Origin of the sequence: Candidimonas humi, from assembly GCF_019166065.1 — a bacterium.
GTDB classification, from domain to species: Bacteria; Pseudomonadota; Gammaproteobacteria; order Burkholderiales; family Burkholderiaceae_B; genus Candidimonas; species Candidimonas humi.
In genome coordinates this window covers 338,426-395,120 of the sequence record NZ_JAHTBN010000002.1, presented here as the reverse complement: position 1 = coordinate 395,120, position 56,695 = coordinate 338,426, and the positions used below count along the sequence as shown (strand labels likewise).

Annotated in this window: 50 protein-coding genes (1 of these 50 only partly in view); 25 read left to right on the top strand and 25 right to left on the bottom strand. The window is 66.1% G+C overall.

Annotated elements, in window-relative coordinates; genetic code table 11:
- The 7 genes from KVP10_RS05245 to ilvD form a co-directional block, all read right to left on the bottom strand.
- Positions 1-89: the 5' end (the start) of an aspartate/glutamate racemase family protein gene (locus KVP10_RS05245; RefSeq protein ID WP_217963437.1), read on the bottom strand. Its footprint begins 553 nt before the window's first position; only the first 89 of its 642 coding nucleotides appear in the window; its start codon is at positions 87-89; its stop codon lies beyond the left edge, outside the window.
- Between the two features lie 15 nt (positions 90-104).
- On the bottom strand, positions 105-794 hold the full coding sequence (pepE, locus tag KVP10_RS05240; RefSeq protein WP_217963436.1) for a dipeptidase PepE: 690 nt from the start codon (positions 792-794) through the stop codon (positions 105-107).
- Between the two features lie 14 nt (positions 795-808).
- Entirely contained in the window at positions 809-1,513 is a 705-nt protein-coding gene (locus KVP10_RS05235) for an AroM family protein (RefSeq protein WP_217963435.1), read from the bottom strand.
- A gap of 16 nt (positions 1,514-1,529) precedes the next feature.
- A complete protein-coding gene (locus KVP10_RS05230; RefSeq protein WP_217963433.1) occupies positions 1,530-2,462 on the bottom strand; it encodes a DUF1177 domain-containing protein in 933 nt (310 codons plus the stop codon).
- A 39-nt stretch (positions 2,463-2,501) separates the two neighbouring features.
- Positions 2,502-4,112: an OPT/YSL family transporter gene (locus KVP10_RS05225; RefSeq protein ID WP_217963432.1), complete on the bottom strand. Its 1,611-nt coding sequence runs from the start codon at positions 4,110-4,112 to the stop codon at positions 2,502-2,504.
- A 52-nt stretch (positions 4,113-4,164) separates the two neighbouring features.
- Entirely contained in the window at positions 4,165-4,929 is a 765-nt protein-coding gene (locus KVP10_RS05220; RefSeq protein WP_217963431.1) for an IclR family transcriptional regulator, read from the bottom strand.
- A gap of 301 nt (positions 4,930-5,230) precedes the next feature.
- The gene (gene ilvD, locus KVP10_RS05215; protein ID WP_217963430.1) at positions 5,231-7,105 is read right to left on the bottom strand and encodes a dihydroxy-acid dehydratase; all 1,875 of its coding nucleotides are present in this window, start codon (positions 7,103-7,105) and stop codon (positions 5,231-5,233) included.
- 115 nt (positions 7,106-7,220) lie between these two features.
- On the opposite strand from ilvD, the gene KVP10_RS05210 reads away from it, so the two are divergent.
- Positions 7,221-8,129: a LysR family transcriptional regulator gene (locus tag KVP10_RS05210; RefSeq protein ID WP_217963429.1), complete on the top strand. Its 909-nt coding sequence runs from the start codon at positions 7,221-7,223 to the stop codon at positions 8,127-8,129.
- A gap of 36 nt (positions 8,130-8,165) precedes the next feature.
- Here KVP10_RS05210 and KVP10_RS05205 read toward each other — a convergent pair whose 3' ends face one another.
- Entirely contained in the window at positions 8,166-8,849 is a 684-nt protein-coding gene (locus tag KVP10_RS05205) for a TetR/AcrR family transcriptional regulator (protein WP_217963428.1), read from the bottom strand.
- A 122-nt stretch (positions 8,850-8,971) separates the two neighbouring features.
- Here KVP10_RS05205 and KVP10_RS05200 point away from each other — a divergent pair, with 122 nt between their 5' ends.
- From KVP10_RS05200 to KVP10_RS05180, 5 genes are read left to right on the top strand one after another with little or no spacing between them, the layout of a single operon-like run.
- Positions 8,972-9,967: an HlyD family secretion protein gene (locus KVP10_RS05200; protein WP_217963427.1), complete on the top strand. Its 996-nt coding sequence runs from the start codon at positions 8,972-8,974 to the stop codon at positions 9,965-9,967.
- An 8-nt stretch (positions 9,968-9,975) separates the two neighbouring features.
- Positions 9,976-11,751, top strand: a complete 1,776-nt coding sequence (locus KVP10_RS05195) for an ATP-binding cassette domain-containing protein (RefSeq protein WP_217963425.1) — start codon at positions 9,976-9,978, stop codon at positions 11,749-11,751.
- Positions 11,748-12,929, top strand: a complete 1,182-nt coding sequence (locus KVP10_RS05190) for an ABC transporter permease (RefSeq protein ID WP_217963424.1) — start codon at positions 11,748-11,750, stop codon at positions 12,927-12,929. The genes KVP10_RS05195 and KVP10_RS05190 overlap by 4 nt, the downstream gene beginning before the upstream one ends.
- Positions 12,930-12,942: 13 nt before the next feature.
- The gene (locus KVP10_RS05185) at positions 12,943-14,061 is read left to right on the top strand and encodes an ABC transporter permease (protein WP_376810951.1); all 1,119 of its coding nucleotides are present in this window, start codon (positions 12,943-12,945) and stop codon (positions 14,059-14,061) included.
- Between the two features lie 19 nt (positions 14,062-14,080).
- On the top strand, positions 14,081-15,601 hold the full coding sequence (locus tag KVP10_RS05180) for an efflux transporter outer membrane subunit (protein ID WP_217963422.1): 1,521 nt from the start codon (positions 14,081-14,083) through the stop codon (positions 15,599-15,601).
- Between the two features lie 164 nt (positions 15,602-15,765).
- Here the strand turns inward: KVP10_RS05180 and KVP10_RS05175 are convergent, their stop codons facing one another.
- On the bottom strand, positions 15,766-16,545 hold the full coding sequence (locus KVP10_RS05175; protein ID WP_217963420.1) for an IclR family transcriptional regulator: 780 nt from the start codon (positions 16,543-16,545) through the stop codon (positions 15,766-15,768).
- A gap of 378 nt (positions 16,546-16,923) precedes the next feature.
- Here KVP10_RS05175 and KVP10_RS05170 point away from each other — a divergent pair, with 378 nt between their 5' ends.
- Together KVP10_RS05170 and KVP10_RS05165 are read left to right on the top strand one after the other, a co-directional pair.
- Positions 16,924-18,639: an FAD-dependent oxidoreductase gene (locus KVP10_RS05170; RefSeq protein WP_217963419.1), complete on the top strand. Its 1,716-nt coding sequence runs from the start codon at positions 16,924-16,926 to the stop codon at positions 18,637-18,639.
- Between the two features lie 82 nt (positions 18,640-18,721).
- Positions 18,722-18,919: a hypothetical protein gene (locus KVP10_RS05165; protein ID WP_217963417.1), complete on the top strand. Its 198-nt coding sequence runs from the start codon at positions 18,722-18,724 to the stop codon at positions 18,917-18,919.
- Positions 18,920-19,027: 108 nt separating this feature from the next.
- Here KVP10_RS05165 and KVP10_RS05160 read toward each other — a convergent pair whose 3' ends face one another.
- Positions 19,028-20,218 (bottom strand): acetylornithine transaminase, encoded by a 1,191-nt coding sequence (locus tag KVP10_RS05160; RefSeq protein ID WP_217963416.1) that lies wholly within the window; start codon positions 20,216-20,218, stop codon positions 19,028-19,030.
- Positions 20,219-20,723: 505 nt separating this feature from the next.
- On the opposite strand from KVP10_RS05160, the gene KVP10_RS05155 reads away from it, so the two are divergent.
- Positions 20,724-21,590 carry an MOSC domain-containing protein gene (locus tag KVP10_RS05155; RefSeq protein WP_217963415.1) on the top strand — a complete coding sequence of 289 codons (867 nt, stop codon included), beginning with the start codon at positions 20,724-20,726 and terminating at the stop codon, positions 21,588-21,590.
- A 127-nt stretch (positions 21,591-21,717) separates the two neighbouring features.
- On the opposite strand, the gene KVP10_RS05150 is transcribed toward KVP10_RS05155, so the two are convergent.
- From KVP10_RS05150 to KVP10_RS05130, 5 genes are all read right to left on the bottom strand, one after another.
- Entirely contained in the window at positions 21,718-22,377 is a 660-nt protein-coding gene (locus tag KVP10_RS05150) for an amino acid ABC transporter permease (protein WP_217963414.1), read from the bottom strand.
- A gap of 19 nt (positions 22,378-22,396) precedes the next feature.
- Positions 22,397-23,206 (bottom strand): transporter substrate-binding domain-containing protein, encoded by an 810-nt coding sequence (locus KVP10_RS05145; protein WP_217963412.1) that lies wholly within the window; start codon positions 23,204-23,206, stop codon positions 22,397-22,399.
- Between the two features lie 349 nt (positions 23,207-23,555).
- Entirely contained in the window at positions 23,556-25,022 is a 1,467-nt protein-coding gene (locus tag KVP10_RS05140; protein WP_217963410.1) for a CoA transferase, read from the bottom strand.
- A gap of 87 nt (positions 25,023-25,109) precedes the next feature.
- The gene (gene dinB, locus KVP10_RS05135; protein ID WP_246600337.1) at positions 25,110-26,291 is read right to left on the bottom strand and encodes a DNA polymerase IV; all 1,182 of its coding nucleotides are present in this window, start codon (positions 26,289-26,291) and stop codon (positions 25,110-25,112) included.
- A gap of 117 nt (positions 26,292-26,408) precedes the next feature.
- Positions 26,409-27,359, bottom strand: coding sequence for a LysR substrate-binding domain-containing protein (locus KVP10_RS05130; protein ID WP_217963408.1), 951 nt, complete (start codon positions 27,357-27,359; stop codon positions 26,409-26,411).
- 252 nt (positions 27,360-27,611) lie between these two features.
- Here KVP10_RS05130 and KVP10_RS05125 point away from each other — a divergent pair, with 252 nt between their 5' ends.
- From KVP10_RS05125 to KVP10_RS05115, 3 genes are read left to right on the top strand one after another with little or no spacing between them, the layout of a single operon-like run.
- Positions 27,612-28,574: a tripartite tricarboxylate transporter substrate binding protein gene (locus KVP10_RS05125; protein ID WP_246600335.1), complete on the top strand. Its 963-nt coding sequence runs from the start codon at positions 27,612-27,614 to the stop codon at positions 28,572-28,574.
- A 20-nt stretch (positions 28,575-28,594) separates the two neighbouring features.
- The gene (locus KVP10_RS05120) at positions 28,595-29,497 is read left to right on the top strand and encodes an alpha/beta hydrolase (RefSeq protein WP_217963406.1); all 903 of its coding nucleotides are present in this window, start codon (positions 28,595-28,597) and stop codon (positions 29,495-29,497) included.
- A gap of 53 nt (positions 29,498-29,550) precedes the next feature.
- Positions 29,551-30,078, top strand: a complete 528-nt coding sequence (locus KVP10_RS05115) for a DinB family protein (RefSeq protein ID WP_217963405.1) — start codon at positions 29,551-29,553, stop codon at positions 30,076-30,078.
- Between the two features lie 120 nt (positions 30,079-30,198).
- On the opposite strand, the gene KVP10_RS05110 is transcribed toward KVP10_RS05115, so the two are convergent.
- The 5 genes from KVP10_RS05110 to KVP10_RS05090 form a co-directional block, all read right to left on the bottom strand.
- Positions 30,199-31,173, bottom strand: coding sequence for a Bug family tripartite tricarboxylate transporter substrate binding protein (locus KVP10_RS05110; RefSeq protein WP_217963403.1), 975 nt, complete (start codon positions 31,171-31,173; stop codon positions 30,199-30,201).
- Between the two features lie 242 nt (positions 31,174-31,415).
- Complete coding sequence (gene tcuB, locus KVP10_RS05105) at positions 31,416-32,585, bottom strand: tricarballylate utilization 4Fe-4S protein TcuB (RefSeq protein ID WP_217963401.1); 1,170 nt, start codon at positions 32,583-32,585, stop codon at positions 31,416-31,418.
- A gap of 97 nt (positions 32,586-32,682) precedes the next feature.
- Positions 32,683-34,080 (bottom strand): FAD-dependent tricarballylate dehydrogenase TcuA, encoded by a 1,398-nt coding sequence (gene tcuA / locus KVP10_RS05100; protein WP_217963399.1) that lies wholly within the window; start codon positions 34,078-34,080, stop codon positions 32,683-32,685.
- Between the two features lie 113 nt (positions 34,081-34,193).
- Positions 34,194-35,132, bottom strand: coding sequence for a LysR family transcriptional regulator (locus tag KVP10_RS05095; RefSeq protein WP_217963398.1), 939 nt, complete (start codon positions 35,130-35,132; stop codon positions 34,194-34,196).
- 165 nt (positions 35,133-35,297) lie between these two features.
- Positions 35,298-36,893: a glycosyltransferase family 39 protein gene (locus KVP10_RS05090; RefSeq protein ID WP_217963397.1), complete on the bottom strand. Its 1,596-nt coding sequence runs from the start codon at positions 36,891-36,893 to the stop codon at positions 35,298-35,300.
- Positions 36,894-37,290: 397 nt separating this feature from the next.
- Between KVP10_RS05090 and KVP10_RS05085 the strand changes: the two genes are divergently transcribed.
- From KVP10_RS05085 to ligD, 8 genes are all read left to right on the top strand, one after another.
- Positions 37,291-38,616 (top strand): CmpA/NrtA family ABC transporter substrate-binding protein, encoded by a 1,326-nt coding sequence (locus tag KVP10_RS05085; RefSeq protein WP_217963395.1) that lies wholly within the window; start codon positions 37,291-37,293, stop codon positions 38,614-38,616.
- A gap of 101 nt (positions 38,617-38,717) precedes the next feature.
- Positions 38,718-39,599 carry a nitrate ABC transporter permease gene (gene ntrB / locus KVP10_RS05080; RefSeq protein WP_217963394.1) on the top strand — a complete coding sequence of 294 codons (882 nt, stop codon included), beginning with the start codon at positions 38,718-38,720 and terminating at the stop codon, positions 39,597-39,599.
- Between the two features lie 3 nt (positions 39,600-39,602).
- Complete coding sequence (locus KVP10_RS05075) at positions 39,603-40,403, top strand: ABC transporter ATP-binding protein (protein WP_217963393.1); 801 nt, start codon at positions 39,603-39,605, stop codon at positions 40,401-40,403.
- A gap of 254 nt (positions 40,404-40,657) precedes the next feature.
- Positions 40,658-41,299, top strand: a complete 642-nt coding sequence (gene yfcF, locus KVP10_RS05070) for a glutathione transferase (protein ID WP_217963392.1) — start codon at positions 40,658-40,660, stop codon at positions 41,297-41,299.
- 139 nt (positions 41,300-41,438) lie between these two features.
- A complete protein-coding gene (locus KVP10_RS05065; RefSeq protein ID WP_217963391.1) occupies positions 41,439-42,260 on the top strand; it encodes a ferritin-like domain-containing protein in 822 nt (273 codons plus the stop codon).
- 82 nt (positions 42,261-42,342) lie between these two features.
- Positions 42,343-42,996: a HugZ family pyridoxamine 5'-phosphate oxidase gene (locus KVP10_RS05060; protein ID WP_217963390.1), complete on the top strand. Its 654-nt coding sequence runs from the start codon at positions 42,343-42,345 to the stop codon at positions 42,994-42,996.
- A 38-nt stretch (positions 42,997-43,034) separates the two neighbouring features.
- Positions 43,035-43,751 carry a hypothetical protein gene (locus tag KVP10_RS05055; RefSeq protein ID WP_217963389.1) on the top strand — a complete coding sequence of 239 codons (717 nt, stop codon included), beginning with the start codon at positions 43,035-43,037 and terminating at the stop codon, positions 43,749-43,751.
- A 37-nt stretch (positions 43,752-43,788) separates the two neighbouring features.
- The gene (gene ligD / locus KVP10_RS05050; RefSeq protein WP_217963388.1) at positions 43,789-44,736 is read left to right on the top strand and encodes a non-homologous end-joining DNA ligase; all 948 of its coding nucleotides are present in this window, start codon (positions 43,789-43,791) and stop codon (positions 44,734-44,736) included.
- A gap of 6 nt (positions 44,737-44,742) precedes the next feature.
- Here the strand turns inward: ligD and KVP10_RS05045 are convergent, their stop codons facing one another.
- Positions 44,743-45,870 carry an aminotransferase class V-fold PLP-dependent enzyme gene (locus KVP10_RS05045; protein ID WP_217963387.1) on the bottom strand — a complete coding sequence of 376 codons (1,128 nt, stop codon included), beginning with the start codon at positions 45,868-45,870 and terminating at the stop codon, positions 44,743-44,745.
- 233 nt (positions 45,871-46,103) lie between these two features.
- Here KVP10_RS05045 and KVP10_RS05040 point away from each other — a divergent pair, with 233 nt between their 5' ends.
- From KVP10_RS05040 to KVP10_RS05030, 3 genes are all read left to right on the top strand, one after another.
- Entirely contained in the window at positions 46,104-47,075 is a 972-nt protein-coding gene (locus KVP10_RS05040; protein ID WP_217963386.1) for a Bug family tripartite tricarboxylate transporter substrate binding protein, read from the top strand.
- Between the two features lie 47 nt (positions 47,076-47,122).
- Positions 47,123-47,929: an alpha/beta fold hydrolase gene (locus KVP10_RS05035; RefSeq protein ID WP_217963384.1), complete on the top strand. Its 807-nt coding sequence runs from the start codon at positions 47,123-47,125 to the stop codon at positions 47,927-47,929.
- Positions 47,930-48,043: 114 nt separating this feature from the next.
- Positions 48,044-49,234 carry an alpha-hydroxy acid oxidase gene (locus tag KVP10_RS05030; RefSeq protein WP_217963382.1) on the top strand — a complete coding sequence of 397 codons (1,191 nt, stop codon included), beginning with the start codon at positions 48,044-48,046 and terminating at the stop codon, positions 49,232-49,234.
- A gap of 32 nt (positions 49,235-49,266) precedes the next feature.
- Here the strand turns inward: KVP10_RS05030 and KVP10_RS05025 are convergent, their stop codons facing one another.
- The 3 genes from KVP10_RS05025 to KVP10_RS05015 form a co-directional block, all read right to left on the bottom strand.
- Complete coding sequence (locus KVP10_RS05025; RefSeq protein WP_217963381.1) at positions 49,267-50,154, bottom strand: LysR family transcriptional regulator; 888 nt, start codon at positions 50,152-50,154, stop codon at positions 49,267-49,269.
- Positions 50,155-50,446: 292 nt separating this feature from the next.
- Positions 50,447-51,496 (bottom strand): NAD(P)-dependent alcohol dehydrogenase, encoded by a 1,050-nt coding sequence (locus KVP10_RS05020; protein WP_217963379.1) that lies wholly within the window; start codon positions 51,494-51,496, stop codon positions 50,447-50,449.
- 175 nt (positions 51,497-51,671) lie between these two features.
- Positions 51,672-52,097: a (R)-mandelonitrile lyase gene (locus KVP10_RS05015; protein ID WP_217963378.1), complete on the bottom strand. Its 426-nt coding sequence runs from the start codon at positions 52,095-52,097 to the stop codon at positions 51,672-51,674.
- A 118-nt stretch (positions 52,098-52,215) separates the two neighbouring features.
- On the opposite strand from KVP10_RS05015, the gene KVP10_RS05010 reads away from it, so the two are divergent.
- Complete coding sequence (locus KVP10_RS05010; protein WP_217963376.1) at positions 52,216-53,112, top strand: LysR family transcriptional regulator; 897 nt, start codon at positions 52,216-52,218, stop codon at positions 53,110-53,112.
- Positions 53,113-53,149: 37 nt separating this feature from the next.
- A complete protein-coding gene (locus tag KVP10_RS05005; protein ID WP_217963375.1) occupies positions 53,150-53,953 on the top strand; it encodes a YdeI/OmpD-associated family protein in 804 nt (267 codons plus the stop codon).
- A 204-nt stretch (positions 53,954-54,157) separates the two neighbouring features.
- Here KVP10_RS05005 and gyrB read toward each other — a convergent pair whose 3' ends face one another.
- A complete protein-coding gene (gene gyrB, locus KVP10_RS05000; protein WP_217963374.1) occupies positions 54,158-56,608 on the bottom strand; it encodes a DNA topoisomerase (ATP-hydrolyzing) subunit B in 2,451 nt (816 codons plus the stop codon).
- Positions 56,609-56,695 lie beyond the last annotated feature (87 nt).

Below are 56,695 nucleotides of genomic sequence, written 5' to 3'. Positions count from 1 at the left end.
AGGCCGTATTCCTGCTTCAGGACGCGGGCGTGCTCGAGCAGCACGGACTCGTCGCCGGTGGTCAATACACGGATGATGCCTAGTGACATGATGGATCCTCGGTCTCAGACGGCCAGCACGGCCTCGGGGCTGATCTGCGCCGCCTCGCGGCCGCCCTGGAACAGGCGCGCCGGAAACGGGCCGCCCAGTTGCGTGCGCGTGCCGCTCACGCGCAGCCAGTCGCCCTCGGGCAGGCCGACCACCGTGGCCTGCGGATTGGCCGCGAGGAATTCGGCGATGCGCTGGTCGCGCGTCTCGCCCTGGTGCCCGGCCGGCAGCGCGTTGGTGTAGTGGGGGTTGATCTGGAAATCGACCAGGCCCAGCGCGTCGAAACCTTGCGGGTCGACGATGGGCATGTCGTTGGTGGTGCAGATCGAGGGGCAGGCCAGGTTGGACCCCGCGCTCCAACCTATATACGGTAGCCCGGCCGCCACACGGGCGCGCAGCGCCTGCAGCAGCCCGCGGGCGCGGCATTCCTTGAGCAACTGGAAGGTATTGCCGCCGCCGACCATGATCAGCTCGGCCTCGGCGATGTCCCGCTCGCCCGCGGCATGGGCGCCCGTCAGCACGAGGCCGAGGGGATCCATGGCCGCCTGCACGTTCGCCGTGTACTGGTCCCAACTGAAGGTGACGGCCGCGAAGGGCACGAACAATACCCGCTTGCGTCCCGCCGCCACGGCGCGTATGAGTTCCTGCGCATGGCTCAGGTAGCCGCCGTCGGGCGAACGGGAGTTGCTCAGCAATAACAGTTCCATGGACATGGCAGGCCTCAGCTCATCAGTTCGGCGGTCAGCTTGGCGACCAGCGCGTTGGACAACACCACCGGCAGCCCGGAGGCCTCGACGGCGGCGCGGCGGTGCGCTTCGACAAAGCCCATGCAGTCCAGTATCAGCATCTGCGCGCCGCGTTCGCGCAACGCCCGTGCGGCGCGGGCCACGTCTTGCACTTCGCCGCTGTAGGGCGAGGCCACCTCGCAGATGGGCGGCCGGGACAGCGCCGCGAACTTGCCGATCTCGCTGGCCGCCTGCTCGGCCAGCGGCACGATGACGCCTGCCTGGCGCTCGCCGGCAAGCGCCGCAGCCGCGGGCGGCACGATGCGGTCGGGCTCCACCAGCCAGGCGCGCTGCAGATCGAGGCCGTGGAATTCGCCGGTGCACAGGATCAGCACCACCGTGCAGCCCTGGTCTTCGAGCTCGCGCAGCTTCAGCGCGAGCGTCTCGCGCACCGCCGCCTTGTCCAGCTTCACCGAGCTGCCGTCCAGCAGGCGCGAGACCAGCACGGGCTCGCCGGGCCGCGGCACGTAGCGCTGCGCGATCTGCTCTTTGCTCAATCCGTCGAGCACGCCGGCATGCACGCAGCGCGTGCCGGCCGGCAGGGCCGATTCCAGTATGGGCGTGATGTCCGGGCGCGGGGCCTGCCCTATGGTGAGCGTGCCCAGCAGCCGCGGAGCCGTTGCGGAAGCTTCCTGGTTCATGCGAGGCTCCCGGCGATTACTGGCGTTTCTGCAGGTGGGCCAGCGAGCCGTACAGCGCCAGCAGCCGCTGGTATTCTTCCTGGTCGAAGAAGCTGCAGGTGCCGCGGCCGAATTCCTTGGCCACTTCCACCGCGAAGCGCACCGTCGCCGCAATGTCGGCTTCGTCGCTGGCGCCGGTGCCGCAGCCGGGCACGGCGCTGACGGTGGATATCGCCACGCCCACGGTCGGCGCCTGGGTGGCGATGGACGGCTGCAGGATGCTGTTCAAGTGGTAGATGCCGTTGCCGTAGGGGGTGATGTCCTGCGTGGTGATGGGGAAGGTGACGGCGGGGCGACCGCTGGTCATCTCCATGATGCGCACCAGGTCCTCGGACACGCGCAGGATGTAGCCCTGCTTGACCGTCGGCGAGATGGCATAGCCCTTATGGTTGAGGATGCGATTGCCCTTGGTCGTGTCGATCGACAGCACGGCGTCCATTTCCTCGGAAATCTCGTGCTCGTTCAAGGACTCGGTGTCCACCGGGGAATCCATGAAATCCACGGGCTGGTGCGGCCGCGTGGGCGCATCGGCGCAGATGTGAGTGCTGACGATCACGTCGCCCGGCAGCGCGTCGCCCTGCTCGCGCATGTGCGCCAGCTTCAGCGCCGCGGCCACCGCGGCCACCGCGCCGTCGCCGTCGGAAACCAGGCCGATGCGCGTGGGACGCGCGCCCACGCCGCCCAGGCGGCCCACGATGCCCAGCGTCGGGGCCGAGCCGCCGGCCTGCTTGCCTTCGGTGCCGGGCACGGTGACGCGCACGAAATCGGTCTTGCCGCGCGGACCCTGGATCGTCCTGGTTTCCACCTTGGCCCATTTGCCATAAGGGGCCAGCAGATCCACCACGGTCTGGCCGGTCGCGTGGGCGCTGTCGAGCGCTTCGAAAACTTTCAGTGTCTGAGACAGGCTCATCTTTCTTTCCTTGCAATGAATGTCGAATAACCAGACCGCTTACTTCACTTTGGCGTGGTAGCGGACCATGGAATTGAAGAAGCCGTAGATCGCGTCGCCGGCGATGGTGCCCGCGGCGAAGACTTCGAGGCCGTTGCGGATCTTGTCGCCCCACAGGCGCAGGGCCAGCAGGCGCAGCGCGATGCCGACCAGCACGGCCCAGCCGGCCACTGGATTGGCGATCAGCAGGCCGGTCGACAGCAGCACGCCGATCTGCCGCTTGGGGCCGCCCAGCCACTGCACCAGCGCGCCGGGTATGGCCCACATGGCCAGGTGCATGCCGACCCCGCTGGCGATGCCGGCCTTGATGGTCGCGGCATAGACCGCGGCGACCGGAGGCGTCTGGCCTTGGGAGAAATAGCCCTGGTACGACACGTACACGATGGGGATGGCGACGATGAAGGCGATCAGGGCGCAGATCAGTTGCTGGCGCCGGCCGTCCGCCTCGAAGGCCGGATCGGCGCCATTGCCGCGCAGCACATAGCCGGCCTTGAGGTCGTAGCCCATGTCCGCGAAGGCCGGGCCGGTGGCCGCGGCGAACCCGCACAGCACGGTCAGCGCCAGCGGCGGGAAGCCTATCAGCATGCCGACCAGCAGGGTGATCAAGGCCACCGCGAAGGCCGGGAACCAGCCCGAATGCATGGCGGCGATGCCGACGATGAGCTCGTGGGCCAGGGCCGCGAAGGCCGCATACACCACGAACAGGATCAGCATGTGCCAGGACATGCCGGCGTACACGCCGCTACCGAATGCCACGAGGGCCGCCAGCACGATGTAGGCGATCGCGCCGAAGCGCAAGGTGGAGCGGATGCGGTCGGCATCCACGCGGGCCGGCGCCTGGGCCGTTGCGGGCGCCGAGCCCGCGGCCTCTTGCGCCGCCGCCGCGCGGCTGCTGCGGATCTGCCCCACCACCTGGATCAGCGCGACCAGCCCGGCGCCTATCATCAGGCCATGCGGAATGTACAAGGCGTTGATGTCTATGCCGAACACCGGCTTGGCATAGCCGCGGATCAGCAGGCCGATGCCGAACATCGTCAGCGCCCAGACATTGCCCAGGAAGGCGATGCCGAAGGCCGACATGGGCACGTGCAGCCATGCGCCGATCACGCCCACGCCTATGCCTGCGCCCAGTACCTTGGCCTGCGTGCCGCCGCTGTCGCCGGCCTTGATCGCCTCGGCCGCGGCCACGCCCGGCGGCCAGGCGCCGGAGGCCGGGAACACGCGCGTGTCGAAGAGCCGATACAGCATATAGCCGTCCAGCAGCATGGCCAGCCCGACCCCGACGAACATGGGCAGGATCAGGTCGGGCCGGCCCATCAGGAAGGGAATGGCGATGGGCAGCAGCAGGCTGTTGGCCGCGCCGAAGGTGGCCGAGGAAATCGCGGTCTGCGCCAGGTTCTGCACGTGTATCGAGCGGAACTGCCGCAGCAGCGTCAGCGGCACGCGCGCCAATATCATGGCGGCCAGCGCGCCGATGATCGAGGTGTTGGGCGTGACGCCCAGCGTGATCAACAACTGGATGCCGATGATGGCGCCGAAGACGCTGAGCAGCACCACGAAGATCAGCGTGCTGCCGTCGAAGGTGCTTGGATGTTTGGCAGGCGTATTCATGTATGGCCTTTTGGTGAAGATTGATCGTGGCCCATGGGGCCGTGGTCCTTGGTCATGGATTCCAGAATGGGTCGCCGATGGCGCGGCCTATGGAACGCGCGTGCCCGGTCAGGCGCTGCGCCAGCGCTTCGATGTCGCCGGACTGCTCCGAGCCGGCGGAAGGAAAGCTCAGGCAGAACGCCAGGGTCTCGCCGCTGATCGGGTCGGCCACCGCGCAACTGAGCGAACCCACGCCCGGCAGCGCCTCGTTCAGGGCCAGCGACCAGCCCTCCTGGCGGATGCGCGCCAGGCTGGCATGCAGCGCCGCCGGATCCTTGGGCGAAGCCGGTGCCGCCTTGGCGGCCAGCGCGGCGAAGCGCTCGGCTATGGCTGTGTCCGCGAGCCGCGCGAGCAGCGCCCGCCCGGTCGAGGTGGAGATGGCCGGCGAACGATGCCCCGGCCAGGTCACGACGCGCAAGGGGTGCGCGCCGTGATGCACCCGCAGCACCACGACGCTGGTGGCGGTCTCGTCCAGCACCGAGATATAGCCGGTATGGCCGCTCTCGTGCACCAGCGCTTCGAGTTCCTGTTCCATGCGCCGCAGCAAGGGCGTCGCGGCGCGCACCTGGTGCGAGACTTCCAGCAGCAGCAGCGAGGGGCGATACGCCAGGGTCTGCGCATCGCGCTCGAGCAGGCCGCATTCCATCATTTGCTTGAGCAGCCGCGATGCCGAGCTCTTGGGCAGCTCGAGCCCGGCGACGATATCCGTCACCGTGAGGTCGCGTTCGCTGCGCGCGAACAGGCGCAGTACGTTGGTGGCGCTATCGAGGATGCTCATGTACGCGGGGCCCGGTGGAAAAAATCGCTGCAAGTTCCATTTTAGTGGACTTGGTTCCATTTTACGGAACTCGCGAATTATAGCTTTTCGGCGAATGCCGTTGTCCCAGGGATAACCCTGATTCGCTAATAAGAGCTGATAAGAAAAAGAGGGATGCGACGACATCCGGCGAGCCCGGATGCAAAAAGGGCACTCCGATGGGAGTGCCCCGAATGCCTTGCCTGCCGGGACAAGGCGGACGCCATGCGCCTGGCGATCGACGCCCGGCGGCCAAAGCCGCCGCATCGTTACGCCGCGGCGCTCAGGCCGCCGTCCTGGCGGCGCGCTTGAGTTGCGAGATGTCCCGCACCGCGCCGCGGTCGGCCGACGTCGCCAGGGCCGCATAGGCTTTCAATGCCTGCGACACCACGCGCTCGCGGTTTTCCGGCTGCCAGGCGCGCTCGCCGCGCGCTTCCATCTCGGCGCGGCGGCGCGCCAGTTCTTCGTCGCCCACCGCCAGGTTGATCTTGCGATTGGGGATGTCGATCTCGATGCGGTCGCCGTCGCGCACCAGGCCGATGGTGCCACCCTCGGCCGCCTCGGGCGAGGCGTGGCCGATCACCAGGCCCGACGAGCCGCCGGAAAAGCGGCCGTCCGTGAACAGGGCCGAAACCTTGCCCAGGCCCATGGACTTCATATAGGACGTCGGGTAGAGCATTTCCTGCATGCCCGGGCCGCCCTTGGGGCCTTCGTAGCGGATCACCACGACATCGCCTTCCCTGACCTTGCCGCCCAGGATGCCCGCCACCGAGGCCTCCTGGCTTTCGAACACGCGCGCGGTGCCGGTGAAGGTGAGTATGCTTTCGTCCACGCCGGCCGTCTTGACGATGCAGCCGTTCTCGGCCAGGTTGCCGTACAGCACAGCCAGGCCGCCGTCCTGCGAATAAGCGTGCTCTTTGGAGCGGATGCAGCCCTGCTCGCGGTCGAGGTCCAGTTGCGCGAAGTAGCGGTCCTGGCTGAAGGCTTCCTGGGTCCGCACGCCGCCGGGGGCGGCACGATAGAAGTCCCGCACCTCGGCCACGGCTTCGGCACTGTTGACGTCCCACTCGCGGATCGCGCGGCCCAGCGTGCCGCTGTGCACATTGCCCACGTCTTCGTTGAGCAGGCCGGCGCGCGACAGCTCGCCCAGGATGCCCAGGATGCCGCCGGCGCGATGCACGTCTTCGATGTGATACTTGTTGGTCGAGGGCGCCACCTTGCACAGGCAGGGCACCTTGCGCGAAATGCGGTCGATGTCGGCCATGCCGAAGTCCACCCCGGCTTCTTGCGCCGCGGCCAGCAGGTGCAGCACCGTGTTGGTCGAGCCGCCCATGGATACGTCCAGCGACATGGCGTTCTCGAAAGCCTGGTAAGTCGCGATATTGCGCGGCAGCACCGAAGCGTCGTCCTGCTCGTAGTAGCGCTTGGCCAGCTCGACGATGAGGCTGCCGGCGCGCTCGAACAGGCGGCGGCGCCGCGCGTGGGTAGCCAGGACGGTGCCGTTGCCCGGCAGCGACAGGCCCAGGGCCTCGGTCAGGCAATTCATGGAATTGGCGGTGAACATGCCCGAACAGGACCCACAGGTCGGACAGGCATTGCGCTCGGTCTCGGCCGCCTCGGCGTCGGACACATTGGGGTCGGCCGCCTGGATCATCGCGTCGATCAAGTCCAGCTTGACCTCCAGCTCGCCCGGCGCCTGCGCCTTGCCGGCCTCCATCGGGCCGCCGGAAACGAATACCACCGGGATGTTCAGGCGCATCGCGGCCATCAGCATCCCCGGGGTGATCTTGTCGCAGTTGGAGATGCACACCATCGCATCGGCGCAGTGCGCATTGACCATGTATTCCACCGAGTCGGCGATCAGCTCGCGCGAAGGCAGCGAATACAGCATGCCGCCGTGGCCCATGGCAATGCCGTCATCCACCGCGATGGTGTTGAATTCCTTGGCCACGCCGCCGGCGGCCTCGATCTCGCGCGCCACCAACTGGCCCATGTCCTTCAGGTGCACGTGCCCGGGCACGAACTGGGTGAAGGAATTCACCACGGCGATGATGGGCTTGTCGAAGTCGCCGTCCTTCATGCCGGTGGCGCGCCACAGGGCGCGCGCGCCGGCCATGTTGCGGCCATGGGTCGTGGTTCTGGAACGGTACTGCGGCATCTGGAATCTCCTGGAAGCGAATAGGGTCGAATCGGATGGCGCCCAGAGTAATGGACTTTCTTTAGGAAGTAAAATATATTATTTAGGGCCCATTAAGTCTTACAGGATATTATTCGTGGACCCCCGGCAATTGCGGCATTTCGTGGCAGTGGCGCAGACACTGCACTTCGGGCATGCCGCCGAGGCGCTCGGCATCACCCAGCCGCCGCTCAGCCAGTCCATCATGGCGCTGGAACGCGAGCTCGGCGCGGCGCTGTTCCAGCGCACCAAGCGCAGCGTGGCGCTCACGCCTTTCGGCGCGCAGTGGCTGGAACATGTGCAGGCCGCGCTCGACGCCGTGGCCGCCTTGCCCGACACCGCGCGGCGCCTGCGCGACGGCACCGCCGGCCGCCTCGAAATTTCTTTCGTCAGCACCGCCGACTACAGCATCCTGCCGGCGCTGGTGCGGCGCTACGCCGCGCTGTTCCCCGAAGTCGAGATCGCGCTCACCGAGGCCACCAGCGACGTGCAGATCGACGCGCTGCTCGAAGGCGCGCGGGGCGTGGGGCTGGTGATCCCGCCCTCGGAAGCCGCGTTTCCCGGGGCGCTTTCCTACCTGCCGCTGGTGACCGAGCCGCTGGTGGCGGCGGTGCCCGACAGCTGGATCGCCGAAGGCAGGCTGCCCGGCGCGGCCGAGCGCCTCGCCCCCGAAGCCGTGGTGAGCGAGCCGCTGATTCTTTTCCCGCGGCACAGCGCCCCCGCCTTCCATGACCTCGTCACCGGCTACTACGCCGCGCACGGCGGCCAGGCGCGCATCGTCCAGGAAGCCATACAGATGCAGACCATCATCAGCCTGGTGTCGGCCGGCATGGGCATCGCGCTGGTTCCCGCATCGCTGCGCAATCTGGCGCGGGCCGGCGTCAGCTATATGGACCTGGGCGGCTCGGTGCCTTTATTGGAAACCGGCATGGCCTGGCGCCGCGACGACGCCACGCCGACCACGGCGCGCTTCCTGGAAATCGCGCGCGACGTGGCAGCGGGCTGAGGCCGGCCGCAAGCATAGCGGCGACACGAGCCGCAGCTACTTGCGGCGTTTCCTCGAGCGCGCCGCCCGGGCGCCCGCGTACTCGCGGCCGATCGCCTCGAGGCCCCCGATGGCATAGCGGTGCAGATGATCGACCAGATCGCCGTAAGGGACTTTTCGCAGCTCCTGCACGGGGCCCGGCACGCCGCGCCTGCCGATCAACAGCAATATGCAAGGCGCCACGGTGCTGATCGCACAACGCAGCAAAGCCGGATCGTCCTCGGGTATGCCGGTGAGTTCTGCGAGGATGCTGTTGAGGTACGAGGCTTTCGATGGGATCTCGGACTGGAACAGCACCTGGGCATGAGACGAGGGCGCCAGAATCTCGGCTACCAGGACGGCCAGATGCCACCCGCCCGCATCGTCCGTCGTCTGTTGCACAATCTGCCCGATCAGGCGCTTGAGCTTGTCCGCCGCCGGCACGGCACTCAGGGCAAGCTCCCGCAAATCAGCCAGATCCACGAACCGGCGATGCGCCTCTATGAGCACGGCCTGGTAGAGGCCGCCGCGGCCGCCGAAATGGTAGTTGATCGAAGCCAAGTCCACACCCGCGCGCGCCGCGATGGCCTTGCTGGTGGTTTCGGCAAAGCCCGCGGCCGCGAACAATTCGCCCGCCGCTTCCAGTATCCGGGCGCGGGTCGCTTCGCCATCCGAACGAAGTTCTCGAAGGGCTTTACTCATCCTCTTTTCCTGCAAACGGCATGGAATAAATAGTAACTTGAATTCGGATTGAAGTTTAAATTCGATTTAATTTCGTTGTATGATCAAAACCAAACTGCCACCGACATCGGGAAACACCGCAGATGAAAAAACCCCTTGTTTTTCTCGCGGCCATCGCCGTCCTGGCCCTTGCCTCCTGGAGCGGGTGGCGCTACAGCCAGCATAGCGACGACGGCTCCCTGGTGTTGTACGGCAACGTGGACATCCGCCAGATCGCGCTGGCCTTCGACGGCAGCGGGCGGATTACCGCCTTGCGCGCCGACGAGGGCGACCAGGTAAAGGCCGGCGAGGTACTGGGCCAACTGGACACGCAAACGCTGAGGCTGCAGGCTGCGCAAGTAAAAGCCCAGGTCGAGGTGCAGCGGCAGAACCTGCTGCGGCTGCACAATGGCGCGCGGCCCGAAGAAATCTCCGAGGCGCGCAACCGCGTGGCCGCCGCGCAAGCCGACGCCGCACGGGCCGGGCAAGACCTGGCTCGCCTGCAAAGCATCGCCACCCATACGCAAGGCCGAGGCGTAAGCGCCCAGGACCTGGACCGCGCCCGCAGCAGCCTGCAAGTAGCCCGGGCCACGCTGGCACAGCAGCAGGACGCGCTGCGCCTGATGGAGCTCGGCCCGCGCAAGGAAGAGGTGGACGGCGCCAAGGCGCAGCTCGCAGCCTCGCAAGCCCAGTTGGCCGTGCTGCAGCACGAAATCGACGAAGGCGAACTCAAGGCGCCGGCCGATGCGGTAGTGCGCTCGCGCTTGCTCGAGCCCGGGGACATGGCAACGCCGCAAAAAGCCGTGTTCACACTGGCGCTGACCCAGCCCAAGTGGGTGCGCGTCTATGTCAGCGAGCCCAAGCTCGGCAAGATCAAGCCAGGCATGGCTGCGCGCGTGTATACCGACAGCCACCCCGACCAGCCGATCGACGGCAAGGTCGGCTATATCTCGTCGGTGGCCGAATTCACGCCCAAATCGGTGCAAACCGAAGAATTGCGCACCAGCCTCGTCTATGAAGTCCGGGTACTGGTCCAGGACAGCAATAACGTGCTGCGCCTGGGACAACCCGCCACCGTGCGCTTTCCCGCGGCCCAGTGAGCGACTCGATGAGCGAATCCGACGCCGTCGTCATCGCCGGGCAGTTGCGCAAGACATTCGCCTCTCCGTCCGGCGGGCCGCTGCACGCCATAGACACGCTCACCTTCAGTGTGCGCAAAGGCGAGCTGACCGCGCTGGTCGGGCCCGACGGCGCGGGCAAGACTACATTGATACGCATGATCGCGGGGCTGCTCAAGCCCGACGCCGGCAGCCTGCAAGTGCTCGGCACCGATGTGAAGGCCGACCCGCAGTCGGTGCAGAACCGCATCAGCTACATGCCGCAGCGCTTCGGCCTGTACGAAGACTTGAGCGTGCAGGAAAACCTCGACCTGTATGCCGACCTGCACGGGGTGCCGCTGCAATTGCGCCGCGAGCGCTACGCGCGCCTGCTGGAGATGACCGACCTGGCGCGTTTCACCGGCCGCCCGGCCGGCAAGCTCTCCGGCGGCATGAAACAGAAACTCGGGCTGGCCTGTACGCTGGTGCGTTCGCCGGACTTGCTGCTGCTCGACGAGCCCAGCGTCGGCGTCGACCCCCTGTCCCGCCGCGAACTGTGGAAGATCGTGCAGCAACTGGTCGACGACGAAAAATTGAGCGTACTCGTCAGCACGGCCTATATGGACGAGGCCGAGCGCTGCGCGCAAGTGTTCGTGCTGCACCAGGGGCGCCTGCTGGCCGACGGCACGCCGCCCGCGCTCGCCGAGCGCGCCCGCGGCCTGACCTACACCGCTACGCCGCGCCCCGACATGCCGGCGCGCGACCTGCAGGCGCGCCTGATCGACGCCGATGCGCTGATTGCCGATGCCGTGCCCCACGGCGGCGCGGTGCGCTTCATCATCCAGCCGGGCACGGACAAGCACGCGCTCGGCGAACTGCTCGGCGGCGCCGCCTGCGAGCCGCGCCGCGAAGAACTCGAAGATGCTTTCATGATGCTCTTGCGCCAGCAGCATCATGAAGAAGACAAGCCGCCGCAGCCGCAGATCGCGGCGTCTGGCGGCGCCGCGCAGGCGCCCTCCGGGCAGCCGGTAATCGTGGTGCGCGACCTGGTGCGCAAGTTCGGCGACTTCACTGCAGTGGCCAGCACCTCTTTCGAAGTGGCCCGCGGCGAAATCTTCGGCCTGCTCGGCCCCAACGGCGCGGGCAAGACCACCACCTTCCGCATGCTGTGCGGACTGCTGCCGGCCAGCAGCGGCCACCTGGAAGTGGCCGGGCTCAATCTGCGCACGGCGCGCGCGCAGGCCCGCGGACGCATAGGCTACGTATCGCAGAAGTTCGCGCTCTACGGCAGCCTTTCCGTGCGCGAAAACCTGGAATTCTTCGGCGGCGCCTATGGCCTGCGCGGCAAGGCGCTGCGCCAGCGCGTGGCCGACGTCATCGAGCAGTTCGGGCTCGATCCCGCGGCGACCAGCGGCGTCGTGCCGGGGGGCTACAAGCAGCGCCTGGCAATGGCGGCGAGCCTGCTGCACCAGCCCGAGATCCTGTTCCTCGACGAGCCGACCAGCGGCATAGACCCGCTGGCGCGGCGCGCCTTCTGGCGCACCATCACCGCGCTCTCGCATAGCGGCGTGACCGTCATCATCACCACCCACTTCATGGAAGAAGCCGAGTACTGCGACCGTATCGCCATCCAGGACGCGGGCCGGATGCTAGCGCTGGGCACGCCGCGGCAAGTGCGTGAACAGGCCGCAGGCGCCGAAGGCGGCGACATGAACAGCGCTTTCATCGCCATCGTCGAACAAGGCCGCGCCGCCGAGCGTCGCGTGGCCGAAGGAGCCGCGGCATGACCACGCACGCTCGCGCAGGCGCCACGCCGCACGCACAAGGCGATGCCTCGCCGGGCGCGTCCGGTTTTTTCCGCCGCTACGCCGCGCTGCAGCGCAAGGAAGTGCGCCAGTTGTTGCGCGATCGGGCCAACCTGGTCGTGGGCCTGCTGCTTCCCTTGGCGCTGGTGCTGCTCTTCGGCTACGGCCTGTCGTTCGACGTGAAGAACGCTCCGGTCGCCGTGGTGCTGGAAGACCATTCGCCGATTGCGCTCGAGATAGCCCAGAGCCTGCATGGTTCGGCCTACCTGTCGCCGCTGCGCGCCGCCAGCATGGCCGAGGCCGAACGCCTGATCCGCGAGGGCAAGGTCGACGCCATCGTGCGCGTGCCGATGGACTTCTCGCGCCAGATGGGGCAAGGCAGCGCCCGCATCCAGCTGCTGCTCAACGGCGTGGACTCTTCCACGGCATCCACCCTCGAAGGCTATGTAGGCGGCGCCATCGGCACCTGGGCGCTGAAGCAGGCCGACCGCGCCGGCGACAAGGCGGCCGCCGCCGGTGTCGAAGTGGTGCAGCATATGTGGTTCAACGAAGCCGGCGACAGCCGCTGGTACCTCGTTCCGGGGCTGATCGTGCTGATCCTGACGCTGCTCGGCGCGTTCCTGACCTCGCTCCTGATCGCCCGCGAATGGGAGCGCGGCACGCTGGAACCGCTTTTCGTCACGCCGGTGCGGCCGCTGGAGATCGTGCTGGCCAAGACAGTGCCGTACCTGGTGATCGGCACCATAGACCTGGCAATGTGCCTGCTGGCAGCGCGCTTCCTGTTCGCTGTGCCGATGCGCGGCTCGGTGGCGGTGATCGTGGTGGCGGCAACGCTGTACCTGCTGGTGTCGCTGCTGCTGGGCCTGTTCATATCGGGCCTGACGCGCAACCAGTTCCAGGCCAGCCAGTTGGCGCTGCTGACCAGCTTCCTGCCGGCCACCATGCTCTCGGGCTTCATTTTCGACCTGCGCAACGTGCCGGCGGTGATCAGGGCCATCAGCCAGGTGCTGCCGGCGACCCATTTCATGGACTTGATCAAGACCCTGTTCCTGGCGGGCAACAACTGGCCGATGGTCTTGCGCGACTGCTCGATCCTGGCCATCTATGCCGTACTGCTGGCCTACGCGACAGGCCGGCAGTTGCGCAAGACACTGGAGTGACGCCGTGCTGTCCCTGATCTCTCTTGTCGTCCGGGTCGTCGCCCCCATCGTCGCATTGGTGCGCAAAGAAATCCTCGCGCTGGCCAAGGAGCCGTCCAGCCGCGCCCTGCTGCTGGCGCCGGCGCTGATGCAGGCGCTGTTGTTCGGTTATGGTGCCACCTTCGACCTCACCAACGTGCCCTACGCGGTGCTGGACCAAAGCGGCGGCCGGGCCGCTACCGAACTGCTGGCGCGGCTGGACGGCACCGGCGTGTTCAAGCGCACGGCCACGCTCACGTCGGCGACTCAGCTTGCCGGGGTCATCGACCGGGGCGATGCGCTGGTCGCGATCAACATCCCGTCCGACTTCGAGCAGCGCCTGAACAGCGGCCGGAACGCGCCGCTGGAGGTGATCCTGGACGGACGCAATTCCTCGACCGCGGCCGCAGCGGCCGGCTATATCAATTCCGTCGTCGCGGCCTACAACGCCTCGCAGGCCGGCGCGCCGGCACGAGTGTCCATAGAACGGCACGCCTGGTTCAACCCGAACCTGGAATCGCGCTGGAACATCATGCCGGCGCTCATCGGCGCGCTCAGCATGATGCAGACCTTGCTGCTGGCGGCCCTGTCAGTGGCGCGCGAGCGCGAACAGGGCACTTTCGACCAGTTGCTGGTCACTCCGCTCACGCCGATGCAGATACTGGTCGGCAAGGCCGTGCCCGCGATCCTGGTCGGGCTGCTGCAATCCACCTTGATTTTCCTGGTCATCCGGTTCTGGTTCCAGATTCCCATGAGCGGCTCGGTGTGGCTGCTGTACCTGGGGCTGTTCATCTTCACAGTCGCCTCGGTGGGCATAGGCCTGTCGATTTCGGCGCTGTCGCTGACCATGCAGCAGGCCATGCTCTACACCTTCTTCCTGATCATGCCGCTGATGCTGCTATCCGGCCTGCTTACCCCGATACGCAATATGCCCGCGGCGCTGCAGATCGTCACCTATGCCAATCCGCTGCGCTTCGGCATGGATATCGTGCGCCGCGTGTATCTCGAAGGCGCCGGGCTGGCCGACGTCGCGGCCGAATTCATTCCCCTGCTGGTGCTGGCTGCCGTCACGCTGCCCCTGGCAGCCTGGCTGTTCCGCCACCGCCTTTCCTGATCTCCATTCGGAATCTTTCATGCCCAAGCCTCATCGACCCAACTCCCACCGGCTGCGCTCAGGCTTGACGGTCTGCGTGTTGGCGCTGGCCGGCTGCACTGTCGGACCGAATTTCACCAGGCCCACGCCGACCGCGCCGGACGACTGGACGAGCTGGCGCAGCGGCGACGACAGCCTGCACGCGCCGGTCGCCGCTGCACCGGCCCTGCAGGCAGATTGGTGGCGCGCGTTCCACGACCCGGTGCTCGATGCCCTGGAAGAGCGCGCTTTCGCCGCCAGCCCGGACCTGCGGACCGCGGCCCTGCACTATGCAGAAGCGCGCACGCGAGGCGATACCACGGCGGCGCAACACGGACCGCAGGTCGACTTGAACGGCGGCGCGACCCGGCAGCGGCAAAGCGAAAGCGGCGCCAGCACGCGCCTGCTCGACGCCATAGGCGGCACCGACGGCCAGAACCGCGACAGGCTCGCCCGGCTGCTTGCCCAGCCTTATACCCTTTACCAGGCCGGCTTCGACGCATCCTGGGAACTGGACCTGTGGGGGCATGTACGGCGCTCGATCGAAGCCGCCCAAGCCGATACCGCCCAACAAGCCGCGCTGCTCGACCTTGCCCGGCTGAGCCTGGCCAGCGAGGTGGCGCGCAACTATTTCGAGCTGCGCACGACGCAGGAACAGATACGACTGATGCGCGAGGATATTTCGGCGCTGACCGAGCGCCTGGCGCTCATGAATGCGCATGTACGCGCCGGCGCCCTCGACCATCTCGGCCTGGAGCAAGAGCGCGCGCAACTGGACGCGCTTCGGGCGCAATTGCCGGGCCTGCTCGCGCAGGAAGGCGCCGGCGCCAACCAGATTGCGCTATTGCTGGGCGAGCATCCGGGGGCGCTGCGCGATACCCTGCGGCCCGTGGCCGGCCCGAGACGCGCGGCGCTGCCCGACCTGGCGCTGGGCCTGCCGTCCGAAGTGGCGCGCCGCCGCCCCGACATCCGCGCCGCCGAGGCGCGCCTGCACAGCGCCACCGCCAGTATCGGCATCGCCACGGCAGACCTGTATCCCAGCATACGCCTGGGTGCGCACTTCGGCTATGAAAGCTACCTGAGCAACGAGTTTGCCGATTGGGGCAGCCGCAGCTGGTCGATCGGCCCGAGCCTGAGCCTGCCGATTTTCGACCATGGGCGGCGCAAGAGCGTGGTGCAGTTGCGCGAGCTGCAGCAGCAGGAAGCCGCGGTGAACTATCATCAAACCGTGCTCAAGGCGTGGCAAGAGATCGACGATGCCCTGAACCGCTATAGCGCCGAGCAGCAAAAATTCGAGGCGCTGCAGCACCAAGTCGCGGCGGCGCGGCAGGCCCATGAGCTGGCCCAGGCCCGCTATGACGGGGGCATAACGGATTTCATGACCGTGCTCGACAGCCAGCGCAGCTATCTGCAGGCGCGCCGGGACCTCGCATCCAGCCGGGGTCGCCTGGACATCGATTTCGTGGCGATCAACAAAGCCCTGGGCAACGCTCCCGGCGACTTCCCGGCGCAGGCTCACTAAGCATTCCGGGCTCGCAGCCGCGTCCGGCGTTCTCGGACAAGCGGCGCCGGCGGCAATGCGCCATGGAGAGAATTCCGGTTCGTTCCCGCGCGTCGGCGGCCGTCATGGGCTTGCCCGCTGCGGCATGCAGCCGGGGCCGGCCATTACCGGTCGGGGCTGACGCTTCAACCAGACGCCAGTTGCCCGATGCGCTGCGACAAATGGCGGGCATTCTGCACCACCAGCTCTATCAGCGCCGGCTCGGGCAGCAGCGGCGGCGCATCGATGGCGGTGACCAGCACCAGACTGCCGAGGATTTCTTCTTGCTCGCCGAACACCGGCGCGGCTATGCCCGTGACGCCGGCGTCGAGCTCGCCGCGCGAAATGTAATAGCCCTGCTTGCGGATGGCGCGCAGCGTGCGGGTGAAATCGCGCCAGCCGGCGCCCAGGGCCTGCGCGTCCGCGGCAGTTTGCGGATCTTGCAGCGCCGCGTCGTACAGGCGCCGCAGGCGGCGGCGTTCCATGTGGGCCAGCACGATGCGCGCCTGCGAGCCGCGGAACAACGGCATGGGCAGGCCCTTGGTATAGCGCACGCGCACGGGCCGCAAGCCCGTGACGTGCGCCACATTGACCAGCGTGCTGTCGTACATATTGCACAACAGTACGTTGGCGCCGGTGGCGCGGGCCAGCGCCTCCATGGGCTGGTGCGCCGCCGCGATGATGGGGTCGCAGGTGCTGATGAGGTATTCCAGCTCTATGATCTTGAGACCGAGCCGGTAGCGTCCCGACAGTCGCGACAGCAGGCCCGCCTGCACCAGGTCGGCCGCATAGCGATAGGCCGAAGCGGGGCTGACTTCCAGGGCCTGGGCGATTTCTTCGATGCCGATCAGCGGCTTGTGCACGCCGAACAGGTTCAGTATGGCCGATACGCGGCTGATGACCGAGCGTTCGTTGGCTTTAGCCATGCGCCGCCGTGGAAACAAAAATCGCGGTACGGGAAATCATGCTCATGCGGAATGTCCTCCATGCGGCCTGTATGTCCACGCTGCCTGTGTGGGCCCGATCCTGCGCGGCAAGCCGCTGCGGCCGGTATCGCTCCATGCGCCGCGCCCTATGCGCGGCACCCGTCCCCCAGGCCTGCACGCCTCTGGGCGTCGGGCCGCCCCTCTGGCAGAGGCCGTAGGTACTAAAAACACGGCAATTATCTCATTAAAAAATAATATTGACACAATCAGGCCAGAATATTATTCTTCATTCTCATTCAACAAGAATATTGTAGTTTTCAAAATCACCAGGGCGGCTTTTACGCCCGCCCACGCCCCGACGGCCTTGCGGAGACAATCATGGCGACCGAATTCAAACCCTATCCCTTCGACTTCGTCGAACGGCGGCCCGCGAACCCGCAGCCCCCGGTGCCGCGGCGGCACCCGGTGGCAATCGTCGGCGGCGGCGTCTGCGGCATCACCGCTGCGCTGGCCCTGGCCCGCCAGGGCGTGCCCTCGGTAGTGCTGGAAGCCGACACCTCCGTCTGCTACGGCAGCCGCGCCATCTGCATCTCGCGCCGCAGCCTGGAAATCTTCGAACGCCTGGGCGCCGTGCAGCCTATGCTGGAAAAAGGGCTGGGCTGGACGGGCGGCCGCTCGTATTACCGCGACACCGAGGTGCTGCACTTCTCGATGCCGCACGACGCAAGCCAGAAGCTGCCGCCCATGATCAACATCCAGCAATACTATCTGGAAGAATTCCTGGTGCAGGCCGCCGAACGCCACGCCGACCTGATCGACATCCGCTGGGGCGCCAAGGTCACCGGCATGCAAAACCAGCCCGACGGCGTGCGGCTGGAAGTGGCCGAGCCCGGCCACAGCTACACGCTGCAGGCCGACTGGGCCGTCGCCGGCGACGGCGGCCGCAGCTTCATGCGCGAGGCCCTGGGCCTGCAGTTGCAGGGCACGGCCTACGAGGGCCGCTACATCGTGGCCGACATCCTGCTCGATTGCGAACTGCCCACCGAACGCCTGGCGTGGTTCGACCCGCCCTCCAATCCCGGCTCGACCATCCTGATGCACAAGCAGCCCGACAATGTCTGGCGCATCGACTACCAGTTGCGCGACGACGAAGACCCCGACGAGGCCGTCAAACCCGAAAACGTGCTGCCGCGCGTACGCGCGCACCTGGACATGATCGGCCAGAAGAACGCCTGGGAACCGCTCTGGATCACTATCTACAAGGCCAATGCGCTGAGCCTCGAGCGCTACCGCCACGGCCGCGTGCTGTTCATGGGCGACGCGGCGCACCTGGTGCCGATCTTCGGCGTGCGCGGCGCCAACTCGGCCATCGACGACGCCGACAATCTCAGCTGGAAACTGGCTTGCGTGGTCAAGGGGCTGGCGCGCGACACGCTGCTCGATACCTACTCCGAAGAACGGGTCTACGCCGCCCATGAAAACCTCGGCAGCGGCATGAAGAGCACCGAATTCATGGCCCCGCCCACCTTCGCCTTCAAGCTGATGCGCGAGGCCGTGCTGAACCTGGCGCTGGACACCCCGGGCGTGCGCTCGCTGATCAATCCGCGCCAGACCAGCGCCATCGCCTATCGCAATTCCAGCCTCAATGCCCGCGCCAGCGAAGACTCGGCCTTCATAGGCGGGCCGGCCGCCGGCGTGCCGCTGCCCAACGTGCCGGTATCCCTGGCCGGCGAGAACGGCGCATACGCCGACGGCCATCTGCTCGACCTGCTGCGCGCCGGAGAATTCCTGGTGCTGCATTTCCGCGCCGGCAATGCCCCCGAAAGCGGCATCGCCGCAGCCGTGCAAAGCTTGGCCCAACGCGGCATACCGGTGAGGCTGGCCACCGTGGCCCGCGAAGCCGTGCAGCGCGCCGACGACGCGGCCGCGCCGCAAGCGCTGGACACGGCCGGCAAGGCCTTCGACCTGTACGACGCCACGCCCGGCACTGTCTACGTCTTGCGGCCCGACGGCCATGTGCTGGGCCGCTGGCGTTCGCCCGCGGCGGCGGTGGTGGAACAGGCCATCGAAACCTGCCTGAACGGCGCGCAATGAGCCCGCGCTGCATGCGCGGCACGCAGGCCAGCCTGGCTGCGCACCCGCAAGACCTCATATCGGAAAAATCGGGAGCCCCCACATGAACGACCTGGACCTGGATCGCGTCTACACCCAGTTATGCAAGACCCTGAGCGCCGCCGGGGAAGCACAGGCCATGAATATCCTGGCCCGCTACGCCCTGCTCAGCATGCTGGAAATCGGCGACCCCGAGCGCATCGGCACGCTGATCGAACGCGCCGCGCGGGGCGATGCGCCGGCCGCCGGCGCCGCAGCCTGAGCGCTCGCCACGCGGCTGCCGCCCGACGAAACTACAGCGGCGCGGCGCCGCATGGGCCCGCCTGGCGGGCACTCCCGTTAGAAGAAGAACAGAAGAATGCGGACGAACTCAGCCGCGCAGCTTGGCGATCACCGCGTCCAGGCGTTGCAGCATCTGCGCGACCTCGTCGGCCGTCACGTTCAGCGCAGGCATGAAACGCAGCAGATTGGGCCGGGGGGAATTCAGCAACATCCCTTCGGGCGCCGCGTCGCGCGCAGCGTCGACGATGGCGGTGCCGTCGTCGCGATCCATCACCAGCGCGCGCAACAGGCCCTGGCCGCGCTCGCCCTTCATGCCCCACTTGGCCGACAGTTCATTGAGCCCGCGCGAAAGCTGTTCGGCGCGCGCATTGACGGACTCCATGAAGCCCGGGGCCGTCAGTGCGTCGAACACCGCCACGCCCACCGCCGTCATGAGCGGATTGCCGTTGTAGGTACCGCCCTGGTCGCCGTGCTTGAAGCAGCTCACGGCCTCGCGCGCGCATAGCGCGGCCAGCGGCACCCCGGCCCCTATGCCCTTGCCCAAGGTCATGATGTCGGGCTCGATGCCGGCATGCTGGTAGGCGAACAGCTTGCCGCTGCGCCCCATGCCGGTCTGCACCTCGTCGACGATGAGCAGCAGGCCGCGCTCCTGGGTAAGGCGGCGCAGCTCGCGCAGGAACTCGGCGGTGGCGGGGATGACGCCGCCCTCGCCCTGCACGGGCTCGAGCATCACGGCCACGGTCTGGTCGTCGATCAGGGCGCGCACCGAATCGAGATCGTTCAGGTCGGCCTTGGGAAAGCCGTCGACCTGCGGGGCGAAGATCGTGCCCCAACCGGGCTTGCCCGAGGCCGACATGGTGGCCAGGGTGCGGCCATGGAAGCTGTGGTCGAAGGTGATGATCTTGTAGGCGCCCTTGCGATTGAGCTGGCCCCATTTGCGCGCGAGCTTGATGGCGCCCTCGTTGGCCTCGGCGCCACTGTTGGCGAAGAAGATGCGGTCGAAGCACGAGGCCCCGGTCAGGCGCTGGGCCAGCTCGATGGACGGCTTGTTGTAAAAGGCCGGCGAAGGGTTGATCAGCGTCGCGCCTTGCTGGTTGAGGGCCTTGACCACAGGTTCGGGGCAATGGCCCAGGCAGTTCACCGCCCAGCCCTGGATGAAGTCCAGGTATCGCTTGCCGTTGTTGTCCTCCAGCCAGGAGCCGCTGCCGCGGACGAACATGAGCTCCGGACGCGAGGTGATTTCCATGAGCGCGTTCGCGTCCGACTGGCTGAATTTCATTTTGGCTTCCTTGTAAGAAGAGGGGGGAGGAAAATGCCGGGCCGTCCGGGGTGCCGGCGCGCAAGCAGAAGTGGCGGCAGGCGCGGCGAGGATGGCCGGAAAATAAATTATAAAGAGCAAACCGCCCCCGGCGCCGAAATGGAGCGGCGCGCGGGCCGCAAATAGGCAAGCGGGCGGATTCTTGCTGCATTTTCGTCACAAAGAGCGCGGGCCGCCTTGCCGTGGCGGCCGCCGCGGGGCCACGGGGTGGCGGGCCACGGCGCCATGGGGCTGTGAGGCCGTGGTGTGGGGCTGTGATGTGGAGCGTTGGGGCTGTGGGGCTGTGGAGCGTTCGGGCATGGAGGCGTGGAGGCTCGAGGTGCGGGATATCGGGGCACAGTGGCGCCCGGTCCCGCCGGCCTGGCGGCACCCAGCCGGATACGGCTGGAAGACAGTATGATGCGCAAGGCGGGCGCCGCCGTCCGCGCCCCCATTCCCGACCCCAGCCAGCGCCGCGCCCATCGCCATGCCCGTTACCGTTCACAGCCTATACAGTTATCCGATCAAATCCTGCGCCGGCATCGCCCACACGCAGGCGCTGGTGTCGCCCGCGGGGCTGCCCTACGACCGCAACTGGGTGATCGTCGATGCGCGCGGCATTTTCATGACCCAGCGCACCTGCGCCCGCATGGCATTGATCCAGCCGGCGCTGGACGAGGAGTTCCTGCGCCTGTCGGCGCCGGACATGGCCGACATCCGCGTGCCCCTGAGGCCCGCGGACCCGGCGCGCGCAGCCGTGCCGGTGCGCATCTGGAAATCCGACACGCTCGGCGCCGACGAAGGCGAGGCAGTGGCGCAATGGCTTAGCCGCCACCTGGGACAAGCCTGCCGCCTGCTGCGCGTGCACCCGCAGGCCCGGCGCGTGGCCAACCCCGAATATGTCGGCCCCTGGATAGACAAGCATCGCGACTGGGCGCCCGAGTTTCCCACGGACCACCAGTTCGCCTTCGCCGACGGCTACCCCTTTCTCTTCATAGGCCAGGCGTCCCTGGACGAACTCAACCGCAGGCTCGCCGAACGCGGAGTGGCGCCCGTGCCCATGAATCGCTTCCGCCCCAGCATCGTCATCGCCGGCCTGGAACCGCACGAGGAAGACTATCTGGCGGGAGTCGGCATCGGCACTCGGCGCTTCGGCTTCGTCAAGCGCTGCGCCCGCTGCCCTATCCCCAACATCGACCAGAGTACGGCGGTATCGGCCGACGAGCCGGGGCTGACCCTGGTGCGCTACCGCAGCTTCGACGACGGGGTGCTGTTCGGCGTGAACGCGGTCATGGACGGCGAGCCCGCGCCGATACGCGTGGGCGACGAGGTCGAACCCGAATTCGACCTCTGACGCGGATACACGATAAAAAAAGGCCCGGGCGCCGGGCCGTATTGCATGTGCCGCCTGCGGCTTCGCGCCTCGCGCGCTTTCGAGCGCAGACCTGCGAGGCCTGGAACGAAAGCCTGGAACGGCAGCCTTAAACGGCCTGGCCGCGGCCGAAGTATTTTTCCAGCCGCCCCTGCACGCGCTCCAGGCACAGGCTCAGCACCCAGTAGATGCCGGCGGCGGCCAGGTACAAGGGCAACGGCCGGAAGGTAGTGGCAATGACGTCCTTGGTGGCCAGCAGCAGTTCGGTTACGGTGATGACCGAGACCAGCGAGGTGTCCTTGATCAGGCTGATGAGCGTGTTGCTCATCGAAGGCACGGCCAGGCGCAGCGCCTGCGGCAGCACCACGTAATACAGGTTTTGGGCGTAGGTCAGGCCCAGGCTGTAGCCCGCCGACCACTGGCCGCGGCCTATGCCCAGTATGGCCCCGCGCAGGCTCTCGGAAATATAGGCCCCCGCGTTCAGGCTCAGCGCCAGGACGCCCGCGGTCAGCGGGTCGAAAGAGATCCCTATGCCGGGCAGGCCGTAGTAGACGATGAATACCTGCACCAGCAGCGGCGTGCCGCGCATCAAGCTGACGTAGACGGCGGCCGGCCACTGGCACAGCCGGCTGGGCACGATGCGCGCCACGGCCAGGGCGAAGCCCAGCAGCAGGCCGCCGAACATCGCCGAAAACGCGAAGATGAGCGTATAGCCCGTGCCCTTGAGCAAGATGGGCGCGGCCAGCTTGAATAGATCGAGCAGGCTCATGGTTCAACCGGCCTCGCGCTCAGTTTGCCTTGCGGACCTTGCTGACATCGATGCCGAACCATTTGTCGGAGATCTTGGCGAACTCGCCGTCCTTGAAGGAGTCTTCGAGGATCTTGTTCACGGCCGCAGCGAATTCCGGATTGCCCTTCTTGAAGGGAATGCCGTTGAACTTCGGGCCGCCCACGATGGCGCCGCCCTTGATGGGCAGGCTCGAGGTCTTGACCAGGTAGGCTGTCATCAATTGGTCGTTCAGCGCCGCGTCGACGCGGCCGCCGACCAGGTCGGACAGATATTCGGGCGCGCCCGGATAGCTCTTGACGATCACGCCTTCCTGGGCCTTGGCCAGGGCCTCGTAGTTGCTGCCCTGCGACACGCCCAGCTTCTTGCCCTTGAGATCGGCAAAGCTCTTGTACTGGTGGGTGTCGTCCTTGCGCAGGATGAGCTGCGGGCTGGACGCGACATACGGCACCGAGAAGTCGAAGGTCTTCTTGCGTTCGGGCGTGATGCCGACCTGGTTGATGATGACGTCGAACTTGCCGGCTTCCAGGCCTGCCAGGATGCCGCTCCATTCGGTCTTGACGAACTGCACCTTGACGCCGAGCTTGCTGGCGATCAGCTTGGCCACGTCGATGTCGAAGCCATCGAGCTGCCGGGTCTTGGCATCGACGAAGTTGAACGGCGGATAAGTGCCCTCGACGCCGACCAGCAGGGTGCCGCGCGCCTTGACGGTATCGAGCAGGTCCGCGGCATGGGCGGAGACACCGGCCAGGCCGGTAAACGCCAGCGTCGCGGCCGCCAGCGCAGTGCGCAGGAATGTACTGAATTTCATTGTTTGGCTCTTCTGAAACGAGAAATCTGAAACGCTGAAGAATCCTGTGTACAAGCCGCCGCGCCGCATGCATCCGGGGCTTCGGGCCCTCTGCGGCGCCGCAAATTTTTGCGACGGCTACCGGCTATCGCTGCAATTTGCGCCTTGCATCCAACCCGAATCCACGGCGCCTGCTTGCGCCCGGCTTGTCCAGAGGATTCTTAATGCGACCGAGCCGGCGCGCCCGCGCCGGACATATATCTGTCGCACATATGTTCATGCTAACAACGACTGGTCGGATTGGTAACGATTTCGTTCTTACTTATATATTCTAATCGGATATATAAACAATTCTACAAATTGCCTGGTGTTATTTTTCATCCGGCCACTGCGGCGCTGCGCTGCGCAGCGAACTGGCCGGCAAGTCCCAGTGCATGGGCGCGCCTTCCACTATGCAGGGCGGGCGCAGCCGCCGCGCCGGGCCCCATTCGGTGCGCTCGGGCTCGGCGGCCAGATCGGCGGCAGTCTCGGGCGCGAGATCCTGCGCATCCGGCGGCGCCGGCAGCGAGCCGAGCAGCACGGCCGTGCGCGCCAGCGACAGGCGCGTCATGCTGCCGACGCCCTGCTCCAGGCGCCGCGCCAGGCCGCGCAGTACCGCCGTCGCCATCAGGTAGCCGGTGGCCTGGTCCAGCGCCTGCACCGGCAGCGGCGTGGGCCGGTCGCGTCCGTAATGCAGCATGCCCGCTTGGGCAAAACCGTTGCTCATCTGCACCAGGCTGTCGAAGCCGCGCCGCCCGTTCCACGGGCCGGTCCAGCCGTAGGCGTCCAGGCAGACGTCCACCAGCCCGGGGCGTATCTGCTGGCGCCGCGCGGCGCCCAGGCCCAGGCGCTCCAGCGCGTCGGGCCGATAGCCGTGCACCAGCACATCGGCCTGCGCCAGCAAGGCGACGAACTGCCGGCGCTGGGCCTCGTCCTTCAGGTCGAGCAGCGCGCAGCGCTTGCCCAGCGTCACTTCCGGCACCGTGCCCGGCTCGACCCAGAACGCCGGGTCGATGCGCAGCACCTGCGCGCCATAGCCGGCCAGGAAACGGGTCGAGACCGGGCCGGCCAGCACGCGGGTCAGGTCCAGCACCTTCAGGCCGGCCAGGGGCCTGTCGGGTGCGGCCCCTGGCGCCGCGGGCGCACTGCCGCCAGCCTGCGGCGCCCCCAGTTCCGTATGAAACAGGGGCTCCGCGGCTACTGCCGCGCCTTGCGGATGCGCGGCCCATTCGGCGCGCGTGCGCATCATGGCCGCACAACCGCCCGCGCGCACGATCGCGGTCTCGAGTTCCTGGGCATCCCAGCCCGCCACGGCGCGGGCCACCGCAGCGCGCTCGGGCGCGGCGCCCAGCACGCCCAGCTCCGCCTCACGATGCGGCGGCATATTGGCATGCAGGCGTATCCAGCCGTCGCGGCAGGCATAGTCTCCCGTGACGGGGTCGCGCGGATCGGGGGGGCTCCAGCCTTGCGGACGCAGGCTCGTGGCAAACCAGAACGAGGCCAGGCGCCGGTCCACCTGCAGCGACGGCTGGCGCCCGAACCTGTGCCGCATGTATTGCGCCAACGCCAGGCCGGCCGCGCCCACGGTCGCCGTCGCCAGTTCCGTGACGGCAAAGGCCGAAGGCAGGGAACCCGCGCCTGTCACCTCCAGCTGCGCGGCGCCGGGCCGCGCCGCGGAATGTGCAGGGCCCGTCGCCGGATCCTTTGCCGACCCGGCAGCCGGGCTCTCGGCGGCGCCAGGGCCCGCGGCTGTCGCGATGGCCGACAGAAACTGGTCGATCGTGGCAGAGCTATCCATGTACGGCCTCCAATCCGGCTATGCAATGATCACAATGGTCGGCACGAGCGTGCCCGGGGAGCTTGCCGCGCCGGCTGCGAGCCCGCATCAGCAGAGCTGCAACTGCACGCCGTGTCCCGCTTGCTGCGGCCCGTCGCCGGGTTCGTGACGCGCATCCAGGCTGCCGGCGCGCACGCCCAGCAGGCGGATGCGATGATCCAGGACGACGCGCTTCAGGCAGACTCTGGCCGCCCCGAGAATGGCGGCGGCGTCGGCCGCGGCATCCGCCAGCGTGACGTCGCGCGTCACCGTGCGGAAGTCTTCGAAGCGCAGCTTGATACCTATGGTACGCGCCTCGTAGCCCTTGCGCTGCAGGTCGGCGGCAAGCTGCACGCACAAATGCTGCAGTATGCCCGACAGCTCCGCGCGGTCGCGCCGCACGTGCAAGTCGCGCTCGAAAGTGGTTTCGCGGCTGATCGACTTGGGTTCGGTATGGGTCAGCACCGGGCGATCGTCGATGCCCTGCGCCACGGCTATCAGCCAGCGCGCATAGCTCAGCCCGAAATTCTCCTGCAGCAGATCGGGGGCGGCGCGCGCCAGGTCCCCCACCGTGAGTATGCCCAGCGACTCTAGGCGCGCCCCGGCCTTGGGGCCTATGCCGTTGACCTTGCGCGCCGGCAGCGGCCAGATGCGCGTGGGCACGTCATCCATGGCAAGCAGGGTCAGGCCGTCGGGCTTGTCCAGCTCGGAGCCGATCTTGGACAGCAGCTTGTTCGGTGAAATACAGATCGAGCAGCTCAGGCCCGTGGCTCCGCGCACCGCATCCTTCAGGCGCTGCGCCAGCTCGCGCGAAGGTTCGGCGTGGGCGCTCAGGTCGATGTAGATCTCGTCGATGCCGCGATCCTCGATGGCCGGCGCGATCGCCGCCACCGCCTGCTTGAACAGGCGCGAATACTGGCGATAAACGGGAAAGTCCACGGGCAGCATGATCGCGTCCGGCGCAAGCTGCGCGGCCTTCATCATGCCCATGGCCGAGAACACGCCCAGCGCCCGCGCCTCGTAGGTGGAGGTGGTCACCACGCCGCGCCCCGCGTAATCGCGCAGGCGGGCATATTCGCGCGTGCCGTCGGGCCGCAGGCGCGGGCCGGCGCTGCGCGCCGCGCCTATCACCACAGGCAGCCCCTTGAGTTCCGGATAGCGCAGCAGTTCCACGGACGCGTAGAAGGCGTCCATGTCCAGGTGCGCAACGCGGCGGGAATTATCCCACGCGGGAGCCGGCTTCGATTCCATGTAGCGTTTGTCGGGGGCGGGCCAATGCCGATGAATGACTGGAAACGAGTGTAATCGACATGCGGCTGCGGTTCACATACGGCAGGCGCAGCGGGCTTGCGCTCGATCGACCCGGCTTCACGCCGCCTCTGGTCGTCCTCGGTCCGCGGCAGCGCGCCGCAATGCATCCAGCATCAGGGACAGCGCCGGACTTGCTTCACCGGCCAGCCATGCCATCCCTATGGGCCCCACGTCGTACTTCAATTGCAGCGGCAAGGCCGACAAAGCGCGCCATCCGGCGTAGCGTGCCGCGGCGCTGTGCGACACCACATTCAGGCCATGGCTGCGTTCCAGCAGCCCCAGATTCACGAATGGCGACGCAGACTCTATCCAGGGGGCGGGCGGCGCCAGACGCTGGTCGAGGAAGGTGGCGTCGATGGCGCGGCGCAGCACCGTACCGCTGGGCGGCAGTATCCAGGGATACGCCGCCGCATCGCGCCACGACACGCGCTTCTTCTTCACCAGCGGGTGGCCGTTGCCGGCCACGACACAATGTGCGTCCAGGTACAGGGCCTCGCTGCGCACCGCGGGCGAGAAGGCCCGCTCGTCCAGCCGGCCCACGATCAGGTCGAGCTCGCGCCTGTCGAAGCGCGCCCACAGACCGGCGGCAATATCCTCGACTACCTCGAGCCTGACGCCGGAGGCCAGCCGCTCCAGGCCCAGTATGGCTTCGGGCAAGAGGCGCGAGCCCGTCGTCAGCATGGTACCCACGCGCAGCAGGCTGCCTGCCCCCTCGGCCAGGGCGCGCAATTCGCCGCCAAGCTGCCTTGTATCGTTGAGCGCGCGGCGCGCATAGCGCAGCACGGCCGGCAAATAGACGGTGGGGCGGATATGCCGGCCGCGGGCATACAGGGCCACACCCAGTGCATCTTCGATTTCTGCCAGTTGCTGTGAGATAGCCGGCTGGCTGCTGTCCAGCGCCGCGGCCGCTGCGGTCAGGCCGCCGTGCTCGGCGATGGCCAGCAATACTTCCAGGTGCCGCAGCTTCAGGCGGCGCATCTTCAAGGCGGCACGATGGCTTTCATCCATTTGATTTTTTTATGCATCTATACATATTCACCTGTTTATCTTTATATCAAACGGGCGCAGCATTGTGAAGAGCCACGGTCTTGCCGCCGGATTCCCCGCCACAGTCCGGGGCGCCCGCGGCGCCGAACGGACAAGAACCTTGCTTGCCTACTTCCGAAGGAAGGAACTTGGACTCCGACTCGTGGCCCCATCACGCATAAATACGAAACAGACCCAATCTGCACGAGGACGACATACATCATGAACCGGTATATGAATCTGCTGCGGGGCATCGCGCTCGCCCTTGCCGCGCTCGCCAGCAACGCCGGCGCAGCCGGCTTTCCCGACAGGCCCATCAAGCTGGTCGTGCCGTTCCCCGCAGGCGGCGGCACGGACATCGTCGCCCGCAAGCTTGCGCGCGAACTCACGGTGGAACTGGGGCAATCCGTCTATGTCGAGAACCGCGCGGGCGCCACGGGCAATATCGGCGCCGCTGTCGTGGCGCGGGCTGCCGCGGACGGCTACACCCTATTGATGACGGCCGCGCCTTTCGCCATCGCGCCGGCACTGTTCAAGGATCTGAGCTTCCACCCGATCAAAGACTTCACGGCCATCACGGAAATCGCCACGGTGCCCCTGCTGCTCGTGACTCGCAAGGATTCTCCTCTGCACTCCGTGGCGGATCTGGTCGCCGCGGCGAAGAAACCCGGAGCGAGCCTCACCTATGCGACTTTCGGCGTGGGATCTCCTCCTCACCTCGTGGGCGAGAAAATACAGCAACTGGCCGGCATCAAACTGCGCCAGATTCCGTATAAAGGAGGCCAAGCTGCACTGCCGCAGATCCTGTCCGGGCAGATCGACATAGGCATACTGGACGTAGTGTCCATGGCGCCGCTGGTCAACAGCGGGCGCCTCCGGGCGCTGGCCATCACGGGCCCGGTGCGTTCGCCCTCGCTGCCCAATGTGCCCACACTCAGCCAGCAAGGTATACATTTCGACGCCGTAGGCTGGTACGGCCTGTTCGGGCCTGCCAGCCTGCCTCCAGCTGTGCGCGACAAACTCAATTCCAGCGTCAACAAGATCCTGGCCAGGGCCGACATGCGCAAACTCATCGTCAACGGAGGCTCGATACCCATTTCACCGCCTACCAGCGCCGCGCAATGGCAGTCACGCTTCGACAGCGACGTACACCTGTGGGGCAAGATCGCCCGCGATTCCGGCGCTGCCGTGAACTAGCCAGACCTGCGAGGCAACACATGAAGCACAATGACTCCGGCACACCGGGGGGCTACGAGCTGCACGCCGACATGGTCTACGGCCAGGCCATGGTGGAGCGGCGCCCCGGCGCGACGCCCAAGCTGCGCGAACTGCGGCTGGATCTCCATCTACCCGTGGGAGCACCGCCGCCCGCCGGATGGCCGGTACTGGTGCTGGCCTTCGGCGGAGCCTTCCATCGCGGCAGCAGGCAGGACGACTCCTTCGGCGCTGCGCCTAATCGCAATGATTCGATGGCCTGGTACTGCCGCGAATTCGCGCGCAGGGGCTACGCCGCGTGCTCGATAGATTATCGGCTGGTGCCCGAAGATCCCGCGCCCGGCGATACCCCGGTGGTGGCCGATGCCGGCCACATCCCGCGCTCGCGCGTAGACCTGGTACGGCAGATCATGGGCCTGCCACCGGCCAGCGACGAACAATTGCGGCTGGGCGTAGAGGCGGCCAGCGATGACATGGCCATGGCGGTCAGGTACGTCAAGGCCAACGCAACGCGCTGGAGCCTGGACCCGTCCAGGCTGGCGGTGGGCGGCTTTTCCGCGGGCGCAAGAACCGCCCTGAATGTGGCACTGGGGGAAAAAGAGCCTGTCGCGGCGGTGCTGTCGCTATCGGGATACATGCATGAAACCGACCTGCGCCGGCACCTCGATGCCGGCCCTCCCTTTCCCGCAATACTGCTGGTTAGCGCCGAGCACGATCTGGACTACGTCGCAGCAGCCGCCCCCGCGATGGCGCGGCACATGACCAGCCGCGGCCTGCATTGCGAGCACGTGCAGGTACCACGGGCGACGCACTTCTATCCCTCCGCTGCCGCGGCAGTGCACGACACCCTCGGCCCCATGACAGTGCTGCAAGCCATGGCCGGCTTCCTGGAACGCACGCTGTAGCCTGGACTTCCCCGGTGCTATCATGCAAGGCCGCAATGTCCCGCGAGGCTGCCATGACCAGCGCCACGGACTTCAAATCGCACTTGTCGATGCTTGCCGGCTACCACGGCTGGGCCAACCAGCTGCTGCTGGAAGGGGTAGCGCCGGTGTCGCCGGAACACTACCGTGCCGACGCCGGGCTGTTCTTCGGCTCGATCCACCGTACACTGAACCACTTGCTGCTGGCCGACCGCGCCTGGTATGGAAGATTCGTCGGACGGCCCGAATCCTATGCCCGCCTGGACCTCGAAATCGAGCCCGACCGCGCCGCGCTTGCCGAAGCGCTGGCAGAACGGCACTTGCTATGGAAAGAATTGATCGCCGCGGCACAGCCCGACGCCGCGGCCGGCACGCTGCACTACACCACCACGGCGGGCGAGCCCTCGGCGACTCCCTGGCTGGCGACAGTCACGCATGTCTTCAACCACGCCACACATCATCGCGGGCAGGTCACCGCGGCGCTGACGCGCTACGGCTATGCCTGCCCGGAAATCGATCTGATCTACTTCGTGCGCCAGCGCGGCATGGCCGCGGCCGGCTGAACCGAATACGCAATAAGCACTTATGCGCGCAAGCCGCGGCAAGCTGAGCCGGCCCGCAGCGGGCGGCTGCGGGAAAGCCGAAGCCACCCGCCGCCCGCATGCGCATGTACCAGGCGCGTATCAGTTCTTCTGCATATTCACGGCCTTGGCGATCTCGCCCCACTTCTTGGTCTGGTCGACGATGAAGGTCTTGAATTCGGCCGGCTTCATGCCGCCGGGATCGGCGCCCAGGGTGTCGAAGACCTTGACCAGCTTGGGATCCTTCAGCGCCTTCACGGTCGCTTCGTAGATCTTGTCGCGTACGGCCGTGGGCGTACCGGCGGGCACGAGAATGCCGTACCAGGTCTGGAAGTCGTAGCCGGGCACGCCGGAGGCGTCGATGGTCGGCAGGTCGGGGAAGAACTTGGAACGCGTCTTGGTGCTGACCGCCAGGGGATGCACGGTGCCGGCCTTGATCTGCGCCGCGGCCGAGCCGCTGGTCTCGATCGCCATCTGGATCTGGCCGGAGATCAGGTCGGTCATCATCGGCGCGCCGCCCTTGTAGGGCACGTGCACCAGGTCGGTCTTGGTCATGGACTTGAACAATTCGCCGGCCATGTCCTCGGTGCTGCCGATGCCCGCGGAGCCGAAGTTGACCTGGCCCGGATTCTTCTTCGCGTAATCGATGAGCTGCTGCACGGAATTGACCGGCAGCTTCTTGTTGACGATGAGAATATTGGGCACCGAGGCCACCACGGTGATGGGCTCGAAGTCTTTTTCGAAGTTATAGGGCAGGTGCTTGTAGATGGCGGGCGCGATGGTGTGCGCGATGGTCGACATGAAGATCGTGTAGCCGTCGGGCTTGGCGCGCGCGGCATAGCCCGCGCCCAGTGTGCCGCCCGCGCCGGCACGGTTGTCCACGATCACCGACTGGCCGAGCTCGTCGCCCAGCAGTTGCGCCAGGGGACGCGCCACCATGTCGGTGGTGCCGCCGGGGGTGAAGGGCACGACCAGCGTGATGGGCCGCTCGGGCCACGAGGCCGCCGTTGCGCCGGCGCTCAGGGCGCAGGCGGCCAGGGCCACGGCCCCGGTCTTGATGAAAGAAGATTTTTTCATGTTCTCTAGTCCTTTTATTCGGAACAATGTATCTAAAGGCTACGTAAAACGCCTCGCCCGCCATTATCGCAGCCGAGGCGCGGACCGCAAGCGCGCGATCCGTTGACGCCGGATATGGCGCGCCAGGCCTGGAGCCGCTTGCGAGCCCGCCCGCGTAGAGATTGCCGTGCCGTGCCGCTATGCCGTATTGCTCGTACTGTCCGGGGCTTCGCGGCCGGCCTTCTCTGCGCGGGCGACCCGTGTCAGTCGGTCCCCAGGCGCAACTTGCTGGGCAGCCTCTTCTCGAACGAATTCTTCAGCAAGGCTGCGCAGCGGTATACGCCGTGGGCAAACTTGCCGTAGGGCATGGTCAGGAAGAAGGCCATTACAGCCCCCAGGTGCACCGCCAGCAACACGGCCATGGCGCTGGTATCGCGCAAGGCCAGCAGCAGCAGGCCGGTAAGGCTGACCACGAACAGCAGTACGATGAAGCCGCGGTCCATGGGTTTTTGCGCCGCATCGCCCTGCAGCGGGTAGCGATGCAGATTCAGGTACAGCAGGCCCGCGGGGCCCGCCAGCAGCCCCAGGCCGCCCAGCGTGCCCAGGATCACGGGCAGGCTCAGGAAGGGATAGGGCGCCGGCCAGTCCAGCAGGAAATGATAAAGCGTGGCCACGCAGGTGGCGGCAAAGCACAGCATGAAACCGTAGAACGTCAGGTGATGGAAGCGCCGCCGCGCCAGCGTGAACCGGTCGTCCGATTCGTTGCAGCCGTCGCCGTGGCCGCCGTCCAGGTACTTCAGGCTCAGGGCCTGGCCCGACGCCTCGGCCAGGGCCGCGCCCTTGCCCTGCTGCAGGCTGCGCCCGTCTGACACATCGCGCCAGAAACGCCGCACACCCACGCCCAGCGCCAGGATCATGAACAGGAACACCACGCCGAACATCACGGCCAGCAGATTGTGCGGGAAGATCGCATAGAAATTGCCTGCCATGGGTGCATGCCAGAGCGAACCGCTGAGCGCCACCGCCAGCACCAGGAACAAGGCCAGGCCCACGAACAGCGCCAGCGCCAGTGTGGCGCCGGCACGCCGGTACAGCGCCCCCAGCGGCCGCGGCCAGGCATATTCGACATAAGTGTCGAGCCGGACTTTGGCCATGGCCTGCGGCACATTGACCATGAACTCGTGCGGCGGCGCGTATTGACAGGCGTGCAGACAGGCGCCGCAGTTGTGGCACAGATTGGCCAGGTAATTGACGTCGGCCTTGGCGAATTCCAGGCGCCGCGTCATGGCGGGAAAGACCGCGCAGAAGCCTTCGCAATAGCGGCAGGCATTGCATATCTGCATGACGCGCGCGACTTCGGCCTCGTCGGCGGTAAGAGGCAGGGCGGGCTGCCAGTTGGCGGCTTCGCCGCTCAGGGTTTCAAGTGTTTGCATGGATGGATTCCTCGGGCGGATCAGATCCGCCGGGCCGCCCCGGGAAGCCTGCGGCTTTCTTGCGGGACGGCGTAGGTAATTGGCGTGGCGGCCATTTTCAGGCGGCGACGGCGTCGTTCTGCAGCGCGGCCGCAGCCGCTTGCGTGCCGGCAATGCGCCCGAAGGCGGTACCGATAGACATGCCGACCCCGGCCGTATAGCCCTTGCCCAGCACGTTGCCGGCCATTACCTCGCCGGCCGCGAACAGGTTGGCGCTGGGCTCGCCGCCGAAATGCACACGGGCCCGGTCGTCGACCTTGACGCCCAGATACGTGAAGGTGATGCCCGGCCGCAGCGCATAGCCATAGAAGGGCGCCGTGTCCAGGGGACGCGCCCAATGGGTCTTGGCGGGCGTCAGGCCTTCGGTATGGCAATCGTCCTGCACTTCGTGGTCGAAGGTGCCGACCCGACAGGCCTCGTTGTAGGCCTGCACGGTCTGCATGAACTGTTCTTCGGGCAGTTCCAGCTTGCGCGCCAGCTCAGGCAGCGTGTCGGCCGTCACCCCGGGAAACACCGGCGGCATGAAACGCCCGATCGCCTTGGCGTCGATGATGGAATAGGCGATCTGGTCGGGCTGCTGCGCGACCAGGCGGCCCCAGATGGCGTAGCGCTTGGGCCAGAAATCCTCGCCCTCGTCGTAGAAGCGCCGTCCGGTCTTGTTGACCACGACGCCCAGCGACACGCAGTCGATGCGGGTACAGATGCCGCCGTCATACAGCGGCGCGCGGGCGTCGATCGCCACGCAGTGCGACTGGGTCGGGTCGCCGATGGAATCGGCGCCCTTGGCCAGCAGGTCCTTGAGCAGCACGCCCATATTGAAACGCGTGCCGCGTATCAGGAAATTGTCGGCCACCCACTGGCCGTCGACCTGCCCCCAGGCCTCGCGCAGCCATTCGCGGTTGGATTCGAAGCCGCCGCTGGCCACCACACAGGCGCGCGCGGGGATGCGCTCGCCGCCGACGTGCGCCGCCACGAAGCGGTCGCCGTCGAGTTCCAGCGAATCGACCTTGGCGTTGTAGCGTATCTGCACGCCCAGGTCCTCGGCGCTGCGGTAATAGGCATTGACCAGGGCCTTGCCGCCGCCCATGAAGAAGGCATTGGTGCGCGCCACGTGCAGCGTGCCCGACAGCGAAGGCTGGAAGCGCACGCCGTGCTTGCGCATCCAGCCACGGCAATTCGACGAGGCGCGGATCACCAGCCGGGCAAGATGCTCGTTGGTCTGCCCGCCGGTCACTTTCAGCAAGTCCTGCCAGAATTCCTCTTCGGGATAGGCATCAACCAGCACGTCCTGCGGCGCATCGTGCATGCAGCGCAGATTGCGCGTGTGCTGCGAATTGCCGCCGCGCCATTCCTTGGGCGCGGATTCCAGCAGCAGCACGCTCGCCCCCGCCTCGCGCGCCATCAGGGCAGCGCAAAGCGCGGCGTTGCCGCCGCCCACCACCAATACGTCTATCATTGTCCGCCTCCCGGAATTCCAGCCGGATACTTTAGCGCGCCGTGGCGGGCCGCACTAGACAGGCGGGCGCGATGATCCCTTCACGATTCGTGAAGGCTGCCACGCGCCTCCGGTCAAGACGCCGCGGTGCTGGGAGGCAAATGGGCCCCGGCCCAGCTCCCCGCCCGCACCAGCGACCGGGCCGTGTCCAGCAGCACCACGCGCGCGGCGAGCGCGGCCGGCGACAATTCTTCTTCGCTCAGGCTGGCCAGCACATTGTGGCGCTCCACCTGCGCATCGGTGATTTCCACCAGCCGCATCGGCACGCCGCTCAGGCGCGCGACCGCGGCCCCGGGCTGTATGGTGGCCCCGTAGCCCTCGCGCACGGCGTCCATCAGCATGGCCAGCGAGTCGATTTCCATGACGATGTTCGGCGCCAGTTCATGATGCGCGAAGGCTGCATTGAGCGTGGCCCGCAGGCCATGCGGCCCGGTGGGCACGATCAGGGGCATCGCGCCGATCTGCTCGAGGCGCACGCGCTTGCCGCGCGGCGCGCCGCGCAAGCCCGGCGGAAAGATGACGAACAGCCGCTCGCGCAGCAGCGCGATGGTGCTCCAGCGCTGCCCGGCCTCGGTCTGGAACACCACAGCCAGGTCGAGCTGGCGCGAATTGAGCATGGTCACCAGATGACCCGACAGCGTCTCTACCATGTGCAGCCGCACGTCGGGGTAGCGCTCGCGCATGGCCGCCATGAAAGGCACGCCCAGCACCGCGGCGGTGGTCGGGGCCAGCCCGACGCTGACGTGGCCGGACAGGCGCGCCTGCCTGGCGGCCTGGCTGGCATGCTCGACGTGCCGCAGCGCCAGTTGCGCCTGGCGAAAGAACGCCACGCCCGCATCGGTCGGTATCACGCCATTGGCGGTGCGCTGCAGCAGGCGCGTCGCCAGTTCGCCCTCGAGGCGGCTGATCTGCTGGCTCAGCGCCGACGGCACCAGCCCCAGCTCCAGCGCAGCCTTGCCCAGGCTGCCGGCCTGCACGGCACAGACGAAGTAGCGTAATTGGCGTAATTCCACTGTAGCGCCGTCCTCCAGGCTTTTTTTTCGATTTGAATGTCCCTGGCATCCCGGTGCGAAAGCGCAGGCAACCAGAGTCCGAGTGTAGCGCCGCCGCCTGCTGGAACCAGCAAAAATGGTTACGCGTCCCACGACGGGACCGCAGATCCGCGGCCCGCCGAGGCCTCAGTGCGCGGGCCGCGCCGGGCAGTCCGGCTGCGGCGGGATGATGCCCCAGTGCACCACGATCATGGGGCTCTTCTGCGTGGACCAGCGTTGCTGCAGCACGCCCTTGTACGGAGCTTGCTCGTACAGGCGGCGCACCGCAGGCGACGGGCCGCTGCTGTGGTCCGCCGTGCTGTAGGCCACCAGCGCGCCGCAGCGCGTCGGGTCGGAGGACTTCAGCCACGGCGATTCCCGCAGGCTGCCGTCGATGAAGACGTTGGCGCTGGGCCGCACGTGCACCGCGATATTGCCGCCCAGCCAGGTATCGGCCACGACCAGCGTCAGGGGTGCGCCCGGGACATACTGATGCCAGATGTCCTGCATCTGCAGCGAAATCTGCTTGCCCGGGTATGTGGAATCGGTCTTGCGGCCGGTGTAATAGGCCAGCGGCCCGCGGCCGATGGCGTAGCCGACAGCCATCAGCATCTGGATCGCGACGATCACGATGGCCGTCCTGCGCAGCATCGCATGCTCGTCGCCGCGCAGCCACCAGTAGGCGTAAAAGCCGAAAAGCACGAAGAAGGTGCTGGCCCAGGAACTGCCCAGGCGCGTGCCCAGCGCGCCCGAGACCAGCACGGTCAGCACCACCGGACCGATGCCGACGATGAGCAGGAACGAGCGGTCCCAGGCGCTGAGCTCCTGGGCATAGCGCGGCGCTGCCGCGCCTGCGGCCGTCGGCGCGGAGGTCTTGGCGGTCTTGGAAGCGGCCCTGCGGTTCCAGGCGTACAAGGCGATCCAGGCCACCAGCATCGGGCTCAGGCGCCCGAGTTGCGTGGTCAGGAAACCCCAGATATCGGACATCACGCTGAATTGCGGGTCGCCCCCCGGCACTATGGATTCGTCGGCGTAATGCAGCGGTTCGAACGCATGCTGGAACAGCCAATAGACGTGCGGCGCGATCACCAGCAGGAAGGTCAACAGCGCCAGCGGCACGCCCCGCAGCGCAGCCCGGTCGCGCCAGTGGCCCTGGCGCAGGAAGAACAGGAAAAACGCCGCGAACTGGATCAGCGCGCTGTACTTGGTGATGAAGGCCATGCCGCAGGCCGCTCCCAGCCAGAGCCAGTCGGACGCGCGGCCATAGCGCAGGGCCCGGTAATACAGCCACGTCGAGGCCACGATCGACCACATCTGCACCGAGTTGTGGTTGTACATGGTCGCGCGCACCGAGAAATACGCGGTGACCGACACCAACAACATGGCGATCAGCGCACGCCGCGGCGTGGTGAATTCGCAGCCCAGCTTCCAGACGAACCACAAGGCCAAGGCAGAGAACAACTGTCCGGCGAGGAAAGTCAGCCAGATGGGCTTGCCGAAGACCGAGGCCAGGCCGTACATGAACCACGCCGGCACCGGCGGATGCTTGTAATAGCCCCATTCGAAGCTGGAAGCCCAGACCAGCTCTTCCATATTGTCGAGGTCGGGCGACTTGTGGCTGATGCCGCACAGCACGGCCCAAAGCGCCACCATGCCGGCCAGGAACAGCAGCACATAGAAAACCACGGGCCTGCCTGCGGCGGACGCCGCGGGGGTAGGAATAGGATCTGCGGAGAAGGCCATGGGAATCGTGCGACCGGGGGCGAGAAGTAGGCCGGCACATCCGCGGCTGCGGGATTCGTGCTCGGCGCCGCAAGATTTTAGGCGATGGCTCGCTGCGGCGGGCGTTCCGGGCCAGGCTTTTCGCTACCGTGTGGCTGGAATCCAACCAATTATTGCGGCGCCGGCCCGGCTTCGCTCCGGCGCCCATGCACCGCAAAGCGGCGACATGGCCCGCTGATGGTGCAGTGCAAGAAAAAACGGCAGGCGCCCCCGGACTCATCCGCCCCGAACCCTCGCCGACGACATGGCAGTTTTTTTCGGTATCGGGATATTGGCACGAACATTGCTTATGACTGGAGTGTGTGCACGAGCCCACGGGCTCGCCGCGTAAACCCATATCTCCGGACCAGGACCGCAAATGAAAGCCGCCGACAAGACTTCCCGCAAGCACTATGCCGACCATTCTTCCTCTTCTGGCCGTCCCGACCTGACGCCAAGCGGCGCGAGCCGCCGCGCCTGGCTGGGCAGGGCCGCGAAGTCCGCCGCAGGATTGGGGGCCGCCGGCCTGTTGAGCCCGCTGGCCGGCCCCGCCGCCTGGGCCGCAGGCTCCGATGCGCCGGAAAAGACGGAAGTGAAAATAGGCTTCATCCCCTTGACCGACTGCGCCTCGGTCGTCATGGCCGCGGAGCTCGGGCTGGACAAAAAACATGGCGTGAAAATCATACCCAGCAAGGAAGCCTCGTGGGCCTCGGTGCGGGAAAAACTCGTCACCGGCGACCTGGATTTCGCGCATGCGCTGTACGGCATGATCTACGGCATGCATCTGGGCCTGGCCGGTGCGGCGACAAAAATGGCGGTGCTGATGAGCCTGAACCAGAACGGACAGGGCATCACCTTGTCGCGCCAGTTGCATGACACGGCGGGCGTAACCGACGGGGCGAGCCTGAAGAAGGCCATGTCCGCGGCCAAGCGCACATACACATTCGCCCAGACTTTTCCCACGGGCACGCACGCCATGTGGCTCTACTATTGGCTGGCCGCCTACGGCATCGACCCCTTCAAGGACGCGCGCGCCATTACCGTGCCGCCGCCGCAGATGGTAGCCAATATGCGCATCGGCGCCATGGACGGCTTCTGCGTGGGCGAGCCCTGGAATGCCCGCGCCATCGCCGACGGCATAGGCTTCAGCGCCGCGACGACCCAGGACATCTGGCCGGACCATCCCGAAAAAGTGTTGGGCGCGCGCGCCGATTTCGTGCAGAAATATCCGAACACCGCACGCGCCGTCGTCGCCGCCATACTGGAAGCCGGCAGATGGATAGACAGCTCGCCCGACCATATGCGCAAGACGGCGCAGACGATCGCCGCCAAGTCCTATGTGAACACCCAGGCCGGGCTGATACAGGGCCGCATGCTGGGCGAATACAGCAACGGCCTGGGCCGGTCATGGACCGACAGGCACCCCATGCGCTTTTATGGCGGGGGCGCCGTGAATTTCCCATATCTCAGCGACGGCATGTGGTTCCTTACCCAGCACAAGCGTTGGGGCCTGCTGCGCAAGCATCCGGACTACCTGGCCGTGGCCAGCGAAATCAATCACATCGCCCTGTACAAAGAGGCGGCCGCGGCGGCATCCGTGCCTGTGCCCGCAAGCACTATGCGCGCGGCCACCCTGATGGACGGCAAGACCTGGGACGGCGGTAATCCGGCCGCCTATGCCGACAGCTTCGCCATTCACGCCTGAACGAGCACGGCGAGTCGATCGCCGGCATCGCGATCGACTCGCCGGTTTTCGGTTTTCGGGCCAAGTATCGCCCCCCACGCACACAGATAGAGCAGCTCGCCATGAATCCTTTTCTCGCAAAATTCGTTTCCTCGCCGTCCTTGTCCCCGCCCGCAGCCGCCGGCAGCGTAGATCCCACGCCGGCCATCGCCGCCGCCCAGTGGCGCCGGCGCGCTGCGCAATGGCTGAACCAGTGCGCGGCGACGCTCTGCGGCTTCGGCTTGCTGCTGGCCGCCTGGCAGCTCGTGTCGATGAACATCGCCGGCATACCGGGCCCCGCCCCCACCTTCCGCTCGGCCGCCGTCCTGTTCGCCGATCCGTTCTACGACAAGGGCCCCAACGACATGGGCATAGGCTGGAACATCCTGGCCTCGCTCGGCCGGGTCGCTGCCGGCTTTGCGCTGGCGGCGGCGGTCGGTATACCCGCCGGCTTCCTGATCGGCCGCTTCAAGCCCCTGGACGCCATCTGCGCGCCGGTCATCAGCCTGCTGCGCCCGGTGTCGCCGCTGGCATGGCTGCCGCTGGGCCTGTTGCTGTTCAAGGCCGCCAACCCTGCCGCCATCTGGGCCATTTTCATCTGCTCCATCTGGCCCCTGATCATCAACACGGCGGACGGCGTGCGCCGCGTGCCGCAAGATTATATGAACGTGGCCCGGGTGCTGAACCTGCCCGAAAGCACGGTGTTCGCCCGCATACTGCTGCCCGCCGCGCTGCCGCACATGCTCACCGGCGTACGGCTGTCGATCGGCACCGCTTGGCTGGTCATCGTGGCCGCCGAGATGCTTACCGGCGGCACCGGCATCGGCTTCTGGCTATGGGACGAGTGGAACAACCTGAACGTCCAGCACATCCTGGTGGCGATCTTCGTGATCGGGGCGGTCGGCCTCGCGCTGGACGCGGCCCTGGGGGCGCTGGCCCGGCATCTCGACTACAAGGGAGAATGAAACATGAAGAACTTCGTCAGCCTGGAACGGGTCGGCCAAAGCTACGGCAGCGGCCGCAATGCTTTCGTGGCGCTGCGCGACATCGACCTGTCGATCGCGCAAGGGGAATTCGTCACGCTGATCGGGCATTCGGGCTGCGGCAAATCCACGCTGCTGAACCTGATCGCCGGGCTCGTGCCGGCCACCGAAGGCGTGCTGCTGTGCGCCGGCCGGGAAATCCGCGGCCCCGGTCCCGATCGCGCCGTGGTGTTCCAGAACCACTGCCTGCTGCCGTGGCTGACGTGCCTGGAAAACGTGCACCTGGCGGTGAAGCGGGTGTTCGGCGCCGCCGAGGACGCGCGCCGACTGCAGGAACGCAGCGTGGCGGCGCTGCGCCTGGTCGGCATGGACCATGCCGCCCGCAAGTACCCGCGCGAAATTTCCGGCGGCATGAAGCAGCGCGTGGGCATCGCCCGCGCGCTGGCGATGGAGCCCAAGGTATTGCTGATGGACGAACCCTTCGGCGCACTCGATTCGCTGACGCGGGCGCACCTGCAGGATGCGCTACAGGAAATCGTGGCGGCCACGGGCACCACCACCATCATGGTCACCCACGACATCGACGAGGCGGTGCTGCTGTCGGACCGCATCGTCATGCTCGGCAAGGGGCCGGCGGCCACCATCGCCCGCATCCTGCCCACGGGCCTGGCGCGGCCGCGCCGGCGCAACGACCTGGCCTACGACGCCCGGTACCTGGAGTGCCGCGCCGAGGTCATGGATTTCCTGCACGGCTGCCAAGAAGAGCTCCAGCCGGCGGTCGCCTGAATCTTGCGGCCGGCCCGGCCGGCCGCGCAACAGGATCCGTCCGCATGCCCGCGCGCTGCGCCATGCATGGCCCGGGCCGCCGATGCCGCACAGCCGCTGTCGGCATGCGCACGCTGCCGACACCGCAGATGCCGCAGATGCCATGGACACGTGGACACGCGGGCGCAAGGGGTTTGCAGGACACGCCCGGTGCCCGGGATTATGATGCAGGAAGAATCACAAAGCCCCACGCACATCACCCGGAAGATTCTGCCATGGCCCAAACCTTAGTCCTGTACGTCGACATCGATTATTCCAGCCCCTATGCATTGTCGGCATACGCGGCGCTGGAAGCAAAAGGCCTGTCCTACACCCTCGAGGCCCTGGACCTGCGCGCCAGGCAGAACACGACTCCGCAGTTCGGCCGCGTTTCCCTGACGTCCAGGGTGCCCACGCTGGTGGACGACGAATTCTCGCTGTCCGAATCGTCGGCGATCGCCGAATACCTGGAAGACGTCTACGGCGCGCCGCAGTACCCGCGCGTGCTGCCGGCGCAGCCGCGCCCCAGGGCCCGGGCGCGGCAGATCCAGGCCTGGCTGCGCAGCGACCTGGCGGCTTTGCGCGCCGAACGCCCCACGACGGTCATCTACGCCAACAAGAATCCGCAGCCCTTGTCGGCCTCCGCCCGCGCGGCGGCCGACAAGCTGCTGGCCGCAGCCGAAAGCCTGATAGACGAACGGGGCGGCCCGCTGTTCGGCGAGTGGTGCGTCGCCGACGTCGACCTGGCCGTCATGCTCGCCCGCCTGAGCGCCAACGGCGACACCGTTCCGGTCCAAATATTGAAATACGTCGAAACACAATTCCAGCATCCCGCCGTGCAAAGCTGGTGGGCGCGCGCAAAGCAAGCAATGGCGTAATTCCCGGGCGTGCGCGGGCCGTTCCGGGGCACTGGCGCCGAGGCTCGCGGCATTTCACAATAATGACAACAGGCATACAATGTAGTAACGGACAAAGCGCGGGTAAAACACGAACCTCGCAACCACGGGATCTCTGGATATGCGTGAATCCATCATTGCCACGCCACACTGGAACCTAGACCATGTCCCCTACGACACCATAGACCGTGCGCAGGCGCGGGCTCAGCCGGACATGCTGTATCTGGTGGCGGCCGCATCTTTCGTCGAAATCGCCTCGGACCTCTACACCGACAATCTCGTAAGCCACTTCGAGAACAACGCTGAGATCGTCGGCTGGCTGCGCGAAAAATGGCAGACCGAAGAAGTGCGCCACGGCAAAAGGCTGCGCGACTACGTGCGCCACGTCTGGCCGGAATTCGACTGGGATACCGCCTACGCGGCGTTCTACGCCGACTACGGCCCGCGCTGCACGGTCGAAGCGCTCGAACCCCAGCAAAGCCTCGAAATGGTGGCGCGCTGCGTCGTCGAAACCGGCACGGCCACCTTCTACCAGGCCCTCGCGGCGCACGCCACCGAACCGGTGCTGTCGGGCATTGCCGCGCGCATCCGTTCCGACGAAATCAATCACTACAAGCACTTCTACGGCTACTTCCGCATGTACGACGCCAGCCAGCCGCCGGGCCGGCTGCGCGTGCTGGGCGCGCTCAAGCGGCGCGTCCTGGAAGTGCGCAACGACGACGTCGAATGCGCGCTGTGGCATGCCTACGCCACCAGCCTCGGGCCGGCGGCCGACAAGACCGAATTCCGCGCCTTGCGCGAGCGCATCACGCGCCGGGTTCGGCGCCACTACCCGGTCACCATGGCCGCCAAGATGCTGCTCAAGCCCCTGAGCCTGCCCGCCCCGATCGCCCACCTGATACAAGGGCCGATGGCCCGGCTGGCCGGCTGGCTCATATGCTGAGCGCAGGCCGCCTCAAACGGCATCGCCCGGCTCTCGCGGCCCAGGGCCCTACGTCCCCGTGCAGCATCCGGGCGGCGCGGGCATGAAGGCGGAAACCAGCGTCCTCATACATCTCCTGCACGGCTCGGCCGCGGCTGCGCTCGCCACTCAGTCGGCGCAGCTGCCGGGCTATCCGCATGCGTCGATACTGCCCTTCGTCCCGGACGAGCGCCATTGCCCCATACTGCTCGTCAGCCGCCTCGCGGAACACACCCGCAACCTGCGGGCCGATCCGCGCGCCAGCCTGCTGGTGACCCCGCCCGGCAGCCACAACGTCCTGGAAGAACCGCGCCTGACGCTGATAGGCGACGCGACGCCGCTGGACATCGCGCCCGCAATGCTGGCCCGCTACCTGCGCTACCAGCCCGATGCGCGGCAATACCTGGAACTCGGCGACTTCGCCTTTTTCCGGCTGCAGCCCAAGCGCGCGCGCTATATCGGCGGCTTCGCCCGCATGGGCTGGATCGACGAAACCCAGTGGGGGGAAGCCGCCGCGCTCGACCCCGCCGACGAACAGGCATGCTGCGACGAACTGGCCGCGGCACTGCCCGCGGACATACGCCTGCTCGGCCTGGACTGCTACGGCGCCGACCTCGAACAAGGCGGACGGCGCCAGCGCCAGCCCTTTCCCAACGCCCCCATCGCGGCGCCGGACCTCCGCGCCACTGCGGCGCAAGTGCTCAAGTTACTGACCTGATGGGGCCGCGTTTCGCCCCTGGCGGCCCGACGCCTCGCATGACCGTGCGCGCCTGTGCGGCGCTGGCCCTCGCCCTGGCGCTGGCCGGCTGTGCAGGACCGCCCCCCAAGAACGGCCGGACGCCCCAGGACGAAGGCATGTCCTTCGACCAGTTCGCGCAGACCGATTTCAATCGCACGGTCACCATCGCCATGCGCGACAACCTCGCCAGCCTGGGCGTGCTGCTCGAGAAACTCTACCGCCGCAATCCTTCCGAATGGCGCAAGACCGGCGCGCCCGACCTCGCCACCGCCATCGCCCAAGGCCGCAAGGCCCTGTCCACCGGCCAGCCGCCGCCCGACCTGAAGGGCTTGAGCGATATCCAGATTCTGTCGGTGGCGCTGGATCCGTCCTACCAGGGCGACCGCGTGCGCGCCTTCATACTCGGCCTGGCCAATATGATCATCCAGGCTCACAATGGCAAGACGCGCTTCTACGCCACCGACATCCTGAATGCGCAGCGCATCTACAACGCCGCCCGCAACGTGGAAATCGCCGCGTGGCTGCTGGCCAACCGCCGCGATGGCGCCGGCCGCCCGCTGCTGCTGTCCAACGAGCTGACGGGAGACGTACACAACCTGAGCTTCGAGCGCCAATTCGGCGAACTCATAGGCCGCCTCGACCTGATCGCCAATCTGCTCGACGAAAACCTGCGGCGCGTGGGCATCAACTACGTCCAGGGGCTGCTGTTCTTCAATTTCCTGCCGGTACGGTAAGCGCCGCGCGGCGCACCTCCGGCAAGAGGAGGGCCACATGCCTGCTCCACATCCACACCGGGGCCGCGCCGGAAACGCGGCGGCTTCCACGAATGCGGTGCGGATCACCCACCGCCAACGCATCGTCGACGAATCCACCGGCATCACCAAGATCGAACTGGTCGAGTATTACCAGCAGGTCGCCGGCCTGATGCTCGAACACCTGAAAGGCAGGCCGGTATCCCTGGTGCGCGCCCCCGCAGGCCTGGCCGGGGAAATCTTTTTCCAGAAGCACATGGGGACGCCGCCCATACCCGGCGTGCGATCGCTGCCCCAGCAACTGGACAAGGAACACCCGCCGCTGATGGAGATCGCCACGGCCCGCGGCCTGGCGGGCGCGGCGCAGATGGGCGCCATAGAGTTCCATACCTGGAACGCCAGGCGCGACCGTATCGGCCGCCCCGACAGGATGGTCTTCGACTTGGACCCCGGCGAAGGCGTGGCCTGGTCCGCCGTGCCGCAGGCCGCCCTGGCCGTGCGCGCATTCCTGGGCGAACTCGGGCTGGCATGCTTTGCCAAGACCAGCGGCGGCAAGGGACTGCACGTGGTCGTGCCGCTGCAGCGCCGCTACGGCTGGGACACCGTCAAGGATTTCTCGCACGCCATCGTGCAGCGCATGGCCGACGATGCGCCGCGCCGGTTCTCCGCGCATAGCGGCCCCGACAAGCGCGTAGGACGCATCTACATCGACTACCTGCGCAACGGCTTCGGCGCCACCACCGTGGCCGCGTGGTCAGTGCGCGCCCGCCCGGGCATGGGCGTGTCCGTGCCGCTTTCCTGGGACGAAGTGGAAAAGCTCGAGAGCCCCACGCAATGGCATCTGCGCAATATCGGCGAACGCCTGCGCTGCGGCAACGCCCCCTGGAAACAATATGGCGCCTCGGCCCAGGCCCTGGCACAAGCGATGAAGAAGCTAGGATTCGCGGCTGCCGGCTGCAAGCCTTGAGTGGCCTTACGCTATCGAGTCCAGCGCCTTGGCCAGCGTCGCCACGGTGCGGTCGACATTCTTCAACTTGTCCAGGCCGAACAGGCCCAGGCGGAAGGTCTTGAAATCGGCCGGCTCGTCGCATTGCAGCGGCACGCCGGCGGCGGCCTGCAGGCCGGCCTGCGCGAGCTTCTTGGCCGAATGTATGCCGTCGTCGTCGGTATAACTGACCACCACGCCCGGCGCCTCGAAGCCCTTGGCCGCCACGCTCGGAAACCCTTTCTCGGCCAGCAGCGCGCGCACCCGGTCGCCGAGTTCCTGCTGGCGTGCACGCGCCGTATCGAAACCCAGGGCCTGCGTTTCCGCCATGACATTGCGCAGCTTCGTCAGCGCATCCGTAGGCATGGTGGCGTGATAGGCATGGCCGCCCTTCTCGTAGGCTTCCATGATCTGCAGCCACTTGCGCAGGTCGCAGGCGAAGCTGGTGCTGGTGGTGGCATCGATGCGCTCGCGCGCCGTAGCGCCCAGCATCACCAGCGCGCAGCAGGCCGGGCCGCTCCAGCCTTTTTGCGGCGCGCTGATCAGCACATCCACGCCGATCGCCTGCATGTCCACCCAGATCGCGCCCGAAGCGATGCAGTCCAGCACGAACATGCCGCCATGCGCGTGCACGGCTTGCGCCACCTTGCGCATATAGTCTTCGGGCAGGATGATGCCCGAGGCCGTTTCCACGTGCGGGGCAAACACCAGGTCGGGCTTCTCGGCCTTGATCGCCGCCACCACTTCGTCGATGGGCGGCGGCGCGAACGCCGCCTGCTTGCCCTGCGCCACCGGCCGCGCCTTGAGCACGGTCGAGTGCGACGGGATGGACCCCATGTCGAAGATCTGGCTCCAGCGATAACTGAACCAGCCGTTGCGGATCACCAGGCAGCGCTTGCCGGTGGCGAACTGGCGCGCCACGGCCTCCATGCCGAAGGTGCCGCTGCCCGGCACGATGATCGCCGAGTGCGCGTTGTAGACCTGTTTCAAGGTCCTGGAAATGTCTTTCATCACATCCTGGAAGACATTCGACATATGATTGATGGCCCGGTCGGTGTAGACCACCGAATATTCCAGCAACCCCTCAGGGTCGACATCAGGCAGCAAGCTGGGCACGTTCGTCTCCTGTAGGAAAATATGAAACCGGCGCGTCGGACGCGCGCCGATGCCGGCGGCGGGCAGCAAGGGCGCGGCCCCGGCCGTAGCGTTCAAATTACCACATTCCGCGCGCGGCGCTCCCAACCCTAAATTTTTTAACGGATCGAATGTAATTTTATTTTTCGTCGAGCCTTTTCGAATCCATACAATGAACGCAGTCCCAGTGTTCAGCACAATCGAGGAGGCAAGCCATGAGAAAAATAATGTTCGCGATATCCCTGGCCCTGGCGATGATCCAGCCGGCGCTCGTGCATGGCCAGACGAAGGCGTGGCCGGACCAGCCCATACATCTCATCGTGCCTTCGGGCGCCGGCGGGATTACGGACTCGCTGGCCCGCATTCTGATCCAGAAATTAAGCCCGATCCTGGGGCAGTCCATCATCGTCGACAACCGTCCCGGAGCCAGCGGCGTCATCGGCTCCAGCTACGTGGCCCGAGCCAAGCCCAACGGCTATACGCTGCTGATGGCCTTCCCTTCCCACGTCGTCAATCCCAGCACCGTCAAGAACCTGCCCTACGACACCGCCAAGGATTTCGCTCCCATCACCAAGGTCGGGTCCGTCGCCGAAATCCTGCTGACCAATAGAAACAGCCCGATAAACAGCGTGGCCGACCTGATCAAGGAGGCCAAAGAACACCCGGGCAAGCTCAACTATGGTTCCGTAGGGGTGGGCAGTCTCGGAGACCTGTGCATGCTCCTGTTCCAGTCCCAGGCCAAAATCAAAATGACCCACGTGGCGTACAAGGGAGAGCCCGAGATACTTTCCGCGCTGATCCGCGGCGATATACAAGCGGCATTCGTATCCCCCATCGCCGCCATGGCCATGGTCAAGGCCGGCAAGATCAAGGCCCTGGCCATTTCCGACAAACAAGGTTCGGCCATACTGCCCAAAGTGCCGCCCGTCGCAAAAGCGGGCCTGGCCGGGTTCGACGTCACGGGCTGGAACGCGATCTTCGCGCCGGCCGGCACCCCAAAACCCATCGTCGACAAGCTCAATGCGGCAATCAACAAAGCGCTTGCCGACCCGGACCTCGTAAAGAAATTCCTTTCGCAGGGCGTGAATCCGATAGGCTGCCCGCCCGAAACGCTGCAACTGGCGGTCGAACACGACATCGCATCCATAGGCAGTGCGCTGAAAGCGGCAGGAGTCCAACCGAAATAGCCCCATCGAGGCCCAGGCTTTAATCTCTATCCACCGTGAGGATTGCAATGCCATATCTAGAGCTGTCGGACGATTTCAAACCCTATTACGAGATCCACGACTACACAAATCCTTGGGAAGAACCGGAAACCGTTCTCTTCGTGCACGGCTTCACCGAGAACTCCACCTGCTGGAGAGGCTGGGTGCCGCATCTCGCAAGAAAATACCGCCTGATCATGTTCGACCTGCGGGGCTTCGGCAGGACAGCCCCCGTCGACGAAACCTTCAAATTCTCCACGGAACTGTTCGTCGACGACCTGGTACGAGTCATCAATCACCTGGCGCAGGGCCCGGTGCATGTCGTGGCGGCAAAAAGCGGGTGCATCAGCGCCATGCGCCTGGCCGCGACCCGGCCCGATCTCGTGAAATCGCTGATCCTGGCCTGCCCGCCGCTGGTCGCCCCCGGCAGCAGCGAGTGGCTGCCTCACATGGAAGAACACGGCATCCGGAGCTGGGCGCGGAAAACCATGCCGGCCAGGCTCGGCTACGATACGCCGCCGCGATGCACGGACTGGTGGGTCGACATGATGGGGGCTACTTCGCTGTCGACGGCGAAAGCCTACCTGAAATGGGTGGGCACCACGGAATCGCGCCTCGACCTGAAGAATATAAGCAGACCGATCCTGGCCATCATGACCAAGCCCTCCAAGAGAACCCACGCGGGCGGCGGCGGCCAGCTGAACCCCGACGCCATACGCGAGGGCGCGCCGCACGCCGAAATCGTCGTATTCGACATGGACTGCTACCACGCGTCCGGCGCCGACCCCGATGGCTGCGCGCTGGCCACCCTGGAATTCCTGGACAAGCAGGACTGACGGGCAGCCGGTTGCCGCAAGATCGGCTCGGCCGCATGCCGCACACGCCGCTGCGAGACGGGCGCGCGCAGGCACACAGGCCGGGCCGCCGAAACTTGATCGACTCGAGATGGTATGAGAAAGGCTCTAGACAGTTGCCTGTGCCTGAATGATTTCGAACGCCACGCACGACGCCTGCTGCCGGAGCCGATATTCGGCTATATCTCCGCCGCGGCGGAAGACCGCGCCGCGTTCGACAATAACGTCAATGCCTTCAAAAGCTGCGCGTTCATACACAGGGTGCTCGTGGACGTATCGCACAGGGACTGCGGGATAGCGCTTTTCGATCAGGAATACGCCCAGCCTTTCGGCATCGCGCCCGTGGGGCTCAGCGCCTTGTTCACGTACCGGGGAGACCTCGCGCTGTCGAATGCGGCATCCAGCCGGCGGATCCCGATGATAATGAGCGGGTCCTCGCTGATCCCGCTCGAAGAAGTCGCGCAGCGCAATCCGCAGGCCTGGTTCCAGGCCTACCTGCCCGGCGACGCGGATCAGATCGACGCGCTGATGCGCCGAGTGATTCGAGCGGGTTTCAAGACCCTGGTCATTACCGTCGATACCCCGGTCCATCCCAACAAGGAACACTACATTCGCAGCGGATTTTCCACGCCGCTGCGCTTCACCCCACGCTTGTTCTGGCAAGGCGTTTCCCACCCCAGATGGCTGGCGGGAACGTTTCTCAAGACAGTCGCCAAGCACGGCATCCCGCATTTCGAAAACAACTACGCAAGCCGGGGCGCCCCTATCGTATCCAGGCACATCGAACGGGATTTCTCGGACCGGGGCCATCTGAACTGGGAACACGTCAAGCTCATCCGCAGGCTGTGGAAACACCCGCTGGTGATCAAGGGAATCCTGAGCCCTCAAGACGCATCCATGGCGGCCGAACTGGGTGCCGACGGCATCATTCTCTCCAACCACGGCGGGCGTCAGTTGGACGGGGCCGTGTCCCCGTTCGAAATGCTCCCTCTCGTCGTCGAACGCTGTCCCCGCACTCCCATCATGCTCGACGGCGGCATCCGGCGCGGCTCGGATGTCCTCAAATGCCTGGCGCTCGGCGCCAGATGCGTATTCGTCGGCAGGCCGTTCGCGTATGCCGCCGGGGTCGCCGGCCAGCGTGGCATAGAGAAAGCCATCGATTTACTGTCCGCCGAGATCGACCGCAACATGGCCATGCTGGGCCTGACCCGGCTCGGCGACCTGCGCGCCGATGGCCAACGCTTCCTGCGCGGGCCGGACGCAACGCGCGCGCTCAGGGCCGCCTGAGCAATCCCGGCGCATTGCCCGCGAGACAGGCCTCACGCAAGAGCCGGAGCCCTGGGAAACAGCATCCTGCCGTTTTCTATGATCGTGCGGACGATCCTGGAATGCGGAGAATGCACATACCAGAAGACGCCCATGTTTCTGGCCAGTGTGCTGTGGGGCAATGGCAGTCGTGCGACGTCCAGGCTATTCACCCAGTCCGGCGCCCAGTCCGGGATCAGCGATACGCCCACGCCATCCCTGACCAGATAGGCAATCGTCATCAGCGTGTCGATCTCCAGGCGCTCATTGGGAAATATCCGATGCTTGCGCAAATATAGTTCCGCAATATGCCCGCCGCGCAGGGATCGATCGAAGCGCAGGAAGGGTTGCTCATGCAGCAGTTCGTGGGGATCGGCCGCCCGCATCCCGCACGGCGCGATGACAATCAGCGGCTCGTCCTTGATGGGTTCCCATTCGAATCCCTTGGGTGCGGGGTACAGCGGCTGGACCATGATGGCCGCATCGATGCTGCGCGCGACGGCCCTTTGGTAGAGATAGCTGGACGAACCGGACTCGACAAAGATCTTCATCCTCGGATGAAGCGCATAGACGGCCTTGAGCAGCATAGGCGTGAGTTGCGCCAGGGTCGAGGTCGCAACCCCCAGCCTGAGTTCGCCCAAGGGCTCGTCATTATTGGCGATGGCGCGAATATCCCGTGTCTCGTTGATGATCAGGCGCGCGCGCTCGATGATCTTCATGCCCGCTTCCGTGGGCTCGACGCTGCGCCCTGCGCGGACAACCAGCGTGGCGCCTATGTCTTCCTCGAGCGTCTTGACCCGCGCCGCCACGGCAGCAGGAGTGAGATTCAGCCTCCTGGCCGCCTCGGCAAACGAGCCGTGCTCTATGACAGCGATGAAGCTGTGCAGGTATTTGGTTTCCATGCTCCCGCCGGGCTCCTCGAACTAGCGTATCGCCCCCCCCGCGATTTGATCAGGCTTATGATTATGGTAAGGGTCCGGGCGTAGGTAAACGAAATCGTATCAGGATACACCTGCTCTCAAATAGCCGACACGCCTCGTGCGGCGGCCCGGGCTTCCGGCCCGGCCGAACCCCAGTCATCGCAGACGACAAGCAGCGCTTCTTTGCATGGGCGCGTTGATCGCCGGCCGTCATGCCGGCCCGAATTTCACTCCCATGCCCACCCGGCGCGGCCTTCGGGTAGTTCGGCCCGAGTCAGCCCGCCAAGGTGGCAGCATCGATCACAAACCGATACTTGACGTCCCCTTTGAGCATGCGCTCATAGGCGTCATTGATCTGATCGATCCGGATCAGCTCGATGTCCGCCGCAATGCCGTGCGCGGCGCAAAAATCCAACATCTCCTGCGTCTCGGGAATCCCGCCGATCATGGAGCCGGCAATGCTGCGGCGCTTGCCGATCAGGTTCATGACTTGCGGCGACGGATGCGGCGATGCCGGCGCCCCCACCAGCGTCATGGCGCCGTCCCGCTTGAGCAGCACCACGAAGGCATCGAGGTCGTGTGGTGCCGCTACAGTGTTGAGAATGAAGTCCAGGCTCTTGGCATGAGCGGCCATTTCGCCGGCATTGCGCGAGACAACGACCTCGTCGGCCCCCAGAGCCCGGGCGTCCTCGCGCTTGGATTCGGACGTAGTGAAGGCCACCACATGCGCGCCCATGGCGTGCGCCAGCTTGATACCCATGTGGCCGAGGCCGCCGATACCCACCACGCCCACCTTTTGCCCCGGCCCCACTTTCCAGTGACGCAGCGGCGAATAGGTGGTGATGCCGGCGCACAACAGCGGCGCCACAGCGGCCAATTGGGCTTCGGGATGGCGTATGCGCAGCACATAACGCTCGTGCACGACAATCTGCTGCGAGTAACCGCCCAGCGTGTGGCCCGGCGCATCCGGCGTGGGAGAGTTGTAAGTGCCGACCATGTGATCACAGTAGTTCTCCAGGCCGTCGTCACAGTCGTCGCAGTGCTGGCAGCTATCGACGATGCAGCCCACGCCCACCAGATCGCCGACTTGGTGATTGTCCACATGCGCGCCCACTGCCGTCACGCGGCCGACGATTTCGTGTCCCGGCACGCAAGGATACAGTGTGCCCGCCCATTCGGAACGCACTTGGTGGATGTCCGAGTGGCAGACACCGCAATAAGCGATGGCAATCTGCACATCGTGCTCTCCCGGGATCCGCCGGGTGATGCCCATAGGTTCCAGAGGCCGGGTGCTTGCGTGGGCGCCATAGGCTTTGATAGTCATGGTGAATCTCCTTGCAGTAAGTATTAAGGCTTGCGCCGCTCCCGGGCGTGATGCCGGGAAGATCGGGGGCCGCGGAAGCATTTGGCAGCGAAGACCGCGGCGAATCAACGGGAGGAACGCCCCGCCCGGCCATCGACGTCTTTCGCAACGAAAATGCCGGGCAACTCAAAAGAGCTCAGCCGTTTGCGCCCATATTGACCGGCGCCCCCGCGAGATATTCCTCATCGGTCACTTTCTCCATCCATTCGACATTCTTTCCGTCGAGAGCCTCCTGGACTGCTATATGGGTCATGGCCGTGGTCGGGGTCGCGCCATGCCAGTGCCGATGGCCGGGCGGGCACCAGATGACATCGCCCGCGCGGATTTCGACGATGGCTTCGCCCTCGCACTGTGTCCAGCCGCAGCCCGCGGTGACGATCAGCGTCTGGCCCAGCGGATGGCTGTGCCAGGCCGAGCGCGCGCCCGGCTCGAAAGTAACGCTGGCGCACGAAACCCGCGCCGGCGCAGGCGGATTGTTCAGCGGGTCGATGCGTACGCTTCCGGTGAACCATTCGGCGGGGCCTTTGATGGATGCTTGGGATCCAGCTCGTTTGAGTTCCATGGAATGCTCCTTTCAATACTGTCTGTTTGCTCGATACTGCTTACCCGAAATTCTATGAACCCCTCGATTAGATGAGAAGGCAGTAAGATCGATATACGATGGTGCAAAATTTTCAACAATGGGCAAAGAAAACCTCAATGACCTGAGAGCCTTCGTGACGGTCGCCCGCGAACGCAGCTTCACGCGCGCCGCGGCGCAGCTAGGTCTGTCGCGGTCCGCATTGAGCCACGCCATGGCCGGCCTCGAAGCCCGCCTGGGCGTGCGGCTGTTCACACGCACCACACGCAGCGTATCCACTACCGAAGCCGGCGCACGCCTGCTGGACGCCGTGGCGCCGCGGCTCGACGAAATCGAACTGGAACTGGACTCGCTAAGCGCCATGCGCGACAAGCCGGCCGGCACCGTGCGCATCACGGCGCACGATCACGCCATCGCCACCATACTCTGGCCCCGGCTGCTGCCGCTGTTGCGCCAGTACCCCGACATCCGGATCGAGTTCAGCGTGGACTACGCCCTCACCGACATCGCCGCGCACCGCTACGACGCGGGCGTGCGCAACGGAAACAGCGTCGACAAGGACATGATCGCCGTGCGCATCGCACCCGACCTGCGCATGGCAGTAGTGGCGTCGCCCGGCTATCTGGCGGGCAAGCCGCTACCCGCGACCCCGCATGACCTGACCGATCACCGCTGCATCAATCTTCGGCTGCCGACCCACGGCGGCCTGTATGTCTGGGAATTCGAAAAACACGGACAAACAGTCGATGTGCGCGTCACCGGCCAGACTGTCTTCAACAACACCCTGCTCATGCTCCAGGCTGCGCTGGACGGCATGGGGTTTGCTTATATGCCGCTCGACCTCGCACAGCCGCTCATCGAGCAAGGCCGGCTCGTGCCGGCGCTGCAAGACTGGTGGCCGCTGTTTCCCGGCTACCACCTGTATTACGCCAACCGCCGCCAGCTTGCCCCGGCCTTGCGGCTCGTGATCGACGCACTGCGCTGGCGCGAGGGGTGAGAGCGGCGGAGTGACCGGCAAAGGCCGGCCATGAAACATGCTTTCCTCCAAGACGGCGCGCCTGGGCCGAGCACCCGAACTCCGCCGCCCCCTGCGCCGGCGGACATCCCTCTTTGCCATGGCAGGCCTCCCTACTAGAATAAAAAGTCATCTCCTGCAAAAGAGCAGATCCATGCCGGACAAGCTTACCCATAAAAACGAACCCATCCTGACATTCGGCACATCGCAAGAACTCGAAGCGCATATGTCGAATGCCTCCGGCGCAACAAAAGGCTTCTGGCTCAGGCTCGCGAAAGCCGGGGCTCCCACGGCCACCATAGGCAAAGAGGATGCGATCGAGGCCGCGCTTTGTTGCGGCTGGATCGACGGGCAGCTCGCCAAGTTCGACGAATACTATTTTCTCGTCCGCATGACGCCTCGCCGACAGGCAAGCCGGTGGTCGGCGAAAAACCGCGACACCGCAAACCGGCTCGCGCGGGAAGGCCGCCTGCGGCCGGCCGGGCTCGCCGAGATCGAAGAGGCCAAAGCCGACGGACGTTGGGACGCGGCCTACGCCTCCCAGGCAAACGCAGAAATCCCGCAGGACCTGGCGGCCGCGCTTGCCTCGAACAAAACCGCGAGAAGCTTCTTCGAGGCCCTGGATCGCGCCAACCGCTACGCCGTCATCTACAGGGTGAACGAGGCCAAGCGAGCCGAAACGCGCGCCAGGCGTATCGTGAATTTCGTAGAAATGCTGGCCCGCGGCGAGACCATACATCCTTCAAGGGCGCCCAGGACATCAACGACTGTGCGCCGATCCGGCACAATCAAGAAATCGGGCCTGGGCGCCGAAAAGCCTTGATGGACATAGAACTCATTCTGCGGCCCGGTACGCAAAAAAATCGAGCTGCCCTGACAATGGCTTGATAGCGCTGCCTGTTCCGGACGATAAGCAGGCAGCTCAGAGTTCTCCTGTTTCTATAAGAACATGAGCCGCAAATGCGGCCCATGTTTGGCTACCCGGATCATGTGAAAAGATCCGGATTTTCAGGAGATCCGACAAAACTCAAACGTCGATATTCCCCGCCATCAGCGCGTGCGTTTCTATGAACGCGCGGCGCGGTTCGACGTTGTCGCCCATCAAGGTGGTGAAGACCTCGTCGGCGGCGATGGCGTCTTCGATCTGCACGCGCAGCAGGCGGCGCACCTTGGGGTCCATGGTGGTTTCCCAGAGCTGCTCGGGATTCATTTCGCCCAGGCCTTTGTAGCGCTGCTTGGTGATGCTGCGCTCGGCCTCGCCGCGCAGCCATTGCATGACTTCGCGGAAATCGGCCACCTGTTTTTCCTTGCGCTTGTCGCCTTCGCCGCGCGCCACCACGGCGCCGGGGCCCATGAAGCCATGGAAGGTCTTGGCCGAGCGCGACAGCACGGCGTAGTCGGCGCCGCGCACGAAGGCCTGGTCGAAGACGCTGACGCGCACATTGCCGTAGTGCATGCGGCTGACCACCACGCGATACGCATCGGCCTGCTCGTCGTACTCGGCCTTGACTTCGACCTCGTGCGGCGCGGCTTCGTCGTACAGCACGTCATGCAGGCGGCGGGCGGACTGTTCGGCCAGCTCGCCGGTGTCGAGGTTGAGCTCGACGCCCTCGGCCATGGCCGACAGCGACTCGGTGTCGAGCAGGCGCGACAGGCGCGCAATGACGGAATCGGCCAGGATGTACTGGCGCGCGAGTTCGGCCAGGGGATCGCCGGAAATGGGCGTGGCGTTCTCGCGCGGAACCAGCACGGCGTCCTTGAGCGCCAGTTGCAGCATGAACTGGGCCTCTTCCTGGTCGTCCTTGAGATAGCGTTCTTCGCGACCGACCTTGACCTTGTACAGCGGCGGCTGGGCGATGTATATGTAGCCACGCTGCACCAGCTCGGGCATCTGGCGGTACAGCAGCGTCAAGAGCAGCGTGCGGATGTGCGCGCCGTCGACGTCGGCATCGGTCATGATGATGATGCGGTGGTAGCGCAGCTTGTCGACGTTGAAATCGGGGCCGATGCTGGTGCCCAGCGCGGTGATCAGGGTGGTGATCTGTTCGCTGGACAGCAGCTTGTCGAAGCGCGCCTTTTCGACGTTGAGCACCTTGCCGCGCAGCGGCAGGATGGCCTGGAACTTGCGGTCGCGGCCTTGCTTGGCCGAACCGCCGGCCGAGTCGCCCTCGACGATGTACAGCTCGCACAGCGCGGGGTCTTTTTCCTGGCAGTCGGCCAGCTTGCCGGGCAGGCCCGCGCCTTCCAGCACGCTCTTGCGCCGCGTCATTTCGCGGGCGCGGCGGGCGGCGTCGCGCGCACGCGCGGCCTCGACGATCTTGCCGCACAGGGCCCGGGCGTCGTTGGGATTTTCCAGCAGCCAGCTCTCGAGCGAGCGCGCCACGGCGTCTTCGACGGCGGGGCGCACCTCGCTGGACACCAGCTTGTCCTTGGTCTGGCTGCTGAACTTGGGCTCGGGCACCTTGACCGACAGCACGCACACCAGGCCTTCACGCATGTCGTCGCCGGTGGTGTCCACCTTGGCCTTCTTGGCCAGTTCATTGTCGGCGATGTACTTGTTGATGACGCGGGTCATGGCCGCGCGCAGGCCCGTCAGATGGGTGCCGCCGTCGCGCTGCGGGATGTTGTTGGTGAAGCACAGCACGTTCTCGGTGTAGCTGTCGTTCCATTGCATGGCGACGTCCACGCCCACCGGCGTGCCGCCGGCGGAAGACTCGGTGCTGACGGCGAACACATTATTGTGCAGCACGGTCTTGCTGCGGTTGATGTATTCGACGAAGCCCTTGACGCCGCCGGAAAAGGCGAAGTTCTCTTCCTTGCCCTGGCGCTCGTCCACGAGGCGGATCTTCACGCCATTGTTCAGGAAAGAAAGCTCGCGCAGGCGCTTGGCGAGAATTTCGTAGTGATATTCGATGTGGTTGAAGATCACCGGATCGGCCAGGTATTGCACGCGCGTTCCGGTCTTGTCGCTAGGGCCGGTCACGGCCAGCGGCGCCACGCGCTCGCCCTGGCGGAATTCGATCTCGTGGGTCTGGCCGTTGCGCCAGATGGTCAGGCGCAGCCATTCGGACAGCGCGTTGACGCAGGACACACCCACGCCGTGCAGGCCGCCCGATACTTTGTACGAGTTCTGGTCGAACTTGCCGCCGGCATGCAACTCGGTCATGACGATTTCCGCGGCGCTGCGGTGGAATTCGTCGTCCTTGTGGATGGCCGTGGGAATGCCGCGGCCGTTGTCGGATACGGAAATGCTGTTGTCGGAATGGATGGTGACGACGATGTCGTCGCAATACCCGGCCAGGGCCTCGTCGATGGAATTGTCGACCACCTCGAAGACCATGTGATGCAGACCCGTGCCGTCGGATGTATCGCCGATGTACATGCCCGGGCGCTTGCGCACGGCCTCCAGGCCCTTGAGCATCTTGATCGAGTCGGCGCCGTATCCGGCGACGGCGGCATTCATGGTCTGTTCTGACATAACGTGTTTGGAACCTTATAAAAGCCTTGCGGCTGCAAGCCGGCATGGCCCCGCGGGGCCGCGCCGGCGAAATACGGCATGGGTGCG

What these genes read in the sequence shown, in the direction of transcription:
- KVP10_RS05165 (WP_217963417.1), top strand. Translation starts at nt 18,722, where the DNA reads ATGAACGACCTGGACCTGGATCGCGTCTACACCCAGTTATGCAAGACC.
- KVP10_RS05040 (WP_217963386.1), top strand. Translation starts at nt 46,104, where the DNA reads ATGAGAAAAATAATGTTCGCGATATCCCTGGCCCTGGCGATGATCCAG.
- KVP10_RS05035 (WP_217963384.1), top strand. Translation starts at nt 47,123, where the DNA reads ATGCCATATCTAGAGCTGTCGGACGATTTCAAACCCTATTACGAGATC.
- KVP10_RS05090 (WP_217963397.1), bottom strand. Translation starts at nt 36,893, where the DNA reads ATGGCCTTCTCCGCAGATCCTATTCCTACCCCCGCGGCGTCCGCCGCA.
- KVP10_RS05110 (WP_217963403.1), bottom strand. Translation starts at nt 31,173, where the DNA reads ATGAAAAAATCTTCTTTCATCAAGACCGGGGCCGTGGCCCTGGCCGCC.
- pepE (WP_217963436.1), bottom strand. Translation starts at nt 794, where the DNA reads ATGGAACTGTTATTGCTGAGCAACTCCCGTTCGCCCGACGGCGGCTAC.
- gyrB (WP_217963374.1), bottom strand. Translation starts at nt 56,608, where the DNA reads ATGTCAGAACAGACCATGAATGCCGCCGTCGCCGGATACGGCGCCGAC.
- KVP10_RS05190 (WP_217963424.1), top strand. Translation starts at nt 11,748, where the DNA reads ATGACCACGCACGCTCGCGCAGGCGCCACGCCGCACGCACAAGGCGAT.
- KVP10_RS05130 (WP_217963408.1), bottom strand. Translation starts at nt 27,359, where the DNA reads ATGGATGAAAGCCATCGTGCCGCCTTGAAGATGCGCCGCCTGAAGCTG.
- KVP10_RS05155 (WP_217963415.1), top strand. Translation starts at nt 20,724, where the DNA reads ATGCCCGTTACCGTTCACAGCCTATACAGTTATCCGATCAAATCCTGC.
- KVP10_RS05085 (WP_217963395.1), top strand. Translation starts at nt 37,291, where the DNA reads ATGAAAGCCGCCGACAAGACTTCCCGCAAGCACTATGCCGACCATTCT.
- KVP10_RS05015 (WP_217963378.1), bottom strand. Translation starts at nt 52,097, where the DNA reads ATGGAACTCAAACGAGCTGGATCCCAAGCATCCATCAAAGGCCCCGCC.
- KVP10_RS05120 (WP_217963406.1), top strand. Translation starts at nt 28,595, where the DNA reads ATGAAGCACAATGACTCCGGCACACCGGGGGGCTACGAGCTGCACGCC.
- KVP10_RS05020 (WP_217963379.1), bottom strand. Translation starts at nt 51,496, where the DNA reads ATGACTATCAAAGCCTATGGCGCCCACGCAAGCACCCGGCCTCTGGAA.
- KVP10_RS05230 (WP_217963433.1), bottom strand. Translation starts at nt 2,462, where the DNA reads ATGAGCCTGTCTCAGACACTGAAAGTTTTCGAAGCGCTCGACAGCGCC.
- tcuA (WP_217963399.1), bottom strand. Translation starts at nt 34,080, where the DNA reads ATGATAGACGTATTGGTGGTGGGCGGCGGCAACGCCGCGCTTTGCGCT.
- dinB (WP_246600337.1), bottom strand. Translation starts at nt 26,291, where the DNA reads ATGGAATCGAAGCCGGCTCCCGCGTGGGATAATTCCCGCCGCGTTGCG.
- KVP10_RS05220 (WP_217963431.1), bottom strand. Translation starts at nt 4,929, where the DNA reads ATGAGCATCCTCGATAGCGCCACCAACGTACTGCGCCTGTTCGCGCGC.
- KVP10_RS05025 (WP_217963381.1), bottom strand. Translation starts at nt 50,154, where the DNA reads ATGGAAACCAAATACCTGCACAGCTTCATCGCTGTCATAGAGCACGGC.
- KVP10_RS05145 (WP_217963412.1), bottom strand. Translation starts at nt 23,206, where the DNA reads ATGAAATTCAGTACATTCCTGCGCACTGCGCTGGCGGCCGCGACGCTG.
- KVP10_RS05235 (WP_217963435.1), bottom strand. Translation starts at nt 1,513, where the DNA reads ATGAACCAGGAAGCTTCCGCAACGGCTCCGCGGCTGCTGGGCACGCTC.
- KVP10_RS05075 (WP_217963393.1), top strand. Translation starts at nt 39,603, where the DNA reads ATGAAGAACTTCGTCAGCCTGGAACGGGTCGGCCAAAGCTACGGCAGC.
- tcuB (WP_217963401.1), bottom strand. Translation starts at nt 32,585, where the DNA reads ATGCAAACACTTGAAACCCTGAGCGGCGAAGCCGCCAACTGGCAGCCC.
- KVP10_RS05200 (WP_217963427.1), top strand. Translation starts at nt 8,972, where the DNA reads ATGAAAAAACCCCTTGTTTTTCTCGCGGCCATCGCCGTCCTGGCCCTT.
- KVP10_RS05195 (WP_217963425.1), top strand. Translation starts at nt 9,976, where the DNA reads ATGAGCGAATCCGACGCCGTCGTCATCGCCGGGCAGTTGCGCAAGACA.
- KVP10_RS05170 (WP_217963419.1), top strand. Translation starts at nt 16,924, where the DNA reads ATGGCGACCGAATTCAAACCCTATCCCTTCGACTTCGTCGAACGGCGG.
- KVP10_RS05140 (WP_217963410.1), bottom strand. Translation starts at nt 25,022, where the DNA reads ATGGATAGCTCTGCCACGATCGACCAGTTTCTGTCGGCCATCGCGACA.
- KVP10_RS05030 (WP_217963382.1), top strand. Translation starts at nt 48,044, where the DNA reads ATGAGAAAGGCTCTAGACAGTTGCCTGTGCCTGAATGATTTCGAACGC.
- KVP10_RS05205 (WP_217963428.1), bottom strand. Translation starts at nt 8,849, where the DNA reads ATGAGTAAAGCCCTTCGAGAACTTCGTTCGGATGGCGAAGCGACCCGC.
- KVP10_RS05160 (WP_217963416.1), bottom strand. Translation starts at nt 20,218, where the DNA reads ATGAAATTCAGCCAGTCGGACGCGAACGCGCTCATGGAAATCACCTCG.
- KVP10_RS05115 (WP_217963405.1), top strand. Translation starts at nt 29,551, where the DNA reads ATGACCAGCGCCACGGACTTCAAATCGCACTTGTCGATGCTTGCCGGC.
- KVP10_RS05010 (WP_217963376.1), top strand. Translation starts at nt 52,216, where the DNA reads ATGGGCAAAGAAAACCTCAATGACCTGAGAGCCTTCGTGACGGTCGCC.
- KVP10_RS05150 (WP_217963414.1), bottom strand. Translation starts at nt 22,377, where the DNA reads ATGAGCCTGCTCGATCTATTCAAGCTGGCCGCGCCCATCTTGCTCAAG.
- KVP10_RS05175 (WP_217963420.1), bottom strand. Translation starts at nt 16,545, where the DNA reads ATGGCTAAAGCCAACGAACGCTCGGTCATCAGCCGCGTATCGGCCATA.
- yfcF (WP_217963392.1), top strand. Translation starts at nt 40,658, where the DNA reads ATGGCCCAAACCTTAGTCCTGTACGTCGACATCGATTATTCCAGCCCC.
- ntrB (WP_217963394.1), top strand. Translation starts at nt 38,718, where the DNA reads ATGAATCCTTTTCTCGCAAAATTCGTTTCCTCGCCGTCCTTGTCCCCG.
- ilvD (WP_217963430.1), bottom strand. Translation starts at nt 7,105, where the DNA reads ATGCCGCAGTACCGTTCCAGAACCACGACCCATGGCCGCAACATGGCC.
- KVP10_RS05005 (WP_217963375.1), top strand. Translation starts at nt 53,150, where the DNA reads ATGCTTTCCTCCAAGACGGCGCGCCTGGGCCGAGCACCCGAACTCCGC.
- KVP10_RS05055 (WP_217963389.1), top strand. Translation starts at nt 43,035, where the DNA reads ATGACCGTGCGCGCCTGTGCGGCGCTGGCCCTCGCCCTGGCGCTGGCC.
- KVP10_RS05180 (WP_217963422.1), top strand. Translation starts at nt 14,081, where the DNA reads ATGCCCAAGCCTCATCGACCCAACTCCCACCGGCTGCGCTCAGGCTTG.
- KVP10_RS05065 (WP_217963391.1), top strand. Translation starts at nt 41,439, where the DNA reads ATGCGTGAATCCATCATTGCCACGCCACACTGGAACCTAGACCATGTC.
- KVP10_RS05125 (WP_246600335.1), top strand. Translation starts at nt 27,612, where the DNA reads ATGAATCTGCTGCGGGGCATCGCGCTCGCCCTTGCCGCGCTCGCCAGC.
- KVP10_RS05060 (WP_217963390.1), top strand. Translation starts at nt 42,343, where the DNA reads ATGAAGGCGGAAACCAGCGTCCTCATACATCTCCTGCACGGCTCGGCC.
- ligD (WP_217963388.1), top strand. Translation starts at nt 43,789, where the DNA reads ATGCCTGCTCCACATCCACACCGGGGCCGCGCCGGAAACGCGGCGGCT.
- KVP10_RS05225 (WP_217963432.1), bottom strand. Translation starts at nt 4,112, where the DNA reads ATGAATACGCCTGCCAAACATCCAAGCACCTTCGACGGCAGCACGCTG.